The sequence below is a fragment of the Shewanella sp. TB7-MNA-CIBAN-0143 genome (assembly GCF_040310065.1).
In the GTDB taxonomy this organism is placed as follows: domain Bacteria; phylum Pseudomonadota; class Gammaproteobacteria; order Enterobacterales; family Shewanellaceae; genus Shewanella.
In genome coordinates this window covers 115,343-173,013 of the sequence record NZ_JBEOPL010000007.1, presented here as the reverse complement: position 1 = coordinate 173,013, position 57,671 = coordinate 115,343, and the positions used below count along the sequence as shown (strand labels likewise).

Sequence of the window (57,671 nt, the reverse complement as noted above, 5' to 3'; positions counted from 1 at the left end):
TTTTTGTGGGCGTTACAAGCAAACTATACTGCAGAGTGATTATTGTTGTAGTTGCTATTAACAAGGGAGAGTCTGGATCACAATTTCATCTTTATCCCGTGTGATATTGACGACAATAACTGTTAATTCACATACAATTAGCCTCTGTTTTGAGCGTGACTATTGCATTCAATAGTAGTAAACGATCGCGATAGCGCCATTAACGCATTTGGAGCCTTATGAGAATTGGATTTTTTAGCGCAAAGCCTTACGACATTCGCCATTTCAATAGTATTAACGAAACCTTTAAGGTTGATATTGAATTCTTTGATTACCGACTTTGCATGCAAAACGTAAAATTAGCAGAAGGCTATGAAGTCGTGTGCGCGTTCGTCAACGACTCTTTATGTGAAGAAGTGTTAGTTGAGTTGGCAAAAGGCGGTACAAAAATAATCGCCATGCGTTGTGCAGGCTTTAATAATGTCGATCTGATTGCTGCCGAGCGATTAGGGATGAGAGTCGTTAACGTACCAGCATATTCACCTGAGTCAGTCGCCGAGCATTCAGTGGCCTTAATGTTGACCTTAAATCGTAAAATTCATAAAGCTTATCAACGCACTCGTGATGCCAATTTTGCGTTGTCGGGTTTAGTCGGATTTAACATGTTTGGCAAAACCGTTGGGGTGATTGGTACGGGTAAAATTGGTTTGGCCACCATTAAAATTTTATTAGGTTTTGGCTGTAAAGTGATCGCCCACGATCCTTATCCAAACCAAGCGGTAATTGATCTTGGCGTCGAATATGTCTCATTAGAAAGCCTGTATCCTCAATGCGATATCATTAGTTTGCATTGTCCGTTGACCAAAGATAACCATCATTTACTCAACAAGGTCAGTTTTAGCCAAATGAAGCAAGGTGTGATGGTGATTAACACCAGCCGCGGCGGACTATTAGACGCTTTTGATGCGATGGAAGCGTTAAAAGATGGCCAAATTGGCTCGTTAGGGCTTGATGTATATGAAAATGAAAAAGGATTATTTTTCGAAGATAAATCAAATGAGATTATTCAAGATGATATCTTCCGTCGTTTGTCTGCTTGTCATAATGTGATTTTTACCGGTCACCAAGCCTTTTTAACTGAAGAGGCATTAAATGCGATAGCCTCAACAACATTAACGAATGTGACTCAGTTGACCACAGGGCAAACCTGTAATAATGAACTATTTTAATTCGTACGGGTTAACCGGAATATTTACGAGTACATAGACTATAATCACACTCTGCCCAGCTTGATAAATCTTAGGCGTAGTGCAAAATAAATGGAACATTATGATTACAATAACTGAAATTCACGACATTAAAACGGCTACGGGCTTAATGCGTACCACGCTTTATCGTCCAGACACTAAAGGCCAATTTGCGACCATTATTTTCTACTCAGAAATATTTCAGCAAACCGCGCCTATTGCTCGCTCAGCGGCAATCTTAGCCGGCCATGGTTTTGTTGTATTAGTACCAGAAGTGTTTCATGAGCTAAATCCTATCGGAACCGTGTTGGCTTATGATGAAGTCGGTAAAGATAAAGGTAATGCAGACAAGTGGGCCAAGCCTTTGGAACATCATGACAGTGACACTTGTGCGTTAGTTGACTTTGCACGGGCACAGTCATTTTGCAGTGATAAAGTCGGCGCTATGGGTGTTTGTATCGGTGGTCACTTAGCTTACCGCACCGCACTTAATCCAGACATCAGCGGTGCTTTTTGTTTATACCCAACCGACATTCATTCAAACACATTACCTTGCCAAGAAGGCAATGATTCATTAACCCGTACTGGTGATATAAAAGGCGAGTTAGTGATGGTGTTTGGTAAGCAAGATCCGCATGTCACTAAAGAAGGTCGTAAGCTTATTTATCAAAAGCTTGAACAGGTAAATGCAAACTTTACTTGGCTTGAAGTCAATGCACAACACGCTTTTATGCGTGATGAAGGCGAGCGTTACGATGCCGCTTTAGCATTGCAAATGTATTTACAAGCGGTGGCATTTTTTCATCGAGTATTAAACTAGTCTTATTGCATGTCTGCGTTGAGCTTAAGTACACATATACCCAAGCCACTCCAACATGCTCGCTTCAGAGCTCCCGTAGGATAACGGAACAAGGCAGTGATTGAACAGAATGGTGATGCTCTGTTTAAGATCACTATTTCTAGGTTCTAGGTTCTAGGTCGCTTCGCGGCTAGATCCTATAAAATCTATAGCAAGAGCCTAGATCGCTGCGCTGCTAGGTCGCTTCGCGGCTAGATCCTATAAAATCTTATAGCAAGAGCCTAGATCGCTGCGCTGCTAGGACGCTTCGCGGCTAGATCCTATAAAATCTTAGCAGCGAAGCGGTCCCATCCTTGAGCGCAGCGTTCGCTTGTTATCGCTTGTTATCTCTTGCTATCGTGTCTGAAACAGCCCGTAGGCGCGCTATTCCTAGACCCTTGAACTCTGTCACTTCTGGGCATGCACAATCTTGTATTTCGAGGTCGTTTGGGTATAAACCATCAAGTGGCTGCCTGGGGATTACTTTAACCACCGCGCTCGGTTTGCATTAATCTTCGCTTTAGTTTTGTTGCTTGTTGAAAGCGCGCTTGATGTTCGTGGTTCGGGTAATTTAATCACCGCTTTTTGTAGCATTAAGCTATTAGGGTAAGTCATTACATCGCCGATATCTCGTTTGATCAATACGTGAAACAAACTGATTTCAACAATAATGCCACTCATATCTTCTTCTTTATCAACAATTTTTATTCGATCGCCAATACGATACGGAAATGCAAAAAAGATTAATACACCAGCAGTGATGTTGCTCAATATCGACCATTGAGCAAATAGCGCCACGCCTAATACCGCAAAGGCTGAAGACACAAATAGCGACACCTCTTGATAGCCTAACCCTAATGACACCGCCATGACGGATATCGTCACAAAAAACAACAAATAAGAAATCAAACGGGTAATTAAACGGCTACGAACCTCACTGACTTGTTTCTTTTCAGCTTGCAAATGGATCCATTTATTAACCTGACGTTGGGCAAAAAAGAACACCGCCAAATAAATAAAGATCATCAATAAATGGTTAAACATGTCAATTCCCTATCTCGTAATGATAATAAAACATTGTGTTACATACGCTATTTGACGCGAACTTCGGCCAGCATTCTGGGGTATAATAGAGTTTTAAAGTAGAAAAATCTTGCTGTCGTATATTAAGCAAGACTCCTCACTGAGTGAAGTATGTCCGATTATAAAGTATTGCACGTCGACGGTGATAGATTTGGTGATTTTTGTGTACTCGACGATGGCGATTATCGGGTTTTGTCATTTGGTGATAATGATGAACAAAGTAAAATGGATAAGAACCAACCACATGTACCGCAACATACCTATGTTCAAGCCATGTTGGCTGTGTTGTTATTTTCGCAACCGAAAAGTGTCATTATTTTAGGCTTAGGAGGCGGGGCATTAGTGCATTCTCTGAGGCATTTTGATGCGGCAATTAAGATTACCGCCGTTGAATTGCGCCAACAAGTTATTGAAGTCGCTAAGCGCTTTTTTCAATTACCCTTGAGTAAAAAGCTCACTGTATTACATCAAGATGCGTATGAGTTTTTAGCCCAAGCAGAGCACAAAAAAGTGGATGTCATTTTTGCCGATATCTACAGTGACAAAGGCGTAGATAAACAACAACTGTCTACTCAATTTATTGAACAAACAAAACAGCTGCTCAAAACCGATGGTTTTTTAGTGTTAAATTGCTGGAAAGAACACAGCCGTGATTTACAGTTACGTGACACACTTCATGCACATTTTAACCAAGTCTTTGCATGTTTAACTGGCGGCGGAAATTGGGTGGTGTTTGCCACTAATAAAGCGAATTGTTTTTCTGCTGCTAATAATAAGCAGGAGCTCCAAACGCTTTCACAAAAACTTGAAATTAATGTCAGTCGCGTACTGACAAGATTTGGTCCTTGGGAATAATTTCCGCCTGTAAGTATCATTAAGCAAATACCGACCTATGTCGGTATTTGTTTTTTACGCTTTTGGATTTATCTAACCAGATAGTTCAATATGAAAAACCGATTAAGGTGATAGTTTTTATCCGTTATACTTAATTGGTATCGATCGCTATTATGACTACATCAGATGACGAGCACAGTTTGTTTGCCATCACCGAAACCATATTGGTATCGGGTTTAATGTAAATCTAAATGGAGCATGACATGACACAATCTATCATCAATAGCACTATCAAACCTTTCAAAGCAACTGCATTCCACAATGGTGCTTTCGTTGAAGTTACCGAGCAAGATTTATTAGGCAAGTGGGCAGTAGTATTTTTCTACCCAGCTGACTTTACTTTTGTATGTCCAACTGAATTGGGCGACATGGCTGACCATTATGAAAAGTTACAAGCAATGGGCGTTGAAGTTTACTCAGTATCAACTGACACTCACTTTACCCACAAAGCTTGGCATTCAAGTTCAGACACAATCGGCAAAATTACTTACCCAATGATTGGTGACCCAACTGGTGTTATCACTCGCAACTTTGGTGTAATGATTGAAGAAGATGGTTTAGCACTTCGTGGTAGTTTCGTTATCAACCCTGAAGGCCAAGTTAAAGTCGCTGAAATTCATGACCTAGGTATTGGCCGTAGCGCTTCTGAACTAGTTCGTAAAATTCAAGCTGCACAATATGTTGCAACTCACGATGGCGAAGTATGTCCAGCTAAATGGCAGCCAGGTGAAGAAACATTGGCTCCTTCAATTGACCTAGTGGGTAAAATCTAACCACTAAGTTTACCCTTAGGTTAGTAATATCATCTCCAGCTAGTCGGTGTTCCCCCCGGCACTGACTAGCACTTTTAAAATTATCGATTATTACCCATTTTTTAGGAGTTGTTATGTTAGATGCGAATGTAAAAAATCAACTGAAAACCTATCTGCAAAACCTCAAGCGCCCAGTTGAACTTGTCGTATCTGCAGATGACTCAAACAAAGGCAAAGAATTAACCAGCCTAGCCCAAGACATTATTGACTCATCAGACTTAGTTTCAGTCACGTATCAACAAGGTCAGCGTACACCAAGTATGAGTGTGATTAACCCACAAGCTGCAACCAACATTACCTTTGCTGGATTGCCAATGGGTCATGAATTTACCTCACTGGTGTTAGCGCTATTACACAGCGGCGGACATCCGATTAAGTTGGATGCGGATATCATTGAACAAATCCGCCAATTGCCAGGTGAATTCCATTTTGAAACCTATATTTCGTTAAGTTGCCAGACCTGTCCTGAAGTGATCCAAGCACTGAATATGATGGCGGCAATTAACCCAAATATTACTAACGTGATGATTGACGGTGCGCTTTTCCAACAGGAAGTGAGCGCTCGCAATATCATGTCAGTGCCATCAGTATTTTTAAACGGCGAAGCCTTCTCTGTAGGTGCTATTAGCGTTGTTGAAGTACTGAATAAGTTAGATAAAAATGCTGCAGGCAGACAAGCTGAGCAGTTAAACCAAAAATCAGTTTTTGATATGTTAGTGATTGGTGGCGGCCCAGCAGGTGCTGCAGCGGCAATTTATTCTGCTCGTAAAGGGTTAAACACCGGTATCGTAGCGGAGAAATTTGGCGGCCAAGTTGCCGAAACCGTAGGTATTGAGAACTTTATTTCAGTGTCTAAAACCGAAGGCCCTAAACTAGTTGCTAACCTTGAAGCCCACGTTAAGGATTATGACGTCGACATTATGCAAAACCAACGAGCGTTGAGTTTAGCTAAAAATGGCCTGCTTGATGTGACCTTAGAAAGTGGCGCAACCCTAAGCAGTAAAACGATAATTTTGGCAACTGGTGCACGTTGGAGAGAAATGAACGTTCCTGGTGAACAAGAGTACCGTAATAAAGGCGTAGCGTATTGCCCACACTGTGACGGCCCATTATTTAAAGGTAAGCGTGTTGCGGTTATTGGTGGCGGTAACTCTGGTATTGAAGCGGCTATTGACCTTGCTAACATCGTTGAACACGTCACCGTACTTGAGTTTGACAGTAAGTTACGTGCCGATGAAGTGCTACAGCGCAAAGCTAAATCAATGGGTAACATCACCATTATTACCCAAGCGATGACCACTGAAGTCAAAGGTGATGGTACCCGTGTAACCAGTTTGATCTACACTGATCGTGCGACTGGTGAAAGTAATACCGTTGTCTTAGCCGGTATCTTTGTTCAAATTGGTTTAGTTCCTAATACTGAATGGCTAAAAGGTGTGGTTGAGATGACCCCTCGCGGCGAAATTATAGTCGATGAGCGTGGCCAAACATCTATCCCTGGTGTATTCGCCGCAGGTGATGTAACCAATACCCCGTTTAAGCAAATCATTATTGCTATGGGCAGCGGCGCAACAGCATCACTGGGTGCATTTGATTATCTCATCAGACATTCAGAAGAAGAGGATGTAAAAGCTGCATAGCAGATTGTAAGATTTGTTATACGTGGTTTTATATCAACCACCGAATAAAAATAGCCTGCATTTTGCAGGCTATTTTTTTGTATTTTCATTTACAACCTTACATTGTATGGATTGGTTATTTATCAATAACGGATAAAGAAATTGATATATTAGAAAATTTTCAAGTATATTGAACTTAGGTCGATAGCCTTTACGTACACCTTTACGTAAATATAAAAATAGATAGTCATTTACACATGAGCTTTATCTCGTTAGATAGTATTTTTGTAACAATAAAATACTATCAGCTGTAGTGAATTGACTAAGGGTTGATGTTAAACGGTATCCGTCGCAACACAATAATAGCCTCAAGGATTGAGATTCGGTATCACGGTTCTCAATAGCAATATCTCTGTAGTTGTATTGATAAGCTCTACATTTGTTTTATCTTCATTTGATTATCGCTTGGGGGCGGAATATGAATTGGTTTAGTAACATGTCAATCTTCAAAAAGGTTGGATTGATTTTTGTTTTATCGGTTATTATTTTTGCCGTTAACCTTGGTATTAGCACCGTTGCGATTAATAAAAATCGCGACACCTTGTCTTTCATGGAAACCAAGGTGGCAAACCGGGTTGAACTTGCAAACCAAAACGTCATTTATGTACAACGCTTAGATGAGTTATATACCCAAGCGGTATCGTTTGCAGATGAAGATTTGCTCGAAAACGCCAATAAAACGTTTGTTTCACTTAACGAGAATTTAACCGACTTATCAACTACCGATCAGCAAGAGACTGCCGCTTTATCGCAATTATCTAACAACCTCAATGAATACAATACCATGACACTGTCACTGGCAAGAGGCATGCTTGATGGTACGATCGATATGGCAGATGTGGGACAAATCAGTCAGAAAAAAGCTAAAATTTTCGATAAACTGACCAACGGAATTACTGTTTATAAAGCCGACAAAGTGGATGAGTTTAGCTCTACCATTAAAGAGGCTGGCGACCGTTCAGAACAAAGTTTATATCTTTCATTTAGCATCGGTATCGCATTATTGGTGTTTATGGCGCTTGCTACTATTTCGATTGCTCGTTCCATCAGTGGTTCTGCTGGTGATGTGGCAAGTTCATTGGGTGAGTTAGCAGATGGTAAAGGTAACTTGCGTCATCAATTGACGGTTGCAGGTACTGATGAACTAGGACAAGTATCAAGCAATTTTAACCGTTTTTTACGTTTATTGGCGGACTCTATACAACAAGTCGTCAGTGTTACCAGTCCATTATTAGACAGTGCGTCATCGTTAAAAGAACGTATGGCTGTTGCGACTAAGGCAACCAAGCAACAAAGCCACGATGCTAAAGCCGTGCATATGTCGATGGAAGAAATGCGCCACTCGGTGAATGACATTTCACATAGTGCCCAGCAAGCGGCAGAAGCGGCACAAGTTGCTGAGCGAGAAGCGACAGAGGGCTTAGCTGTAGTACAACGTACAGTGAGAATTTCACAAGAACTCAACTCCGGTATTGAGCTGGCATCGAACTCAATTCATGAGTTAGCTAAAGACACTGAAAGTGTCGGCTCAATTTTGAACGTGATTACCTCTATTGCAGATCAAACAAACTTATTGGCGTTAAATGCCGCCATTGAAGCCGCTAGAGCGGGTGAGCATGGACGTGGTTTTGCTGTTGTTGCTGATGAAGTTCGCGCACTGGCGTCTAAAACGGCAGACGCGACTAAAGAAATCCGTGGCGTATTAGAAAAGCTTAAAATCGCAGCTGAATCATCGGTGAGCACCATGGATGTGGCGATTACTAAGTCATCAGAAAACGAGCGTTATGCTAAAGACACCGGTGAAGTCTTAAGCTCAATTCAATCTAAAATTGTCAGTATTAATAGTATGAATACTCATATTGCTTCAGCGACTGAACAACAATCTTTGGTTGCTGCACATGTGGCGAATAATGTGATTGAAATGAATGCATCGTTTGAACAAACACTGGGGATTCTTGCCGAAGTGCAGGGTATTTCAGAAGGGTTAGACGGTTTTGCTAATGAGCTTAACCACGCGACCTCACAGTTTAAATTGTAATATTGCTGACAATTCAGATCCAAATGTGAGTGGTACACGATAAAAAAACGCACAGAGAAATCTGTGCGTTTTTTATTTTATCCCGCACCAAAAAGCCTTCTGCTCCGCAGTGTTTATCCTCTCTGCCTGACGACATATGTTGCACATAAACAGTTTCTGGCTGTTTGCTGCATTGTTAGCCGCCATTTTTGAATTATTTAGCGTATTATAAAGCCAATTTTTGTGGGGGAAAATTGCCTCCAGCCTGCGTTTGTTTTACTTTATTTAAATTGAATAAATAGACGTTATTTTTTCATCCGTATTTTGCTTCTTTGTCACTACAATGTGAGCTGTTTGGAAAAGGATTATCATGCCAAGCTTGATTAGAATCGTGTTAATTAATACCCACCTACCCGGTGTGGTCGAACTGTTATTAAATGGTCACACTAATATTTGTGGTACCAATGCCTCTGGTAAAACAACCTTACAACGGTTAGTGCCGGTATTTTATGGCGAGTACCCTAGCCGTGTGGTGCCGTCAACGCGTGACAGTTTCGAACGTTGGTATTTACCCCATGACTCAAGCTACATTATCTATGAATATCAAAAAGATGATGGTTTACTTTATCAAGCGGTTTTAGCCTCGGCGGGTGACGGTAAAGGGGTAAATTACCGCTTTATTGGCCGTGCTTTTGAGTTAGAGCATTATATTAAGTCGCGTAATGGCGACACCATCATTTGTCATTCAATGGCAGAGTTGGGCCGTGAAGTAAAACGTGATGGCGTAGCCCATACAAACTTGTTAAACACTCGCGAGTTTCGAGCGATAATCCAGAACGATCGTAGCTTATTAAATACCGGCAGTAACCGCAATGAGCTGCGGACTTACGCGCGTCAGTTCTCGTTGTGTGACGGCGAACATAGCTTGCGTCATATCGAAAAACTCGCTAAAGCCGTGCACTCGAAAGAGGGCAAAATGGAAACGGTTAAATCAATGATCGCGGCCATTTTAGAAGAAGATGGGGTAAACCCACCGACGTCTAGACTGAATCCACAACGAGTAGAAACGTGGATCCGTGAAAGTCAGCTGGTGCAAGGTTTTGAACAAATCCGCCCCGAATACGAAAAGCTCGAACAAGAATTTAATCAGCTATTAAGCGCCGAGTTACGCTTAGCCAGTTTATCGCGCGGTTATCGCGCCGACGAAACCTTAGAAGCTGAGCGCCAAGATCGTAACCAAACTCATGGTAAAGAACTAAACCTCAAGTTGCGCTTATTAGATGATGAGTGGAAAGATGTTCGTGATGAGTTAAACCAGGAATTATCTGCCGCTAAAGGTGACGCTGGCAAGTTTGAAGATGAACTCAATGCCATTGAAGACCAGCATGCTGCCTTTTTAGATGCCGACATTGAACAAGCCAAAGCTGATTTAGATAATTTGCCTAATTGGCGCAGTGATGTTGAAAACCTTAACGAGCGTCATAAATTACAAACCGAAAAACACCAAGATATTGAAGCCGCCTTTAATGCCCGCCGTAGCAAAATTGCTGAGCAATTACATCGCGAACTTGAAACGCTACATCTTGAGCAAGACACCCAACGTGAAGCGCGTGATAAGCAACGTGAGCTTGCCAATGACGACATTGCTAAACTAGAGCTGCAATGGCGCGAGCAAACCGATGCAGGTAAAGCTAAATTTAGCGAACAAGAATATCAACTTAAATTAACCGCTGCCGAGCTTAAGCATCAAGTTGATGGTGTGACTTACACCGAAGATGAAAAAATGCGTTTAGCGATTTTCGATGAACGCATAAGCCTAGCTGATGAAGAGCAAGAAACCTGTAATCAAAAGGTCGATCGTTTAACCACAGAAGAGCGTAAACAACGGGCCAAGCGCGACCAAGCTAACGAAGCGCTGCGTATATCCAGTATTCGCGTTAGTGACCGAGAAAATGCCAAAGAAGAACTGCACCATATGTTGTTCCCACAGTCGCATACCTTGTTGGAGTTTTTGCGTAAAGAAGCCCACGGTTGGGAGCACACCTTTGGTAAAGTTATCGCGCCAGAGTTGTTACATCGCAGCGATCTACACCCAAGCCTAACCAAAGACAGCAGTGAAGCATTATTTGGGGTTAACCTCGATCTTAAAGCCATTGATGTTCCAGAGTATGCTGCCACAGAGCAAGATTTACGTATTCGTTTAGCTAAAGCAGAAGAAGCACTAAAAAGTGCGCAAGAAATACATGCCGAAGCGGAAGATCAACTAGTTGCTATGAATACGGCGCTCGATAGCATCACCCGCGAACTGACCTTTGCCCGTACAGCGTACAAAAATAGCCGTGAAGACTTACGCCGTCTGTTTGACGAGAAGCGTAACGAACAACAAAAAATCAATCAAGCTGTGGCAGATCGTAAAGCCGATTCGAGCAAGCGATTAGTACAACTTGATAATGAACTTAAGCTACTTAGCAATCAGCACCTTGGTTGGTTAAGCGAGCAAAAAGAGCAGGCGCTTGAAGCGCGCATGGAAAAAAATGCCTATTGGCAAGAAGTGGTCGGCGCCATTGATAATCAATTAGGCCAGATTAAAGCCAATATCGAACAACGCCGTGCAAATGCAAAAACCGAGCAAAAAGCAGGTGAAACCTGGTACAAAAATGAGCTTAAGTCACGTGGTGTTGATGAAGGCACCATTTTGGCGCTTAAAAAACAGATCCGCGATCTTGAAGCCTGTATCAGTAATGCAGAACAACGCCGCAGTGAAGTGCTGCGTTTTGATGATTGGTATCAACATACCTGGCTTGTTCGAAAGCCTAAAGTGCAAACGCAATTAACTGATGTTAAGCGCGCTACGCTGGAATTGGAGCAACTGCTAAAAGCGAAAACGGCAGAAATAAAACACCGAAGAGACAGCTTAGAAACCGAACGTAAAGCCTGTGATGCCGCCCAAGTAGAGGCGTCTGAAAACCTCACAAAGCTGCGTGCCGTGATGCGCAAGTTAGCTGAGCTCAAATTGCCAGCTAATAACGATGAAGCGATGGGCAGTATTGGCGAGCGTTTGCGCCAAGGCGAAGATTTATTGCTAAAGCGTGACTACTTAATGGGTTCTGTTAAACAATATGTTGAACACTTTGACTCGGTCATTGCCAGTAAATCTGGTTCAAGTTTGGCCGAATTTTGGGAGCGGGCCCGTGATGAGTCTAGCTTTGTTAACGACAAAGGTATTCGTCTACTCGACTATCGCAAGTTAGTCCCACAGCTTGAGCAGTTACTCAATGTGATGGTGCCGCAATCGTTAATGGCGATTCGCGAACAAGGGCGTATTTTTGGTATCGACTTAACCGCATTCTATGATGTATTAACCGATATTGACCGCCGTATTGCCAGTCAAAGTGCGCGTATTACCCGTGAAGTGGGTGAAGAGCTATTCCTCGAAGGAGTATCAGAGTCGGCAGTGCGAATTCGTTCACGTATTAGCGAACTTGAGTTTTGGCCTGAACTTGAAGTGTTTGTTAAAGCCTTTAAAGCGTGGAAAGCAGATGGTTTCAGCCAACTACCGGACGAGCATTACACTAACTCAATGCGCCGAGCATTAGACATTATTGGCCGCGCAGCATTAACCGGCGGTATTGCGAAACTGTTAGAAATAGAACTGCGTTTAAAAGAAGGTAACAGCGACTTAATTATTCGTACCGACCGTCAGTTAAACGAGTCTTCAAGTCATGGTATGGCGTACCTTATTTTATGTAAGTTCTTATTGGCCTTCACCCGTTTATTGCGCGGCAAAGCCAATGTCACTATCCATTGGCCAATTGATGAGTTAGGTACGCTACATCACACTAACGTGAAGAAAATCTTCGATGCCTGTGAGAACAACAATATCAGTGTATTAGGGGCTTTCCCAAATCCTGAATCTGAAGTGCTAAGTCTATTTGCTAACCGTTACATCATTAATAAGCAAACTAAAAAGCTGCAGGTCGTTAAACCTAAAGCCAATCCGTTAGCGGCCCGTTTATCGCAACGTAATACTAAAACCGAAATGCCTACGGCGGAAATGACTCGCGCTGAAACTGCTAAGGAGCACATCTAATGTCTGAATCGACTGAAACTATCTTAGTAGGTACTGGCGCATTAATAGAGCAATTGTTGCGTGGTGAGTTTATTTGCCGAGTGACCAATGAAGACGGTTGGCGTGCATTAAAAAACAACAGCACTCGCGACAGAGTTGAAACCTACCTTAACCAAATTAATCGCACCATTGCCAGTGCTGGTGAGGGTGAAGTCTTTTTTTGTGGTTATTTGCAGCTCGGCGAAGTTGAGCGCAAAGTTATTTCATCGCAATTTAAAGATATTTGCTCAGGCCTTATTCCATTAGTGGAATGGCTGGTATTAGTGCAAGAAGCCAGTGGCCAAGATGCCCCGCTGAGCGAAGGCGCGCCGATACGCTTAACCGATTTACAAGCGCGTATTGAAGATACGCCAGCCTTTAGAGAGCAACTCACTAAGTTGAGCCATTACCGATTATTCGGTTCAAGCAGTACTAACGTTGACGGCCAAATTAAGTTGGTGTTTAAGCGTTTAGTGGAACTGGGTTATTTAACCAAACCCAATAGCGAAAAACAGATTTATATCGCCACGGGTAAGTTAGATTATCTATACGAAGTGATCCGCTTTATTGATGAGACCGAAGGCTTAAGTCTTGAGGCTCAGGCAGAAACCGCGACCCAAAGGGACTTGATATGAGCAGTAACTTACACCAAGCCGGGGTAAAGCTGCTCAAACAACTTGGGCGTCATGCCGATGTTGTCATGGATGCATATTTGGCAGGATCGATTAACGACACTGCTCATGATGCTGGCGTTATCGAAAAGCTGAAAAAAAGTGGCATTTTATGGCGACCAGAACCGGATCAAGAACTGCGCTTAAAGCGTTCGGTGCGGGCATTATTGGAAGAAGCATTAAGCGACGAACGTAATCGACAGATTGATGCCAACGTCGGCTCCGCGCTAGCGACAATAAAAACCTTAGCCGATCATTATAAAGAGGCGCGCCGTGATGTGGATTTTAGTGCTGCAGAAGCCTATTTAGCCGATTTAAATGAACATGTGTATAGCTTTACCGACAGTTTACGTTATTCAATTCGGGTGTTATGGAGCCGAATTAACAACGAATTTGGTTATGTTGGGACTATAAGTGCCAAAATTCGCGAAAACGAGTTAGCCCAAAGCCAGGTATCAGAGCTGCTAAACGGCTTAGAGATGTTTCAATTTAGCGAGTTAGGTGAAATTGCTGGCGATATTCGTGAACTGCGCCGTTTGTTGATGACCAGTTTGCAAGAAACCTTAAGTCAATGTACCCAAGAGTTGAGTATTGTCCAAGCGAGATTATATGAGTTACTTGGGCGATTTAGGCAAATACAAGGGCGCACCCGATTACTAAAAGGTTGGTTACTGCACACCAGCATGCATCCTGATTATCAACCTGAAAACCATGTAGTGCATAAAGCAGTACCGGTATTATTTAATTGTGCTGAGGCGCTTATAGCCCCTGCAAGTGTTGATGTGTCTAACCCTCATCACGAACTAGAACTGATGGGGTTAGTGGCACAAGTTAAAGCCATTAGTCGCGACTCATTACCAGCGGCATTGCGTGAGCATAATGTGACCTTTGAAATGGGTGACAGTGAGGATTTCGATATCCCTGAAAACCCACTTAAAATAGCCGTGGATGAATATTTTTGTGAAGTTATTGATTCCGGTTTACGTCAATCGGCATTAAGCTATTTGCAAGAGAAGCAATTAACATGGGATGCTGAAAGTTGGCTTTATCAAGTCATTGGCGGTTATGAAGGCCTAGCCGATGAGCATAAAAATTATTTTGAGCTTGAACCGATAGGAAAACCCGATCCGGTTTATAGCGGTAACTTTATCATTAACGATGTTGAGTTATGGCTAGCCTAAGCAAAAGACAGTTACAGCTAATGGAACACGCGGCAAAGCAGCGCTTGCCGCGGGTGAAGTTCACTGCCGATTGGAAAAAATTGTATCAATTGTGGCAAATAGGTGAGACCGATGGTACTGACAAATACCTGTATTTGACCGCCAACGATTATGTTTTACTGCGTAACATGGCCCAAATTGATTCGGGTTTAGATATTCTGGCCCTTGATTTTGATGTGCCCCGCCAGCAGATGTCACAACTCAGTGCTAATGAGAAATACGCTAATATTAGCCCTGAAGCTGACTATGTATTAATTAAGCTGGCACCTAACTTATCTCAAGACCAAGTGACTGATTTAGCGCCAGACGCAGTGGTCGATTTATTATCTGTACATAATTGTTCACTGCGGTTAAAGGTCGACAGTGCAATCGCGCTTTGCCAACGACTCAATCTAACGAACCTCATCGTGGTTGAAAACCTCGACAGTTTTGATCACTTTTTTGCCAACTTATTTACCCCAGAGTTACAGGCAATAATCAATAACTGCATGGTGTTATACCGTGGTAGTCATGACTATTCGCCAGCAGGCCGAAAGCGTTTTTTACACTTACTTGAATCACTCAATATCAATGTCATTGGCTTTACTGACCTTGATCCTGCCGGGTTAATGATTGCCAATACCCTTGAGTCTTGCTGCAGCATAATAGTGCCGCAACTTGCACTAGCGTCGCCAGATAAGTTATTAGCGTTAGCCCAGATAAATTCGACGGATGATTTTCATAAACAACACAAGCAATGGGCTTATCTTAATAATTTGTATCGAGATGCACATTCTGGCGATAAATCAGATTCTCAATTTTCCGCTTCATCAGTAATATATAATCCGCAATGGTTAGCGTTAGTGCAATGGCTCGGACAACATTGCGTGAGCATTAAACAGCAGCACATGTTAGCTAAATCGATGTCACTGACGTTGCTTAATATCCACTGTTCAGAATAAAACCACTCTTCATAATAAAACCACTGTGCAGAATAAAAAAAACACTACACTGATTGAGCCAGCTAACCCCATTTATTAAACAGAGTTGAGCTCACTCAACCGCCAAGTAAAACCTTCAAATTGATTGTTACTCTCGCTGTCTGCTTGATTTTTATGGCTATACGCACAGATTTTAGCCGTTTCCGTCCTAAATCTATTACTGGTTATACCATCGTTAGTGATTAACTAAGTCTATAATCTATTGTTATTTTTAGCTTTTATATTGCATGCTTGTTAAGCGACGATTAAGTCATCACTTTTGTTCATAAGGTGATTGAAATATATTGCGCTATGTCTCAGTATTTCAGCGCTCGAAAAGAATAAGCACCAGGATTGGTATAACAATAATTAGCAACAGAAGTTGCCATTTCGAAGGGAAATTTATAGATGACAAAATCACTTTCAGCACGGATCTTTATCGGTCTATTTTTTGGGGTTCTGCTTGGTAGCATGGTGCAGTTTTTACTGGCCGATAATGCTTTTTTTGGTGGCACGTTAGTTAGCCTAGCAAGTGGTATTGGCACCATGTTCGTCAATATGATTATGATGCTAGTAGTTCCACTGGTGTTTGTGAGTATTGTGTGTGGTGTGTGTGAGTTACAAGATTTAAAAAGCTTTGGTCGTTTAGGGGGTAAAACCTTTGGGTTTTATATCATTAATACCATGGTCGCGATTTTAGCTGCTTTTACCGTCGCAATGATATTTGAGCCCGGTAAAGGCGTGGATATGTCGAGCAACGGTTCACTGGATATTACCGCGACAGAACTGCCTGATTTAATGTCGTTAATTGTGAGTATAGTACCAAACAATCCGTTTTCAGCTTTTACCTCTGGCAATATGTTGCAAGTGATTTTTATGGCGCTATTAATGGGCGGTGTCATTAAATCAATGGGGCAATCGGTTGAGGGAGCAGTTAAAGGATTTCAAACCGCCAATAAAATAATGATGCGCTTAATTTCAGTGGTAATGAGTTTAGCGCCATACGGTGTATTCGCCTTAATGTTTAAATTAGGCGCAACCTTAGAACCTGAAATTTTTGTCAGTGTTGTTGAATATTTAGTGCTTATTTTGGCTCTGTTATTGATTTGGATTTTTATCGTATATCCATATTCGGTCAGCCTGTTCACTCCTATTTCAGCGAAGACTTTCAGAGAAAAAACTCAAGAACAAATTCTCTTTTCATTGTCTACTGCTAGCTCAAACGCCACTATTCCGGTAACCATGCGTACCCTTACTGACAAGCTAGGTGTGAGCAAAGCGGTGGCTGGTTTTGGTGTGCCACTGGGTGCAACCATGAACATGGGCGGGGTGTCGATTTATATTACTATTGCGATTTTCTTCGTTGCGAACGCCTTTGGTATGCCAATCAGTAATGATCAAATTCCATCGTTATTATTTAGCGTATTTTTACTTTCGGTGGGTGCTGGTGGTGTTCCTGGTGGTGGAATGGTGATGATTGGGGTATTGATTTACCAATTAGGCTTACCAGCAGAAGCATTTGTGATTGTTGCTGCATTAGACCGTATTATTGATATGGTGTTAACCTCATGTAATGTGGTCGGTGATACTGCGGTATTAACCATTGTTGATCAAACTGAACAAGCGCATCAGCTTGAGGCTGCAAAAAATACCGCTGAGGAAGTGTAAGATCCGTTTAGCAGTATGAATAAAATGGCCTGCATAGCAGGCCATTTTTATGTCTAAGGTGTTTTTTTTAAGGCCTCATGTCTAAGATCTTATGTCTAAGGCCTTATGTTTAAGGTCATATGCTTAAGGCTTTAAATTGACGAATCTGTTGTGTCGAATATAGTAGATGCTATCTATGCTGCATTTTATTTTCTATCTTAGTCATCAGCTTGAATGTCGTTTTTTCTAAATCATCTAAACCGCGATGAGCGACCTGTTCATAAGAGCGATTAATATAGCGATAAGCTTGTGGGTAGTTAAACTCAATCACCTCAAGTTCAGCCAATTCATTCAGCGCCTGTGTTTGCCCGATGGGATAGTTCATCATTTGATGATATTCAATGGCTTTTTTAAACTGCTCTCTGGCTTCATCATTGCGACTTATGCGTTGGTTTATCATGCCTGCAAGCTGTGAAATATAACCCAATGTTAGCCAGTCTTTCACTTTAGCAGCATTGGTTTTGGCAATGGTAAGTACACCTAATGCTTGTTCTATCCTGTCGGTTTCGGTATAGCTTTGCGCTAATAACAATCTTAGTCTGGCTAGCTCTCGCTCATCTTGCTGATGTGTAGCTAGATCGATTGCTGCTATCAATGTGGTATTAAGCTGTTGATATTGATGTTGCTGCAATTGGATGCTGGCTAGCAGACGCATGGCAACTAAGTTATCGGGTGTGGATTTTATGAGCTTGGATAAGTGCTGCTCAGCAGCTCTAATGTCGCCAAGTTGTAGTTGTGTCATTGCATTGAACAACAGGGGGGAACTAAGACGTGAATGGTATTGAGTTTCTGTCTTGTTATCTTGTTGATTATGTTGTAAATTATTTTGTAAACTGTGTTGTGGATTGAGCCGCTGAGTAATCATCTTTGCTGCAGCTGATAATACTTGCTCGATGCTTGAAGCGTTAACGACTCCTGCTTCTGTATGATGCTGCTGATGTAATGTAAACGCTAATTGATATTGATTATTGGCGCCGGTAATGTTGGATTCAATCACTAATCCCGCACCGGAGATGGCCATTAATTGCTTAATATCGGCAGCTTGGCTCAAGTGGTCATTAGCGATAAGCGAGATGATATTTATAATATCTTCGGTTTGCAGTAATGGGTAACTAACACCGACATTTAGCTGATGGATAAGCACATCCATTGCGGCATAGCGATTCCATTGCGAGTCTGTGTTGTCTGTCGCGAGTTGCACCGGAAGTACTAAAATAGTGCCAATTTCTATTGCAGGGGCTTTAGTGGACATCAGATAAGCATAAGCACTCATGCTAATAAGCAGTAAGAGTAAAATAGCCGCAATATATATTTTTTTATTCGATGGTTTGGCGGGCGGCATCGTTATAGTCCTTAATTAATATCCTGAAAATAACTTAGTGGGTATTTAAGTTATTGTAAAGAAATGATTCTTTACTGGTGCCTAATGATTCAAATTTGTATTTTGGTTAACTGTGTTTATTCGCGTCAGTTAGATCATCAATGAGCTCAACTGCAGCGCATAAATGAAAAAACCGCCAAAAGGCGGTTTTTTTACAGCATAATCAATTAATCAATTGATGGCTCTTCGCTGTAATCAATACCGTGATAGCTCAAGCAAGTATCAACTTCGTTTGTGCTACCTAAAATTACCGCAACGCGCTGATGGATTTCGGTTGGCTGAATGTCCAAAATAGTTTCATAACCTGTTGATGCTTTACCGCCAGCTTGCTCAACTAGTAATGCCATTGGGTTGGCTTCATACATTAAGCGTAACTTAAACGGTTTGGCTGGGTTTTTATTGTCTGTCGGGTAAGAGAAAATCCCACCACGACACAATACACGATGCACGTCACCTACCATTGCAGCAATCCAACGCATGTTAAATGATTGCTCTCGTGGTCCTATTTCTCCGAGTAATAAATCGGCAATATAGGTTTGCATTGGTGCTTCCCAAAAACGCTGGTTTGACATATTAATGGCAAACTCGGCGGTGTCCGGGGTTATTTGCACGTTATTGTCGGTCAGAAGAAACTCTTGGCTGTCTGGAGCAAGAGTATAAAACTGAGTGCCTTGACCAGTGGTGAGCGCCATCATGGTTGATGGGCCATACAACACATAACCCGCAGCAACTTGTTTGCGGCCAGCTTGTAAAAAGCTTTGTTCGTTTAACTCTCCGGTAGGTGCTGGTAATACCGAAAAAATAGTGCCCACTAATGAGTTGATATCGATATTTGATGAGCCATCGAGTGGATCAAAACACACTAAGTATTCACCTTTAGCGTTCACCTCAACCACATAATCTTCTTCTTCAGACGCTAAACCACGTACATTGCCATCGGTTTTAAGGGCATCTTTAAGCATGTCATTGGTGATCACATCCAGTTTTTTCTGGGTTTCGCCTTGAATGTTTTCTTGCTCTGTTGCACCCAAAACACCCGCTAATGCACCGTGACGAACCGCACCACTAATGGCTTTTGAGGTGTCAGCTAAGGTTAATAGTAGTTGTGTTAAAGACGCGTTTACGGCTTGTGCGCTAAGGGTTTGTGCCAAAGTCTGCATGATTTTTCCTATGAGATTTTGCGAGGTTAAGGTCGATGTTGTTAATTCTTATCAGTTATGTGCAAATCATACCCCACAATGGCGCTAATTTCAGCGATTGTTATCTGGGGTTTTGGTTTTACTGTAAATTGAGGCAAAATGTGGGCGGATTGAATTGCCCCAAGGATTAATAATGACAATAACATGGAAGCATCATGCTTTAGCGGCAGTGTCTGCCGTGCCACTCCTTTTTACTAGCCCGGTTTTTTCAGCAACCGCTAAAGGCAGCATCATGAACTCATCAACCACCGCAACACTGACTGCAATCAACGGTAGCACTACACCACTGACCATTGAACGTATTCATGCGTCACCAGCCTTAGCGGGTTCTAGCCCCCGCGGGTTGGCATTATCGCCTAACGGAAAACGTGTAACTTATTTATCAAGCCGTGCTGATAATCAGCATTTGTATGATTTATGGCAAATGGATATCGCGACTGGTAAGCGCAGTGTACTGATTAATGCTGATCAATTAGAGGCAGGAGAACTGTCTGATGAAGAAAAAGCTCGCCGAGAGCGCCAACGAATTTATGGTCAAGGGATCATGGAGTATTTCTGGTCTGAAGACAGCCAACATATTTTAATCCCTGCTGCGGGTAAGTTGTATTTATATGACGTTGCCAGCAATAAGGTGGCTGAGCTTGCAACCGGTGACGGTTTTGCAACCGATGCGCGTTTGTCTCCAAAAGGTCACTTTGTGTCGTTTGTGCGCGATCAAAACTTATTTGTATTGTCATTGGATAGCCAAAAAGTAACGGCACTCACCACAGATGGTAAAGGGCCAATTAAAAATGCCATGGCAGAGTTTGTTGCCCAAGAAGAAATGGACCGTATGACAGGCTATTGGTGGGCGCCCGATGAGTCTGCTATCGCCTTTACTCGTATTGATGAAACGGGTGTGGAGTTAGTGACTCGTAATGAAATTTACGCCGAGGGGATTAAATTAACCGAGCAGCGTTACCCTTATGCAGGTAAAGCCAATGTTGAGATCGCACTGGGTGTCGTGACCTTAAAAGATCGCACTATTAGCTGGATTGATTTGGGCAAACAAAAAGACATGTATTTACCTCGCGTAGATTGGCTACCCGACAGCCAGCATGTGTCGTTCCAATGGCAAAGCCGCGATCAACAAACGCTGGATTTACGCATTGCTGCAATCTCTCAGCCGACACAAGCTAAAACGGTGATTGAAGAGCGCAGCAAAGCATGGGTAAATTTAAACAATGATTTACACTTCCTAAAGCAACAAGCGGCTTTTATTTGGGGCTCTGAGCGTGATGGATTTAATCATCTGTATTTATTTGACTTACAGGGCAAACAACTTAAGCAATTAACCCAAGGTGATTGGGCTGTTGATGCGCTTGAGTATGTCGATGAAGCAACGGGTTGGGTATATTTTAGCGGTCGTAAAGACAGTGTTGTTGAACGTCATTTGTATCGAGTTAATCTTAATAAAGGCATGGACTCCATTGAGCGAATTAGCCAAGCATCGGGTATGCATGAAGCTGTATTTGCGGATAAAAAGCCCGTTTATTTAGATTACTTTAGTAGTTTACAGCAGCCGCCGCAGATAAGTTTACACAATGATTCTGGCAAGCAGTTAGCTTGGGTTGAGCAAAATGACATTGATAAAAATCATCCGCTTTATGATTATGCTGGTTTATGGCAAATGCCTGATTTTGGTCAATTAACAGCTGAAGATGGTCAAGCATTACAATACAGACTGTTTAAACCGGTGCCTTTTGATGCCGCTAAACAGTATCCGGTTGTGGTGCGCGTATATGGTGGACCGCATGCTCAGTTAGTAGTCAACAGCTGGAGCGAGGCAGATTATTTTACTCAATATTTACTGCAGCAAGGCTATGCGGTATTTCAATTAGATAATCGTGGCTCAGCGCACCGAGGCACGCAATTTGAACATGTCATTTATCAAAACATGGGTGATGCTGAAGTAAACGATCAAAAAGTTGGCGTTGATTATTTACGTAGCTTGCCGTTTATTGATGGTGACAATGTTGCTATTTATGGTCACAGTTATGGTGGTTATATGGCGTTGATGAGTCAGTTTAAGGCGCCGGGTTATTTTAAAGCGGCAATATCGGGTGCGCCAGTAACGGATTGGCGTTTGTACGACACTCATTATACTGAGCGTTATATGGGGAACCCGCGAACCAATAAAAAAGGTTACGACGCCAGCAGCATTTTACCTTATGTCAAAAATTATCAATCGGGCTTATTGATGTATCACGGTATGGCTGATGATAACGTTCTGTTTGAAAACAGCACTAGAGTATATAAAGCGTTGCAAGATGAGGGTAAGTTATTCCAAATGATGGATTACCCAGGGTCTAAGCATTCAATGCGTGGCGAGAAAGTGCGTAATCATTTATATAAATCATTAGCGGCATTTTTAGATCAACAGCTGAAGTAATCACTATTGTGTTAAAGGATTAACGAAAAAGCAGATATAAAAAAACCAGGTGATTCACCTGGTTTTTTATTGCGGTTAACCTTAAAAGATTACGCTTCTAAGTCACCACAAAAACGATAGCCTTCACCGTGAATAGTCGCGATGATTTCTGGTGTATCAGGCAAGCTTTCAAAGTGCTTACGGATGCGACGTATTGTCACATCAACGGTGCGGTCATGAGGCTTTAATTCACGGCCAGTCATTTTTAACAACAAGTCAGCACGAGTTAAAATCTTACCTGGGTTTTCAACAAAGTGAAGCATCGCACGGAACTCGCTGCGTGGTAGCTTATAAGCTTCACCTTGTGGGTTAACCAAAGAACGGCTATTGATTTCTAAGCTCCAACCGTTAAAACGGTAATACTCAACAGAACCTTTTTCTTCAGTTTCTGCGGCAGCATTATTAACGCGAGTTAATAGGTTACGAGCACGGATCGTTAATTCGCGAGGGTTGAATGGTTTAGTGATGTAATCATCTGCACCAATTTCAAGACCTAGAATCTTATCAACTTCGTTATCACGGCCAGTCAAGAAAATAAGACCGATGTTATTAATTTCACGTAGCTCACGAGCTAATAATAAGCCGTTTTTGCCTGGTAAATTAATATCCATAACAACAAGATTAATCTTATTGTCTTGCATGGCTTTATGCATTTCTGCGCCGTCGTTAGCTTCAGTGACAACATAACCTTCAGCTTCAAAAATACTGCGTAATGTATTACGAGTTACAGCTTCATCTTCAACAATTAAAATGTGCGGATTTTGCATGATATTTACCTGATTTTATAAAATTCGATTCTAGCCACTGTTTGCGAACTGTGTGCTAATAGATTGCAATAGCGCTTTAGCTAATGCGCTAAGATTCCGATATTTTTTGGTGTTTATCTATGTCTACCCTGAATTAAACACTCTCTATAAACTCTATTATGTAACACTTAATACTTAATACTGGTTACTGAGTCTGCTTACGTCGATTAATTACCACTACGCCAAGGCACGCGTTTGCACTTATTCATGATGGTGTAAAATTTGTTGCACTTAAGCTTACTTACTATGAATGCCATTTAGAAAGATAGTTCCTTCTATTGCAAACTTATTTAATCGTATTAATGTTTTATCAAATGTAGAACAAATTTAGTACGACTGTAAACTTTACATCAAAAAATCATCACACTCACAACAACATTTGCTGAGTTTTTGAGGTGTATGTAGCTAACTTTGCTACAGTGATTTAATAGTGCGTAATGGTTATTGTACTCGTTTTAGGCATTTGTTAACAAATTAAATGTTAAAAAATTAATATAACACTCGAGTATATGAAAGATTAACCTTGCTAAGATGATAATAATTAATGGTTTTCTAATATAGTACTGCTGATTTAGATCGTAAACCTTTTAGAAATCAAACCTATCTGCTAGACTAATTCTGGCTTAATTGACGAAAATTTATTATGGAAAATGTTATAGATACATTGTGGAATGAGTATCAAAGTACTCATTTTTTGTTTACTCAACGCCTTTCTCATGATTTCCCATTTGCTATTGTTACTGCCCATAACCCCCGTGGTTCAAGACTCTCTCCTAGTCAAAATCGCTTACTCGATCGTCAGCTTCAATTTAAAATTCAACAATATAATCGTCCCTATCGTGCGTTAATCGGTGCAGCACCTGATTTGTCGCATATGGAAAAGAGCTGGGCTATTTTTATTGATAAAGAACAAGCTGTTGAGCTTGGTCGAGAATTTAATCAACATGCAATTTACTACGTTAATCAAGGTTTGCTATCTTTGATTGCATGCCTTGATAGCATCAAACCTGAAGTTGATATGGGAATTTTTAATCACCGATTAAGGATGGTGAGTGAGTTGCCAGAGATAGGTTCGTATAACTGGGTAAATAATGACGTAATTAAAACTGCACAGCTGCGATAAAATAATTAACACATTATTTTGAGACAATACTTACTAGATTGTCTCGGTAATTTGCGGTTAATTATGTTTTTTGGATATTTATGGGCATTTTTTCGTAATAGAGAACAATCATTGCTCTGAAGTCGCAGCCGCATAATATTTCACTACAGCGATATTTTTTATCAAAACAGTGTATTTTTACTGTGTTTGCTGATTGACTTGATAGGGTGTTTTTTGCTATTTTCAACTCCCTCCTTCGGGAGGAACAGAAGAGGAGCGTTAACTAGGTAGTAAGTGAGAGGATGCCAATCCGATGACCACTTATGATGGAGATTAGCGCCGAGGTATCAGTTTGTTTGGCAAACATTGATATCGGTCGATTAGGCTGAATCCTAACGATTGTCACCTATTTTTTTGGTGGAGAGCTTCTGGTGATGATTGCTGTTTCCCTTCTATAAGGGTGCGTTATCTTAGCACCAGGCTCTTCGAACGTAGTGTGTTCGGAGCGTATATCATGTTAGTAAATCACATCTTATTTTTGAGTCTTTCGCAAACAGCGGAGGCATCAGTATGAGCTTTGTTCAGTCTGAAATAGATACCCCAGAATTAGTCGTTGCCAAATTTGGCGGCACCTCAGTTGCTGATTACGCCTCTATGAGCCGTTGTGCAGATATTGTGTTGGCTAATCAAGCTACTCGCCTTGTGGTAGTAAGCGCCTCCAGCGGAGTGACCAATTTATTAGTTGAGTTAACTCAAGCTAATGTGAATGACGAGCGTCGCTTGGTATTGCTTAAGCAAATTGCTCAAATTCAATATGCGATATTAGATGAACTCGGTCGTCCGCAAGACGTGGCAGCCAGTATTGATAAAATACTCAGCCGGATGTCAGTACTCAGTGAATCGTTAGAGCTGAATCGCAGCAAAGCGGTTATGGACGAGTTACTGTCGACGGGAGAGCAATGTTCATCGATTTTATTTTCTGCGGTTATTCGGGAAAAGGGCACTGCTTCAAATCATTTTGATGTGCGCCAAGTATTACGTACCGACAGTCACTTTGGTCGCGCAGAGCCACAAATTGAAGCTATTTCAATGTTAGCAGGTGACTTTTTACAGCCATTACTTGCGCGTTACGTCATCGTTACCCAAGGCTTTATTGGTGCGGATGAAGAGGGACGAACAACAACATTAGGCCGTGGTGGTAGTGACTATTCGGCGGCATTACTTGCCGAAGCGCTTCGTGCTACAGCGGTTGAGATTTGGACCGATGTGGCCGGTATTTATACCACTGACCCACGCCTTGCCCCCAATGCCCGCCCGATTGCTGAAATTAGCTTTAATGAAGCGGCTGAGATGGCGACCTTTGGCGCTAAAGTATTGCATCCCGCCACCATCTTACCGGCAGTAAGACAAAAAATTCAGGTGTTTGTAGGTTCAAGTAAAGCGCCTGAAATGGGCGGAACTTGGATCCGTCATCAAGTTGAAGATACCCCAGTGTTTAGAGCGGTGGCGTTACGCCGCGATCAAACTTTACTTAACTTGCATAGCTTGCAAATGTTACATGCTCAGGGCTTTTTGGCAGAAACGTTCGCGACCTTGGCGCGACACAAAATATCCGTCGATTTAATCACGACCTCGGAGGTTAACGTATCGTTAACCCTAGATAAAACGGGTTCAGATTCAAGTGGCCAGGGCTTACTCAGTGAGTCGTTATTACAAGAGTTATCGCAACATTGTCGTGTAAGAGTCGAGGAAGATTTAGCGTTAATCGCCATCATCGGTAATCGCATAGCATCAACGGCTGGCATTTGTAGTAGGGTGTTTAAAGTGCTTGAAAACCATAATGTTCGGATGATTTGCCAAGGCGCAAGCCCACATAATTTATGTGTGTTGGTAGCAGAGTTGGAAGCGGCGCAAGTGGTTAATGCTTTGCACCAAAACCTGTTTGAGTAATCATATGACTAAAGCAATACAATCGTCAGTTCAAGTTGGAGAACTGGCGACAGGACACGCATTGACCGTTCCAGTATATTCATTCATTGGTCGCGAGAGTGTTGCGCCTAGCGTGTATATTCAGGCCAATGTTCATGGTGCTGAAGTGCAAGGTAATGCGGTGATTTATCAACTGATGACCTTATTGGAAAGTTACCAGGTTTTAGGTGATATTACGCTTGCCCCCTTAGCCAATCCTTTAGGGATTAATCAAAAGAGTGGTGAGTTTACTCTAGGGCGTTTTGATCCCATTACAGGGGTTAATTGGAACCGCGAGTACTTTGATCATCAAGTCGATATTCAAACTTGGTATGCCGAGCACCAACGTTTAACCAATAGTGAGCTGTTTTGCGCCTATCGTTCAATGTTGGTAGAAACTTGCCTGGCGCGCCTAACTCATTCTTTTGGGATTTCAACAGGTCATCGGTTAGCAGTAAATTTACAGGCTATGGCACATCAAGCAGACATAGTGCTTGATTTGCATACCGGCCCTAAGTCGTGCAAACACTTGTACTGCCCTGAGTATGATATTGATGCGGCAAGATTTTTCTCGATCCCGTATACCTTGGTTATCCCCAATAGTTTTGGTGGCGCGATGGATGAAGCTACCTTTTGTCCTTGGTGGCAGTTAACCGAGTATGCAGCCAGTCAAGGCCGTGAATTTTCGGTACCTGTGTCAGCATTTACCTTAGAGCTTGCAAGCCAAGAACGGATTGATTTAGCTGACGCGTTAGAGGATGCCAAAGGCATACTGGCTTATTTAAGTCACCGTGGCGTGATTGCTGAAAAAGTTTATCCAGCCAGTATGGAAAGGTTTGGGTGTTACTTGAAGGATTATAAGAAGTTTCATGCACCTAAAGCTGGCTTAATTGAATATTGTGCCAGTGTCGGTGAACCATTAACCGCAGGCAAATCTTTAGCGAACATTTTACGCATAGATTTGTATGGTACTGAACAGGCTTACCAAGCCATTAGTTTACCCATGGATTGTGTGCCTATTTTGCATTTTGCTTCTGCGTCGGTACTCCAAGGCACAGAGTTGTATAAGGTGATGACTAATGTGTTTCCATTACAGCCTAGTTGATTAACTGCTTTGGCTAAGTAAAACAAAAACGCCTGCAATTGCAGGCGTTTTTGTCGATGCGTAAATTGCAATTAACTGCCTAAAATCTGTAGCGGAATCGCTAACATTTCGTTACCAGAAGCAGCAAAATACCAAATAATGCCCACTAAACTTGCTACCGTGAGTAAATACCATACGGTAGAGAAAATTTGCCCGTAACGATCTAACGGCAATAAATGACTTTGATGGCGACCGCGCCATTCAAATACAATTTCTACACTGCCGATCAGTAACAAAAAGCCCAGCAAGGCGAGCCCTAAGCTATAGCTAATGAACACACCGATAGCGGCACCAGCAATACAAGCCACTAGACCGACAACACTATTCATTGAAAAGCTGATGCTTTTTAAAATATGACCGCCATCGAGAGGTAAAATGGGCAGTAAATTAAACAAATTTAGCAGCGCATTGAATGTTGCTAATCCGGCAAAGAATATGTTGCCTGTTAGCCAATAAAGTCCAAGTGAGATAATCGATAAAATGAGTCCAAAAGTCGGGCCCATAATCGAAATATACACATCTTGCCAGCGGGTGTTGATACGTTCATCACTTAGCGCTAAGCCGCCCACAAAAGGGATTAAATAGATCCCTTTGGTTTTCATGCCGAAATGTTTCATCGCTCGAATATGGCCATATTCATGAAACACTAAGCAGCCGATGAGGGCTAAGGCAAATTCAAATGAAAATAACCATGAATAGGCCGCAACACTGGCTCCCGCAAAAAGGACTTTAACCACCTTGGCACTTTTTAGTAGCTTAAAACCTAATGATGCCAGTCCAACAACACTGAGCTTTTGGTTTTTTACTGCTGCAATTTCAGGTGTTTGACGCTCAATATCTTCAACGGTTCGTTGACCTTGGGTTATGGATTCATCATCTATTAATAAACAATAATCCAGTTGAAACGGTTGCCAGTTAACATCGATTTCTAATCGTACCGGTAGTGAACCAATATTGGGTTTAACGGGTTCGTCGTGGTTGATATTTGTTTCAGTCGGTACCGACGTTTGAGTGGTCAGTTCAAATGAATGAATATGAAAGGCTTGGTCGCTAGCGCTTGCAGACTTTTGTGATACCAGTTGATTGTCCCAATAAAGTTGCTGCCAGCCCGCAATCGAGCCTTCTAGTCGCAGACGTTTACCTAGACATTCAATATTTAGTAATTCCATTAAGGATTCTCAGGGTTTATGGACAGTGAGCATAGAGGCATTTTGCCAGAGCTGTGTGTGTTGCTCAATGGGTTTTACCATTATATTCGTTAATCATTAGCTTAGATTTATGATTGAGTGATTAAGGTAAGTAACATGAGTCTGTTGTTGGTAAATTGAAGATTAGTAATGCTAAAAAGGAGGTGTTATGTGCTGTTAATCTTCAGTCTGAATACGTTGTTAATACAGATGTTCTAATTCAGCCACGGTCGCAATACCTTGCTCTATGGTGGTAAAGACAATTTTTGCACTGCAGCAATGTCCTTGAAACTGACCATACTGGCGTACCAGTGGCAGTAACTGTAACACGCTCATATCCTGACTTAGCTTAACCAGTACAGGCAGTTCAGCCACGCTGGGATCCTGTGGCGGATGTTTCTGGATGCTATACACATGGCCGGCATTGTCGATGAGTTTATCTTCAGCGTGGACGGTAAATTGGTTGGCGCAAATAAAGCCCAACCAATCTTGATAGTTAACCAGATACATTAGCTCATCATCTTGATCAAACTGGAGTATGGCCGGCCAATGTATCTGTTGCATAGTTATCTGTTTGTCCACTTTTTATTGTCTTACCAACTGATTGTTATCGATTACTGTAATCGAATGATACTTCTTGATTGACGTTTTTTACAATACACGGCCCATGTTCACGTTGGCTGCGATTGAATGCCGCACCTATATGAATTTCGACGTTGGTGAAAATGTGTTTTTCAGCTTTGATGACGTAATTATTATAGTAGCCTTCAACTTCGTTAAGATGTTGAGTGTATTCTAGTTCTTCTTTCATACGTTCTTCTGCCATTTGATTTTTTTGCTCGAGCATCATTTTGACTTGCTCAATCATGCCGGCATCGCTTTGCCATTCCGTTTTGGGCGGTAATTTACGTAATCTTGCTTCTATTTCTAAGCCCGCAACAACCATGCCTTTAATACTGTCATCTAACTCTTTAAGTTCTTGCTTTAATTCACCATGATGCATGGCACAAAACAATTCCGTTTTAGTGCCGGCGGTAGCACCAAATGCAATGGCTCTAATGCCTTTTGCCGCAGTAGCAATGCCGCCGATTAAGTCACCTCGTCTTGCTTGGGCATCACTGACGGTAATAGTGTCACCTGAGGTTGAGTGACTGTGAAGTAACTGCTTGGTGACTAGAATATTGCCTAGGGCTTCTAAATGGGAATACTGGACAAACTGGGCACAAATTTGTCCGGTAGCTTTTATTTTAGTGCTGAGATCGTGCTCTTTAATTAAACGGCCAATAACACCTTTACTGACAATGACATCACCTTGAGCTTCAATAGACGCGGACTCAACAAAGCCCATTACCGTTACGTCACCGCTAGCTTTTACTTCCATACCTTCGTGCACATCGCCAGTGATTAAAACACTGCCTTTAAAATTAACGTGGCCATAGCGAACGTCTACATCTTTAATTTGCAGCATATCGTCAACTTGCATACCGCTGCGATTTTCAACTGGCTGACCAGACACTGTGGCGATGAGTTTATGTTGATCTTTAGGGTGTAAGCTGGTGCCTGTTCCTGGTTCCATTGGTTTATCTTTACCAGGAATTTGTTGCAGTACATTGCCGTGAACATTAAAACCAGGGGTGCCGATGGTTGAAGGGTTTTTAACCATCAGTAAATCATTGGGCTTAACGGTAATTAGTGCGCCTAAATTACGCATGTCGACCGAGCCGTCTTCGCGTTCTTGTGGTTGTAATAAGCGCTCACGAGCTAAGGCGACTTTTCGGGATAATATCGCATTGTCGCCGTTAACGGCTGCTTTACCGCAAGCTATGACGCCTTCACAGGTTTCTCCTGGTGGCAATATCGACAAACGCTGCATTAATGCCATGATTTTAGGTTTACTCAATCCCATTTTAATTTTTTGAGTTTTAAGGGTATTAAGTACATCTGGCAGGGTAATATCTTTGCCGCCCCAAGCTGAAGTGATTTTCATACTGGCTTGCATTTTATCGTCACTGACACTGATATTAACGATACCGTCTTTACGTTCGGCAATGGCAAAAAAGAGTTCGTGAGTTCCGGCGTTTTGACCGCATAGAGCATTAACTTCCGCTACCGCTTTAGCAATTGCAGGGGCAATAGGAAACAGCATAGCAAAAGCCGACTGTGTGAGTAAGGCGTTAATATCCTCTGCTGACACTGGGCCGTGAGTATTGGGAATTATACGTAATTCCACTTTATTTTTATCAGCACTTAGTGCGACGATTGAGGGCTCTAACATAACATCCTTTGTTTTTATTTTTATATCAGGTCATAACAGGCAAATAGAATACCAACGAAATGAATTACAAAATGTGCGTTATTTTGCCTTTAAGCCAATTTAGCTGATATTAATCTGCATTTCCAGCAGTAAGCTTGCTTTGTCGCTTATAAGTGAAGCGGTTTGAGGTGCGGAGTATTATTGGTATGAGTGTTGATGGAAATACAATTTATACTTATTGTTTTCCGCTACCACATTCACTTTGCCAAAATGCGTCGCTATCGTCTCTGAATAAGGCAAATGGCGATTAGCGACAATCTGCCATACACCTTGTGATGTCAGCCTAATAGCACTTTGTTGGACAAATTGCGTGGCAATATCAGTCGTGCTGGTTAACCCATCATGAAATGGCGGGTTGGAGATAATACCATCGAACTTGCCTGAGATTTGATTAAACCCATCTGAAGGATAGACCTTTGCCTGCATACTATTGGCTGCTAGGGTTAATTCACATGAGAGTAACGCCATTGCATTGATATCAATGCACTCAATGGTTAACTCTGGATTGGCTTTTAGCAATGCAGCTGTAATGACCCCTGCACCACAACCAAAATCGAGTACTCTGCCGCGTAAGTTATCCGGTAAATGTGACAGCAGTAATTCGGTACCCTGATCGAGACGTTTCTCGCTGAAAACACCGACAGTATTACAAATTTGCAGTGTTCCCTGTGGGGTTTCTAGTGAATATTGGCTTACCCAATCGCTTATGGATAGCGTTGGTGCTGCTTGGGTTAAATAACTGACATACACTAGACAATGGCGGGCATTATCTTGCTTGATTGGGGTTGAGTAATAATCAGGTGTGAGTTTATCAATTGATTTAACTCCACCTTTATTTTCACCCACAATCATCAATTGGCCATCGATATTTAAATGTTGTGCAGCCAGTTGCAGTAAATAACCCATTAACGGTTTAGCTTTTGGAAAGTAAATAATGACGCTATCAAATTTTGCATCAGCTAATGACTCAGGCAGTTGATGGCCAAAATAACATTGTAATTTTTCATTAGCGCAAGAGGATAATGTGAGGTGATGATTAAAGTCTAGCGCTAGGGCGGTGACATTATCGGCAAACTCAAGACATTGATGTGCAAAGGTATCAGCTTCATAATTGAGCACTAACACATTGTGTTGCTGAAAGTATTTGCTGTTTCTAATTAACGCTTGAGAAGGATTTGTTAACACGTCGGTTGCTCATAATGCTAGTGATAAGATAAACACGCTGATATTAACACAACCCCCACTTCGATAACGGGGATTGTGTTAGACATAGTCGTCAGTCAGTCAGTGATTAAGGTGTTTGCACCGATTGCGGTAGTAAGCTAAACATCTTAATCGCAATATCAATATTGTCTTGATGACCGCTAAATAATCTCGCACCTGGGCCTTCTGCAAAGACTTGAACATCCATCGCGGTATGACCGCCACTTGTCCAACCGGTATTCGATTTAATATCAATGAGTTTACGCAGTGCGATTGATAATGGCTCATTACCTTGCATGCGTGCGCTTTGTAATTGACTGTATTGCGCTTCATTTGGTGTAAAACCAAGTAGCGTCGCCGTTAAAGGTTGCCAGTTATCTTCGGCAATGGCACGGGTAGCAATGACATCAGGGCTGGCTTGAACCTTATGCAGTACTTCAGGGTGCCATTCGTATTTGTCATGTGCACCAACTGATAATCCACCGGTATTATGATCTGCTGTCACAACCATAAGGGTGTCTTTACTTTGGCGAACAAATTGTTCAACCACTTCGATAGCGGATGCAAATTCATCCATTTCACCCATCGCGGTAGCAATATCGTTACTGTGACCTGCCCAGTCAATTAAGCTGCCTTCTACCAATAACACAAAACCTTGTTCATTTTGTGATAGTAAATCTAATGCCTTTTGGGTCATATGGCTGAGTTTATGCGCTTGTTTATCATTAATCACCCAAGGCAATTGTACATCAGCAAACAGCCCCAATACTTTTGGCGTAGTCACTGATTCTAGCTCAGAGAATTCAGTGATGTGTTGGTAGCCTTTCGCGCTAAACTGCTCAAGTAATGTTGGGGTGAAATATTGCTGGCCACCACCAAGAATCACATCAGCATCAGATGCTAAATAAGCTTCTGCAATGTCTATGTAATTACTACGGCTTTCGTTATGAGCCAAAAATGCTGCCGGTGTAGCATGGTTTACTTGGGAGGTAACCGCTACGCCAGTAGATAAGCCTAATGCTTTGGCTTTTTCCATTAAGGTTGTGAGTGGGCGTTTTTCGGTATCAACGGCAATGGCACCATTATAACTTTTAACTCCAGTTGATAATGCAGTGGCAGATGCGGCAGAGTCGGTGACATAACCACTGATAGAAGCTGGGTAAGTGCTTGCCATACCAACGAGTAAGCGATCAAAAACCGTTTGTTCAATCTCTTCCGTTTCAGGATTATCTTTATAGTAACGATAAGCTGTGGTGTAAGCCGGTCCCATACCATCTCCAATCATAATGATAATATTTTTGGGTCTTGATGGACCGACGGTTGGCACATTATTGCTTGCTGTATTAGCGACTACAGGTGACATAACGACTTCATCAGCCATTGCACCCGTTATGATCAAGCTAGATACCAATAATAATCTACCGATTATCCGTTGGTAGGTAGATAAAAAATGCATGATTAATCCTATTTTTGCTGACTAATACGGGCTTCGATGGCATCCATAAGCATGCCGGTAATATTAACATCGAACGCTGCTTCAATTTCTTTAATGCAGGTTGGACTAGTCACATTGATTTCAGTTAACTTGTCGCCAATAACGTCTAAGCCGACAAAAATAAGGCCACGCTTTTTCAATTCTGGACCAATAGCACGAGCAATTTTCCAATCACTTTCCGATAATGGTTGGGCTACACCACTACCGCCAGCAGCTAAGTTGCCACGGGTTTCACCTTTCATCGGGATACGGGCTAATGCATAAGGTACCGGTTCACCGTCCACCACTAAAATACGCTTATCACCTTGAGTGATTTCTGGAATAAAGGCTTGCGCCATCGCGTATTGTTGACCATAACTGGTTAATGTTTCGATAATCACGCCAACGTTAGGGTCATCTTTTTTCACTCTAAAAATAGACGTACCGCCCATACCATCTAGCGGTTTTAAAATGATGTCTTGTTTTAGCTGGTGGAATGCTCTGATGCGTTTAGCATCGCGGGTAACAATAGTGTCTGGGGTAAATTCAGAAAACCATGCCGTAAACAGTTTTTCATTGGCATCACGTAAGCTTTGTGGCTTGTTAACAATCAATACGCCTTCTTCTTCCGCACGTTCGAGCATATAAGTCGCGTAGATGAATTCGGTATCAAATGGTGGATCTTTACGCATTAATATCACATCAAGTTCGGCTAAGGGAGTATCAACTGACTCGCCTAAGGTAAACCATTGATCAGCATCTTGCTTAACCGACAATTCACGCATCGTGGCCATGGCTTTGCCGTTGACCATCGCAAGGTCATGCATTTCCATATAAAACAATTGGTAGCCGCGTGCTTGTGCGTCCAATAACATCGCAAAGCTCGAATCTTTTTTGATGTTTATGTCGCTAATCGGGTCCATAACAATACCGAGCTTAATCATGTGTGTATCCTTTAATAATGTGCAGGGAAGATATCGGTTTAATTTAACCAATATCGCCAAATTTAACTTGTAATGCGGTAATGGCAGTTAATGACGCCGTTTCTGTACGAAGTACCCTTGGTCCCAATAAAATATCGGTAAAATGTTGGGTTTCGGTCATGGCAATTTCTTCGTCAGATAAACCGCCTTCTGGGCCAATTAATAATCTTACTTTGTGGTGTTGACCGGATAACTGCAAACCATTAATACCGTGTGAGGCTCTCGGGTGCAAATTCAGTTTTAAGGCTTCGGTGGATTCTTCACACCATTGTGCCAATGTCATTGCAGGACGAACAACCGGAACAATACTGCGGCCAGATTGTTCACAGGCACTGATAACAATTTTTTGCCATTGTTGCAGTTTTTTGTCTAAGCGCTCACCACTCAGTTTGACACCACAACGATCAGAAAATAACGGAGTAATGGTTGTTACACCCAACTCTACTGACTTCTGAACCGTAAACTCCATCCGGTCTCCGCGTGAAATCACCTGGCCTAAATGTAAGTCTAACGGCGATTCACTGTTGTTAGCCTCACAACTTAAGACCGTGACAGCAATCGATTTCTTACTGGTTTCAATAATTTCAGTTAAGTAATCATTGCCGTCACCGTTAAACAAGCTGATGCGATCACCCATTCCCATGCGCAATACTCGGCCAATGTGGGCGACACCATCCTCATCTAATTGAAGAGTTTGCCCTTGTTGTAAATTGTCTAGGGGCTGAAAAATGCGTGGGACTCTCATCAGTGTTGACCTTATTTAACCAATTGTTCAAGGGAAGCTTAATCGTCAATTAACGAACTAAGCCGTTATTTTGGCATTGTTTGAATACAAAATCATTATGATTACCTTGGTTAGCAGCGATTAAGGTATCACGCTTGCACTCAGTTGCCGTCACTGGCTGCATTTTGTCCCATGCATTAAACAGTTTTTGTTGGCTACTGCTAATTTGTAGACCATAGGTTTGTTGCATATAGAGGTAAGTGCGAGCGATAGGACCTCTTGCTCGTTTAGGCGGTTGTGCTTTGCGGCCTTTAAAGTCGACAATCATTTCACATTGTCCGTATTGATTCGCTTTTCCACCCCAATCACTAAACCTAAAGTTGCTGCGATCGCCATTGACCTCACCAACAGCAGGAACGAGATTATGTAAATCGGCTTCCATTTTTTTGAATTGCTTGTTGTTTTTACCACAATTTTTACGGCCGTCGTCTTGCCAACATTGCAGTTGATGACCAAATTCCCAAGCGGGAACCACATGCTCCCATTCGATACGGTTGGCTCTAATAATTTGTTTTCTAACCTGATAGCCACAGCTAGCATGATCTGCTTGCCATAATTTGCCTGCTATGGCGATGTCGCAGCCGCAATAAAAAGTACTGAGGGGTAGGTGTTGTTGGTAAATCTTTTTAGCAACTTTTTTCGCTTTACCAAAACTACTTGGATGTTCTGCAGCGATAAGTGTGGATGAAAAAATGCCGCACAGAAGCGACACCCCAAATAACCAAGAGTGTGTGGATGATAAGCGCAAAATTAAACCCTAAAAATTAACAAAAACATCATTACAGCGCAGGCTTAGCCTGTCATTTTGGCTGATGTTAAGCCATCAGATGCGATGACGCAATTGATACCGTTTATTATTCCGAGCAAAGGTTATTTAGGGTTAAAAGGGGTTAATGTTTGTTGGCAGCGGCGACAGCGATATTGAGTTTGGCCTCGGACAATTCTGTTGTGACGTCTTATGGTTAAGTTGATACTGCCACAACCGCAAAAATATTCGAATTGTTGGCCACTGACAGACTGAGTATTGAGTTGGTGAGTGGTCTTGGGAGTAATATTAAATGTCGTCAGCATTACGCTCTGCCATTCTTTACCATGAGGTCTTACTTTACCAAAGAGATGGAAACAGACTAAATGGCTAATTTCATGCGGAACAACTTCGTTAATAAAAATATCCGGATTTTCAGCCAGTAACACCGGGTTAAAGCGTAATTTATTGGTTTGTAAATGTGCTGTGCCGGCGCTTTTTCCACGTAAGCTGAAATGCACACTAGGGCGTGGGAATTGACGTTTAAAATGTTGTTCGGCTAATAGGTAGTCCATTTCGACTTTGGCCAAGATCTGCTGTTGTAAAGGATCACTAACGGAAGTGTTCAGCGATGGGTGGGTTCGAGAGCCCACTGATAACGAAGACTCCTTTTCGTGGATATCTTGCGTTAATACTTGGTGTGCGCGCTGAGTGAGATTAAAAATACTTTTAAACATGTTGAATTGCTTCACTTGCCTGAATGATTAATGAAAGGTTCAGGCAAGTAAAGTATCGGCCTGTTAAGTTAGTTGGTAGACATTACAGTGTGTTCGCCGCTGCAGTTATCATGGCGCGTATTTGCTCGACAATGTCTGACTCTACTTGTGAGTCGTAACCTTTAATACGTGGAGTATGAATGTGTCCTACCGGTAAATTCAAGTTAAATTGATCTCGAAGTAAAATACTGCGATAGGAAATTTCATTGGATAAATAGCCGCCACCAGAGCCTTCTACAGAAATTTCTTTTTGTAGTTCAGCCAGTGATGATGCCTTAAATTGTCCCCGAGATAAGGTGCTAATTTGATTATTGTCATTAACACTCCAATGCCCTTTCACTGCCGCCATTGCTTCAACGGGCAAAGAGAATTGCACAAACTCAGGGCCATTTAATTTGCCATCGGCAGAGGTACCACCGTTAAATAATGGCGCTTTAGGATTGCGCTGACTGGCACCCGTTAATACATTTAAATTGTCTGGAGCTTCTGCGCTGCGATTTCGTCCAGGAAAGCGTTCAATGTCGAAGTTTTCATGGCCCATACTAATGGTAAACACCATGTCGACACTGTCTTCACGATAAAACGGCGTGAGTAACGATTCGATAATACCATTGTCGAAATCGCTAAACCTTACTGGAATCATTACGGTTTCGATCTGGGCTTTTTTACCATTAACCTCAAAACGATAACCATCGAGTGCTAATGCAGCTAAACCTGATGGATTGCTTTGGCCAATATTTCTATCAAGGAAAAAGGGGTCAAAACCGGTCACTAAAATATTAATTTGTGTATCGGGAGAAAACGTAATATCGCTAAAGCCGCGAGAGGACTTCTCAACTGCTTTGACTAAAATATCACGTTGCCAATCGGCCATATTGAATCCGGCTTTTTCTTGCTTTAGGACGTTACGCATGCTTAAACGACTCCAGTACAAGGAGCGATCATCACTGTGTCCCGATTGTACATCTCGTACAGCTTGCTGCCATAACCTATGCCCTTGATGCGCTGCCATTTCGGTAACGGCTAACTCATCAGTAGATTGGGCTAACTTGACCTCTAAAGTATCACTGATCGCTTGATAACGATTAACCACATTAGGCATAGTTTGCCCCGCTTTTGATACACGCATCTCTTCAACATCTTTTGAGAGCGGCCCAGCATTAACTGCAGTAGATAAGGTTAATGCCAATGTACTTAACATTATAAAAGCACTGTGTTTAATCATGATGGTTCCTTTAGGACCCTAGATGTCTATCTTTGGGTTGCATTTAACGACTTTACTGCCCGTGAGGCGGTCTACGTTATAGTTATAACACAGTTGTTTAGAGGGTTTAATAGGACTTTAAGACTCGTGTCAGTAAATCGTTTTTAAATTATGGATTGAAGTTAACCTCTTTGGAGGTCGTTAAATGTTGCAGATATGGCGATTTAATTGCTGCTTTTTATATACTATTAGCGCTTCTATACCATACTAAGATCATAAGAAAGATGTAGCTGAGATAACAGATACACTAAAGTTAGTCATCGTTACGGTTAATCTGGGGTGATAAGTCGATAAAAAGATGATTAAAAATGTACCAAGTGTGGTTCTGACTATGTATTAATATTGAATCAAATAATGATACTAGCTATGAGTGACGACATTATTGATGTATTAAATTACCGAAGATATAAACGATTAGCCAATGATCAGGGTTTATATTTCAGTAATATTATCCGGTTATATCTATAGATAAGATGCACAGGCTAACCTTGTGTTAGCACTTTGGTGCTCACTGTATCGAAAGGATATCAACATGGAACCATTACTAATGGCAGGTTTTCAGTGTAATGAGCTAAATGAAGTACTTTCTCGATTAGACTTTCAGCTTCACTACATTGATAAGTATGATCAAAATAAAATTCCCATCAATTGTGCCCTGTGTTTAATCGATCTTCGAAAAGAAAATATCATAAATGAAATCAATTATCTGGTCAGAGAGTTAGACCCTAGGGTCCATATCATTGTACTCATCAATAAATCACAACTCGACATTGCAGCGATCACAACTTTTATTGCGCAATATGCTTGGGATTTTTGTACTAGCCCTATTGATCCTGAAAGATTAGCGAAATGCTTGGGTCATGGCATTGGTTTATCTAAATTAAAGCAACAGCATCATGTTCCACAGCCTGAATTAGCTGGCAAAGAAACCGATCCATCGGTGTATCCATCGGACGTCATGCAACAGTTATTTCGTCAAGTTGAGCGAGTTGCACCGACAGATATTCCGGTGCTCATTCGAGGTGAATCTGGCACTGGTAAAGAACTAGTGGCGACCAAACTACATCAATTATCTTCTAGGAAAGATGGACCTTTTATTACGGTTAACTGTGGTGCTATGGCTGCTGGCTTAATTCAATCGGACTTATTTGGTCATGAAAAAGGTGCCTTTACGGGAGCAACAAGTAACAGGAAAGGCAAAATTGCATTGGCTGACGGTGGTACATTATTTTTAGATGAAATTGGTGATTTACCCGCTGAGTTGCAAGTCAATTTATTGCGTTTTTTACAGGAGGGGTTGTACGACTCAGTGGGCGGCGGCATACCGCAATCGGCTGACGTGCGTATTTTAGCGGCGACTCATGTTGATTTGGAAAGCGCCATTGATCAAGGCCGTTTTAGGTTAGACCTTTATTACCGTTTGAATGGCATAACTATTATTACCCCAAGGTTAAAAGAAAGGCGTGATGATATTATCGGTTTAGCCAATCGATTTATTCGGGTGTATTCGAATGAATATGGACTTGTGACAAAGCCATTATCGCAATCAGCTTGCCATGCACTATTAAACTACCCATGGCCAGGAAATGTCCGCGAGTTAATTAATCGTGTTCGCCGAGCGGTGGTATTGTGCGACACGCCGCAGATAAGTGCACAAAATCTAGAGTTAGCTAATATCGATAAAAAACGCCACATTGCGCTATCGCTTAAAACCTTAAAAGACAATGCTGAAAAACAAGCCTTACAACAGGCTATTCTGATTGCAGACGGTCAAGTTGAGCTTGCAGCAAGTTATTTAGATATTTCAAGGGCAACCTTTTATCGACTCATGGACAAACATCGTTTACCGCTGATGTAATTGGTTTAATTGAGACACTATTTAGTTGCTTATTCAGTCTTAATATTAAGATTGTACCTAAAAATAGAATTAAGCTTTATATCAATAACCTAGCTATTTTTATTCTTAACTTTAAGAATTCCTCTTGATCTAGAAAACGCTATCTATATGAAATTTAATAACTTTCATGTTTGGCATAAGGGTTGCTATATCCTTTTATCAAATATGGAAGGAACATCTTATGGAAATCATTAGCCAGGTACATTGCAAATTGTTGCAATTATCATTGAAGCGAGCAATACAGCTCAGTGCGCTATTGCTGGTTGCTCATTCATACGCTGATGATTCAACGGTGATTGGTTCACATGTGATGCAAGGCGCAGGTCGGGCAAGTATCAACCAAGCTGCTGGCGATTTTAATATTCAGTCTAACAGCCATGCATTAGGCCAACGCACGTCTATCCAAACGATTAATTACAACCAATTACCGCAACCACCATCATTATCAGAATTTAATAAGCAACTTACTGCAGTAATAGACAGCCAAGCCTTTGCTCAATTTCAAGGCTTAGCCAGTATTAATCAAGTCAGCGGTGAGCAAAACATACAAGCTAACATAGGCAGCATTGCCATGGACTCGACCCTAGAAACCATCATAGGGCAAGGGTTGAATGATGAAGCCTTAACTCAAGTGTCGAGCCAATTGGCACCGTCATCTTATCAATTATCACACTATCAGGCCGACATCGCTCCAGACAGTTTTTTGGATGCGCAGGGCGTGATGCAGATTAATCAAATTTCTGGTGACAATAATGTTGCCATTAACCAGTTCTCGTTGCAGTTACCAAGCGGGAATTAATAATCATCGATCGGAGGAATGGAAGATGAAAAAACTCACTCTAGTGCTAAGTATTGCAGCAATAATGAGTAGTTCTGCATATGCAAATGGAATGACAGATTCAGACAGTAGTGTTGAATTAGATAAAAAAATAGATGTATCTAAAGAGCTTAAATATAAAGGTAAAGTGACCATTGAAGGCACTATCACGGCTAATGGTTTAGGCATGGCTGTAGTTGAAAATGTACAGGAAACTAGCGCAAATTTAGTTGAAAATTATTATCACGATAATGACGCTAAAATATCTGGTAATGCGTTTGAAAACTCAAGCGGTAATATTGGTGTTAACCAAGCGGCAGGTGATTTTAATGCGCAAAGTAACTCAGCTGCATTAGCTTCTATTGATGCCGGTTTTGCTTTTGGCTCTGGTGATGCTGAAATCTTCAGTACTCAAATGGGTGGTTTTAATGGTGTGTGGAACGAAGCCTCAACTAATACATCAACCATCAATGGTGCGTCGTTCATGAATGCCTCAGGTAATATTGGTGTCAATGTTGCTGCAGGTAACAACAATATTCAGGCTAACAATATGGCCGCGTCTTCATACAATGGTCGTTTAGGTGAAGCCAGTGTGTCTAATGTGCAAAGTACTGGGCATAACGGCACGATGAATATAGGGGTTGTTCAGGATAGCGTGGAATATGTCGATGTGGATCTTGTTCTTGATGCCGGAGGAACCTATGAAGGTACGTCCGCTTTAAATGATGCCTATTATCCAGAAATTATTTTAGAAGGTGACGGAGAACATAATTCAGGAACAGGAACTGTAGTGGGTCATGTTGATTTTGATACAGAAAATCCATCTGGTGCTGAAGTGATGACCTTTGATGAAGAAGGTGATTTAGCGCTTAATGGTACCGTGAGTGGTCAATTACCTTTCTTTGTTCAAACTGTGCTTCAGAAGTCTAATAACTCTTCATTATTAGCTGGAACAGCCTTCCAGAATGCATCGGGTAACATTGGGGTTAACTTGGCCAGTGGTACGGGTAACCTTCAGTCAAATAACCTTGCTTTAACAAGCATTACGGGTCCTGCAGAGATCATTTCTGGCGAGTAAAGACCTAATGATACGTTATGAATAAGGCAGGGGGGTAACCCCCTGATTCATCTTATGCGCGACATAACTAATTTAATGATTGCACTGCTGATCATGTCCAGCTTTAGTCTCACTTATTACAGTTACTCAGCAGATATCCCATTAACGGGTGTCGTGCCGGGTATGGGAACCTATTCTAAATCTATTCAGAGTATACGTGAGCGAAAATTTGAGCATGTTATAGAGCAAAAAACCGACTTTTCATGCGGTGCCGCAAGTCTAGCTAGCTTGTTGAAATATGCCTATGACCGTCAAGATATAAATGAGCAGGAAGTGTTAATTGGCATGTTAGAGCATGCCGATCTGACATTGGTACAAGAGCAAGGATTTTCACTGCTTAATATGAAACGGTATCTGCAATCTCAAGGATTAAGGGGGCGGGGATATAAAGTCGGTGAAGCTGAAATGTTGTTGCTCAAGATACCTGCCATTGTATTACTTAATGATGGTGGCTATAGCCACTTTGTGGTTTTTCGTCGACATGATCGCGGAGAAGTCTATTTAGGCGATCCCGCATTAGGTAATAGGATCATGACAATGGATGAGTTTACCCAAAAGTGGAATGGGGTTGTATTTGTGGTTATTGGGCAAGAGTATCGACGTGATAATCCATTACTACATCCAAGAGCAAAACTAACGTTTAAGGCACTCGATCCGCTCTCACCTATGACGGATGCTGAGTTACTTGAGTTTGGTTTTTCTTATTCAGATATGCTTTAAGGAGGAAGTTATGAAACTAAGCATGATGCTATTACTGACGATTGCAGCACCTGTGATGGCCAGTTCGCCTTCATTGACGGTATTCCAACATAGCCAAGTGCTGACAGACTTTGAATTGGAATCAATGAAAGGTAAATACACTAATAATGGCCAAGATTATTACTTTGGCTTGCAGATGCAAACGCAGTTTATTCAAGATAATGGTGTCCAGCAACAAGTTGGAATGCAAATTGAGTTTTCTCAAGTCGACAATCAGCCCTCAGTGAATATTACTATCAGCGATCCCAATGCCATTAGTAGTAACAATGGGTTTCAGTTAGATGCTTTGGGTCAAACAGCAGGATTACAACAACGAATTCAAATCGCTGGGAGTAAAAACTTAGCCGTCAATGAATTAGATATGGCTCAAGGGCGATTAACCCCGCTACTGCAAGGGATTAATGTTGCCGTCGGCACAACGCTTGTGAGTAATAATGGCAACACCACGTTTTCGGCTAACGGTAATACAGTTGGCTATCAGGTCGAACTGGCTTCAGGCAGAGCCAGTCAAGGTATTAGTTATCAAAATGGCAATGGTCAGTTAGTTCAAAGCATTTTTATTGATGGACTCAGTCATGGAGTGATAAACCAGTCTACACTAAGGTATGACGGTATGCCTGTTGGACCAATTGAGTCAAATATACTTGGTAGGCAAATCAGCGATTTAACCGCACTAGGATTTTAATTCATTTTGTACAAGCCAAGGATGTATTTATGAATAAGAAATGGACCTCAGCTGTCGCAGTGATCCTGCCTGGAATATTGGCAGTACCTGCGTATGCTGCAGATACTGATCCTCAACCAGCCTTAGAAACAACCTTATCTGAACAAGATATCGCAGTACTTAAACAGAAATTGATTCAGTTGAATCAACAAATTAAATTACAGCAACAGACCATTAATCAGATGGCTCAACAGGTGCTCAAGCAAGAGGCATTAAACAGACAAGCCAGCACGAAAGATCTCGCCTCAACGACTAAGCAACCATCAACTCCATCATCTGCACCATCATCTGCAACATCGTCAGCCGAGCGACAAGATGTTCAATCAAGCCAGCAAGGCGCAATCGCCAGCAACACAACAGAACGAAAAAAAGCGCCAGACAGAGCAAGAAGTACTGATGATGTATTACAAGAAGCACATAATGTCTTCTCTCGGAAATTTACCGTAGAACCCTCATTTACCTATAGTTACTACAGCCGTAAAGATCTCATTCTTAGAGGCTTTTTAGCACTTGATGCTATTTTTTTGGGTAACTTAAACCTAGATCGTATTCGCACTAATACAACACGATTGGATCTCACTACCCGCTATACATTAAATGAAAACTGGCAGTTTGAGCTCGGTTTGCCGTATCTATATCGTTGGACTCAGTATGACTCTGTGGGGGAAGGCAACTCTAGTCAACGATATGAAACGGCTAAAATTAGTGGTGGTCAAATAGGGGATGTCAGTGGTGCAGTTTATTACCGCATTAATACTGAATCTGTAGATTGGCCCGATTGGGTATGGAACTTCAGAGTTCGCGCGCCAACGGGAAAAGATCCTTTTGGGATCTCGCTTGAAACATCTGATACCGGCAATTTAACCTATCCTACAGAAATGGCAACGGGTTCAGGTGTTTGGGGGGTATCGACAGGGTTTAGCTTAGCAAAAACGTTTGATCCTGCGATTGTGTTTTTTAATTTAAATTACGGTGCTAGTTTTAAAGAAAGCTTTGATGACTTATCTGGCGCACCAGGGTTAAGCCCCGGTGAAATTGATTTAGGCAATTATCTGGATTACAGCGTGGGATTGGCCTTTGCGGTTTCCGAACGAATGAGTTTGAGTATGAGCTTTAATCAGCGATTTTACAGTAAGACCAAACAAAGACCAGAAGGTGGAGAGTGGGAGAAAATCCCTCGTACTGACACCAATACTGCGAGTTTAGGTATTGGTGCTACGTTAGCCTTATCGCCCAATCTGTCTATGGTGACATCAATGGGTGCTGGACTAACAGAAGATTCACCAGACTACCAAATCAGTCTGCGATTTCCTTATCGATTTTAGTGCTGTTCAGAAAGCTTCGCGTTATAAGTTTCTCAATCGAGATAACCTTAAATGGCTTATTTGGCCATTTGAGGTTGTTATTTGAGCTAATGATTCTGGTATTGATGCGAGACCATATGCATAACAAAGACCCGATGGTGACACGTTTGCCGGTGTATAGTTTAACTCATCATCGAATTCAATGATTCTTGGCTGGTATATCGTTTGGTGAAAAAGTCTAAAAAAGCACTTATATTACTGGCTAGTTGACGGCGACTTGAATACACCCCATACACTTTAAACGGTTCCATTGGCCATTCTTGTAAAATGGGCACCAAGCTTCCGGTTGCAAGTTCTTGCTTGCAACTAGTATTAGAAAGCATGGCAATACCATAATCATCCAACGCTAAACGTTTCACCATACTGGCGCTATTAACTCGCACTTTACGTTTAAAGGTCGCCATTATTTTACGGTTACCTTTACCTAATGCCCAAATGGGTGCCGACAGTGTAGTGCCGAGTAAAATGCCGTTATGCTGAGTTAATTCTTGTGGTGTTGCAGGGCTGCTGAATTTTTTAATGTAACCAGGGCTTGCAACCAAAATAGGTTGGCGTTCAAATAATAACCTGGCGACAAGATCTGATGACTGTAGTGGACCATACTTAATTGCGATATCGTAACCTTCACCCACAAGCCCGACATCGTTATCGGTAAATTGAATATCGAGTTCTATATTGGGATAAAGGCGCATAAAACTAGAACATAAATGGCCGATAACATCTTGTGAAAATGATACCGGAATGGCGATACGTAACGCACCAGAAATATCATTATGGGTGTTTTCTATGGTGGCTTTGGCCGCTTCAATTTCATGACTAATAGAATCACAATGTTGAAAAAATAATGCGCCTACTTGAGTCAGACTTAAATTTCGGGTGTCTCGTTGCAGTAATCGTACCCCGAGTTGTTCTTCTAATTGAGCAACTTTACGACTAATTGTTGATTTAGGTTGTCCGATCTCTCGTGCTGCTTGAGAGAATCCTTTTGCTCTAACAACGGCTGCAAACAGCATCATACCGTTCAAATCGGGCATTCAAACCTCACTGTCTCAATTATGGAACAAAGCGTCCAAGCTAGTTTATATGGTAATTTACCCATTAACAAAGTTATATTTACGGGCTAAAAAAATTTTTCAGAGGCTATATAAGCAGAGGATCTAAGGATGACCAGCAAAAAGCAGCCCGCTAACAAGACTCAAGCACTATCGGCTGACCCACTTTTCTTACAAGCTGAACACTTGGCTAAAGACTTTTCATTATTTCCTGCTCATAACAAGCAGAGTTTATCTGAAGAAGTGAAAGGATTATTAACAGAAGATTCCATTCAATCAAACTTGAAGAGTTTGGCATCTTTAGACGTTGACGGTTATGTCAATAAAGTTATTCAACCGACTTTGGATAAAAACCGCCCAGGCGCGAAGCGTATGATCGCTGACTTAAAAGGCAAGATTATTGCCGAAAGTCATATCGGACCGTTTTACCGTGCTGAAGTGGAACTTAACTTTGGTACTCGTACTCGCCGTATCGGTTTTATTGCGCAAGAGCGCACGACCGCAAACGGTGCATGGATGCCAGAACACCATCTTGCAGCATGTAAGGCTATCCGTCACTTCGCAGAATTGTCGATGCCAATAGTATATTTAATTGATACTCCTGGTGCAGATGCTGGCGAAATTGCCAATAGCCAAAATCAAGCGCATACCATTTCTAAAGCGATTGCTGAAAGTGCTAATGTTGATGTACCGACTGTCGGTATTGTGATTGGTGCAGGCTATTCAGGTGGTGCAATTCCATTAGCTGCAGCGAACATTTTACTATCTGTACGAGATGGTATTTTTAACACCATTCAGCCACAAGGTTTACAGAGCATTGCGCGTAAGTACAACTTGTCATGGCAGGAATGTGCTAAATCGGTAGGCGTGTCACCAGAAGAGTTATATACCGCTGGGTGTATTGACGGCATTATCGATTTTACTCCATCAGATAAAGATGAGCGTCAGCATAATTTCCGTCGTGCGATTATCAGTTCTATTGAAGCCGTTGAACGTGCAGCAATGAACTTTGTGCGCGAATCTACCGATTTAAAAGAGCATTATGATCGCAGTTTACAGCGTTATTTAGCGCCGTCGGCTAATCTGCTCACACTTGAAAATAATACCCGCTTATCGGTCGCCAATAACCCAACGATGTACCACAATATTTTTGGTAGTGCATATCGTTATTTGCGTTATTTGACCTTGCGTAGCCGTATTCATTCAATCTCACAAGAACAGTATGGTCGCTTATCAAAAGTGAGCGTGCCAGAAGGTGATTTGTTAGCGCGCATTAAGCAAGAACAGGAACGCGTGTTCCAGGCGTGGTTAACCAACCCAGATAAGCTTGTTTACGATGAAGAACTGAATAAACTTTGGGGTACATTCAGCGCTAAACGTAAAGACATTTCTGCCGAACGTAACGTGATTACACGTTTTATTTTGGGTGAACCAAAAGAGAACTATAAAAAAGCACGTAAAGCATTGTTATTTAACATTGGTTGGTCGTTATACCATCGCTGGAAAAGTAACGCCGCTAACAATTTCAATGGCTTAATTAAGCATTTAGAGTCACTGCCTAAATCTACAACGCAAGCTCCATGGCCTGAGCTAAGTCAGCTTACTGTATTGGATATTGTGGTTAACGATGAATTACGTGCTGATTTTATTTGGCAGTGTCATAACGTGCTTATCTTCAATGCGCTATATGACAATGTCGTAGGCAGCTTGGCGTCAATTTCGAAAGAAGCCATGATGTCAAAAAGTTTATCTCGTGAATCAGTGGATAAATTACTCCACAAATCGATTGATAACGCATTATCGACAAGCGACAAAGCTAACGACAAGAGCAAGTTCTATAAGTGGCTTAAATACTTTATGGATCAATCGAATCGTGCTGAATTGCTTACTCGTGTAGAGCAATGGAAGAGTGTGGGTTTCCCGCAGTTAAACGATTCGCTGTTTGTAATCTTAACTTATTTCTTCGAGCGTCTATTACCAGAGTACTTTGATAGTGAAGATGAACACGATAAATACACGGGGACAATTAACCCTGTACGTATTGGTCGTCGTAAGGATTTTTGGAACCGTTTAACAATGGGTTACCAAGACTTACTGATCCAAAAAATTCTTCGCGAAGAGAAAAAACAAGGCAAGATGGGCTGGGAAAATATTATCAAACAGTTCTTTACTAAGTTTGATGAAATTGATGCCGACAAAATGTCAGCTAACATGCTTAACTTCCCTGGTTTCCGTTTATCGATTGAAGATGCTATTGATAAAAAGATCCGCCCTTGTGGTTTAATTACCGGTCTGGCTGACTTTAATAATAATGGCAGTAAGTTACGTGTTGGTGTTGCCATTTCAAATACGGCATTCCAAGCGGGTGCATTTGATATGGCCAGTGCTGAAAAATTCAGTTCGCTATTAATTGAATGTGCAAAGCGTAAATTACCGGTTATTTGTTTTATCAGCTCTGGTGGTATGCAAACTAAAGAAGGTGCAGCGGCATTGTTTTCAATGGCGGTCGTGAACGATCGTATTACGCGCTTTATTCGTGATAACGAATTACCGGTATTGATGTTTGGTTTTGGTGATTGTACTGGTGGTGCTCAAGCCAGTTTTGTAACCCATCCTTTAGTGCAGACTTACTATCTTTCTGGCACCAATATGCCGTTTGCTGGTCAAATGGTGGTACCTGCGTACTTACCATCTACAGCCACATTGTCTAACTACTTATCTAAAGTGCCAGGGGCAATGACGGGGTTAGTTCATAATCCATTTAGCGACACCTTAGACACTCAGTTGTCGGGTATTGATCCACTGATGCCATTACCGACAATTAAGATTGAAGACGTGATTAGCAAAGCGTTGTCGACTTTAGTGCCTGAAGTGATTGAGCTAGAGGACGTTATTGTACAGGACGATCCTCGTGCATTGATGAAGCCTATCCATAAAGTACTAGTGCATGCTCGTGGTTGTACGGCAGTTAAACTGATTCGTAAAGCACACGACAACAACATTAATGTGGTGTTGGTGGCCTCAGATCCAGACATGACATCTGTTCCAGCAGATATGCTGAAAGATACTGATAAACTTGTGTGTATTGGTGGTAATACATCAGATGAAAGTTACCTCAATGCTTACTCAGTATTGAAAGTCGCTGAGTATGAAAACGTTGATGCGTTGCACCCAGGTATTGGTTTCTTGTCAGAAAGCCCACAGTTTGCGGCATTATGTGTTAACAATGGGGTCAACTTTGTTGGTCCTAGCGTGCATTCAATGACGACCATGGGTAACAAATCTAATGCTATCCATACTTCTCAAAAGCAAAATGTGCCGGTTGTTCCTGGTAGTCATGGTATTTTGACAAACGCAGAACAAGCCGTGAACGTAGCGTCTGAAATTGGTTATCCTGTGCTGTTAAAAGCGGTCCAAGGTGGTGGTGGTAAAGGTATTCAGGTTGTTAAACGCCCTGAGGACATGATTGGTTTCTTCCAGAAAACTGCGACAGAAGCCGCCGCTGCGTTTGGTAATGGTGATTTGTATTTAGAAAAATACGTTACCTCATTACGTCATATTGAAGTGCAGTTACTGCGTGATAAATTTGGTAATACCAAAGTATTGGGTATTCGCGACTGTTCAGTGCAACGTAATAACCAGAAAGTGATTGAAGAGTCTGGTTCGACTATGTTGCCTGAAGAGCTCAAGCAGCGCGTGATGGAGTACACTCGTGCGTTAGGTGAAGCGACCGATTACATGGGCGCAGGTACCGTTGAGTTTATTTATAACTTAGATGCTAACGAGGTGTACTTCATGGAGATGAACACACGTCTTCAAGTAGAGCATCCGGTGACTGAAGCGACATCGGGTATTGATATTGTTAGCGCGCAGTTTGATATTGCTGCGGGTCGTTCAATTGAAAATCTACAGCCAATAGACCAAGGTTACGCCATGGAAGTGCGTGTGACTGCGGAAAAAGCGGCGCTTGATAGCCACGGTATTCTTCAGCTTATTCCTAATCCTGGTAAAATCACTGAATGTGTATTGCCTCAGCGTGACGATGTAGAAATTATTTCGATTGCAGCAGCGGGTAAGGAAGTATCGCCATACTATGACAGCTTGATCGCACAGATCATTATACGAGGTACTGACCGTGCCGACGTTGTGTCTAAAATGTATGCCTACTTAGATAGCGTAGTGATTAAAGGTATTGCGACTAACATTCCATTGTTGAAGCTTATCCTTAAAGATCCAACCTTCAACGAAGGGGTGTATGACACAAACTACTTGCCACGCTTAATGGCTGAGTTAGACATTCCAGCACTGATTGCTGAAATGGAAGCGGCAGCAGAAGCGATTGAGGTTGATACTGAATCATTACGTGTTGGCGAAAGCAACGAGTTGAAAGTATTGGCTCAAGGTGCAGGTATTTTCTATACCTCTCCAGCACCAGGTGAAGCAGACTTTGTTAAAGAAGGTGACATTGTCACGGTTGAACAAACATTGGCATTGATGGAAGCAATGAAGATGTTCTCTCAACTAACGTTAGCGGGCTTTAATCGTCAAACAGGTGTGTTATATCCTGAAGACCAAAAGTATCGTATTGAACGTATTCTTAATAGCAATGGACAGCAAGTTTCACAAGGCGACTTACTGTTTGTTATTTTGCCAATCGAAGCGTAATACCTACGATTGATTATTGAATAAAATACCCGCTATTTAGCGGGTATTTTTTTGTCATACTTTCGTATGTTGTAATACACTTAAGAGTATATACACTTTTGGTTCAACTAATTTGTTGGACCATATTGTTGGAGCATACTATTTTGAAAAATGATGCGAACATTGAGTCGACTTGAGTTCTCTAGCGTATTATTGATTACGCTGTTGATATTCATTAATTTGATTAACGCTAAGCATGCCAGTGCTTCGGTGGTTGAGAGTCAGTCTGCCATCAATTCAAAAAACCGTAATATCATCCGTTATTGTGTTGATCCCGATTGGTTACCTTATGAAGCCATTGTCGATGGCCGTCATACTGGTATTTCATCTGATTATTTAGCATTATTAACCGACTATACCGATTTGACTTTTGTGTTAGTGCCCACCTCGTCTTGGCGACAGAGTTTAGAATTACTCAAACAAGGTATATGCGAGTTAACCCCCATTTTAAATCAAACCCCCAAACGCGACGCCTATCTCTCTTTTAGCGATATTTTTTTTAAATCTCCAAACGTCTTGGTGTCATTAAAATCCCAACCTTTTTTACAAGGCTTTGAAAACATCGGTGATCGCTTATTGGCTATACCCAAAGATTATCGTCTAGTGGAATATATCCAACAATTTTACCCGACTATCAATACCGTGTTGACTGATAATGAGCGACAAGGATTGGAAAAGGTGGCTAACGGTGACGCGGATGTCTTCGTAGGGTCGATGTTTTCTGTTAACGCGTATATTCAACAACACGGGTTAACCTCGCTAAAAATAGCGGGTTGGGGTGGTCCTGAAGATGAGTTACGTATTGGCGTTACTCATGCAAAGCAAGGTTTGCTGCCACAGATTAATGCTGGATTGGCAAAAATCACTAAGGCAGACCATATTTCAATTTATAAAAAATGGCATAATATTACTGTTATTGAAGACATTGATTACAGCCTAGTGATCCAAGTGGTGACTGCTCTAGGAATGTTTATCTTATTTCTGCTTTACCGAACAATGTGTGTGAGCAAGTACAACCTTCATTTAGAAACCAACAACAAGCAGTTGCAAAAATTACAGTTAGAGCTGGAGAAGAAAAATTGCGACCTCGATTTTTTGGCTCAACATGATCCGCTGACAAAATTGTATAACCGCCAATATTTTAATCAAACCTTTTTAGATGATGCAAGGCAGCCGCTGAAAAAAATGGGTCAGAACAACAAGATGAGTTTGATCATCATGGATATTGATTTATTTAAAGCAATAAATGACCTGCATGGACATGCAATTGGAGACAAAATATTAGTTCAAGTCGCACAAGTATTACAAGCATCAGTAAGGGAACTTGACGTTGTAGCCCGGTGGGGCGGTGAAGAGTTTGTGGTGGTTTGTCAGCATGTACAGTTACACGATGCCACTGAGCTTTGCCAACGAATTACTGATGAACTTAGTTATTTTCATTTTTATCACAATATTAACGTGACTTGTAGTTTCGGGATTGCCTTATTGGGCGAGAATGAACCTATACAAGCTTGCTTTGAACGAGCCGATGCCGCGTTATACAAAGCTAAGCAGTCTGGGCGTAATCAATATTGTAGTGCGTAGATAAAAACCACATCTTGCTGGATGTTTGTGCCATTAGCAAAAATCGATCTTTATGTGAATAAATGCATATTTGTTGTGGTGTGATGTTGTTTCGCGACATTATGTGGCTCTAAAAATGCCGATTTAGGTATTTCATCTAAAATTTAACATTTTTCGGTCAAATTACTCCTAAGACTAAAAAATAATCTACTATATTTTAGTCAATTGTTTTATATGCAATTTATAGCATTAATTGAGCTTTTTTATGCTAAAAACAAATAAATATTGCAACAGCTATTTGCGCCCAGCAAGGTTCCAATTTACAATATGCGCCTTAATAACCTGATGTGCGGTGTGTCGGTTCTTTTTCGCATGCTCCGTCTACTTCTTAAACTAATCATTAAAGTTGAATCATGACCGAATTATCCAAATACAGAAACATTGGTATCTTCGCTCACGTTGACGCGGGTAAAACCACGACCACCGAGCGTATCCTTAAGCTAACCGGTAAGATCCATAAGATCGGTGAAGTACATGATGGTGAATCAACCACAGACTTCATGGAACAGGAAGCTGAGCGCGGTATTACCATTCAGTCTGCAGCGGTAAGCTGTTTCTGGAAAGATCACCGTTTTAACGTTATTGACACTCCTGGCCACGTTGACTTTACAGTTGAAGTTTATCGTTCGCTAAAAGTGCTTGACGGCGGTATCGGTGTATTCTGTGGTTCAGGCGGCGTTGAGCCTCAGTCAGAAACAAACTGGCGTTATGCTAACGATTCTGAAGTTGCGCGTATCATCTTCGTAAACAAGTTAGACCGTATGGGTGCTGACTTCTTACGTGTTGTTAAGCAAACTAAAGACGTATTAGCGGCTAACCCATTGGTTATGGTTTTACCAATCGGTATCGAAGACGAATTCTGTGGTGTTGTTGACCTACTAACTCGTGAAGCTCACATTTGGGATGATACTGGTTTACCAGAAAACTTCGAAATTAAGCCTGTACCAGCTGACATGGTTGACATCGTTGAAGAATACCGTGAATTGCTGATCGAAACTGCTCTTGAGCAAGACGATGCTTTATTAGAAGCTTACATGGAAGGTGTTCAACCATCTATTGAAGACGTTAAGCGTTGTATCCGTGCGGGTACTCGTACAATGGCTGTGTTCCCAACATACTGTGGTTCAGCATTCAAAAACAAAGGTATGCAGTTATTGCTAGATGCCGTTGTTGATTATTTACCTGATCCAGTTGAAGTTGATCCACAACCTCTAACTGACGAAGAAGGTAACGAAAATGGCGAATTCGCAATCGTTGATGTTGATGCACCTTTTAAAGCATTAGCGTTCAAGATTATGGATGACCGTTTTGGTGCGTTAACTTTCGTACGTATCTACTCTGGCCGTTTGAAGAAGGGTGACACCATCCTTAACTCATTCACTGGCAAAACAGAACGTATTGGCCGTATGGTTGAGATGCAAGCTAACGAACGTAACGAACTTGAATCAGCACAAGCTGGTGACATTATCGCTATCGTTGGTATGAAGAACGTGCAAACTGGTCACACTTTATGTGATCCTAAGCACCCTTGTACACTAGAAGCCATGGTATTCCCTGAGCCAGTTATCTCTATCTCTGTTACGCCAAAAGATAAAGGCGGTTCTGAGAAAATGGGTATCGCTATCGGTAAAATGATTGCAGAAGATCCATCTTTCCGTGTAGAGACTGACATTGATTCTGGTGAAACCATCCTTAAAGGTATGGGTGAACTTCACTTAGACATTAAGGTTGATATTCTTAAGCGTACTTACGGCGTTGACCTAATTGTAGGCGAGCCTCAAGTTGCTTACCGTGAAACTATCACTAAAGAAATTGAAGATAGCTACACGCACAAGAAACAGTCTGGTGGTTCTGGTCAGTTTGGTAAAATTGACTACACTATTCGCCCTGGCGAGCAAAACACTGGTTTCACTTTCACTTCTAAAGTGGTTGGTGGTAACGTACCTAAAGAATTCTGGCCTGCTGTTGAGAAAGGTTTCAAGAGCATGATGAACACAGGTACTATCGCAGGTTTCCCTGTGTTAGACGTTGAACTTGTGCTTCAAGACGGTGCTTTCCACGCAGTTGACTCGTCAGCTATCGCGTTCGAAATCGCTGCTAAAGGTGCTTTCCGTCAATCTATGCCTAAAGCCGGTGCACAACTTCTTGAGCCTATCATGAACGTTGACGTATTCAGCCCAGATGACAACGTTGGTGACGTAATTGGTGACCTTAACCGTCGTCGCGGTATGATCAAAGATCAAAACGCTGGTGTTACAGGTGTTCGTATTAAAGCTGACGTACCGTTATCAGAAATGTTCGGTTATATCGGTTCACTACGTACAATGACTTCAGGCCGTGGTCAATTCTCTATGGAATTTGCTCATTACAGCCCTTGTCCAAACAGCGTTTCTGAGAAAGTTGTTGCTCAAGTTAAAGAACGTAAGGCTGCTGAAGCTAAGAAGTAATTCTAGTTTCGACTTGCCCATAAAAACCGTTGCCTAGGCAGCGGTTTTTTTATGTCTTTTTTATGTGATTTCTACGATATTAAATGGTTATGACACAGTATTGATATTATTCATGACTGTTTCTGCTGAGCGTTAATAGCGCTTGGGCTGGTGGGGTTAACGGTAGGTTCTCTCGCCATATTAAAGCCAGATCCCAGGTCATTGCCGGTTGCATAGGTTTAAATACCAGTTTGCTATTGGTTAGCCGTTGGCAAATGGGTTCGGGTAAAATCGCGACGCCTAAGTTAGCTTCAACCATTGCGGCTAAAAAGTCCCACTGACCTGTTCGAAAGGCGATATTGAGGTTTACACCAACTTTACGGCTTAAATAATTAATTAACTTTGCTAATGAAAAGTCTTCGTTGTAAAGAATGAAGGGATAAGATTCAAAGTCTTGCCAGCGTATGTCAGCATTGTTAGCGAGTGGGTGGCCTTCTGGTAAGCAAGCCAGTAAGGGATATTTAGTCAGAAGTTGACTTGCTAACTCTGTTTTATGCGTTGTCGGAAGTGCAGTAAAGGCTATATCTAGACTGTTGCTCAATAGTGCTTGCTCGCAACCAAATCCGCCATACTCGTACATCTGTAATTCGATTCCGGGATATTTTCGTCGATAATCGGTCAGCAAAGGAGTGATTAAACTACTCATCATAGGGCAGACACCAAGTCGTAATCGTCCTGACTTCAAGCCACTGAGGTTGTTAATACCTTCTTGTAGTCGATGCCAATGGCCTAAAATTTCCCGTGCACTTTGCTCAAACAATTGTCCTGCTTGGGTTAATTCTACTGTTTGGTTATTCCTGATAAGCAATTGCTCACCAATGTTGTCTTCTAAACGTTGAATGGTTTTTGTCAGTGTCGGTTGGGTCATAAAACATTTTTGTGCCGCCCGGGTAAAGTTTTTGGTTTCAACTATGGTGAGAAAGGTCTGTAAGGTCTTGATTGGGATGTTCATGCTTAAATGGAATCCTCTCTATGGTAATTATTCATTTTACCTATGAACCCTAAACGATTACTTTGAACTCGTTAACAAAAACGGAGCAATGGTTATGAAGTCAACATCAAGTTTATGGGTCGGTGCATTATGGCAAGCGGCGATGCCTGTGAAGCATGAGATACAATCACCTAATACGTCACAAACATCAGCAGAACCGAGTTCGCCAGTTACACAGCAGACATCTAAACCAACAAACCCAGCCTAGGCTGGGTTTTGTTTTTAGCCCTTTTGTTGTTCGGACTTGTACCGTTTTAACACTGACACTGATAAAAAAATGCCACTTCGATTGAAGTGGCATTGCTCAAATTGAGGAATGGGGGGAATTTATATCTTCACTAATTACTTTGTCGTAAATGTGTTTTCCACTAACTCCTGTTTATTATCTGCTTGTGCAACATGGCACTGTACGCAGAAGTAGTTCATGCCATTTAATGTGCCTTTGTCATCTATAACGTGTGACTTCGCCACTGGCGTTGCTTTCATTCTTTTTGCTTTATCCCAGCTATGGCATGTTAGACAGCCATTTTTGTCTGTAGTGATGCTATAGCTATCTTTGTGAGGGATTAACGGCGGTTGTTCTGCAAAGCTGCGCGCGATAGCTTTTCCTCTTGTAGGGTAGGTGGCGATAGCATCAGCAGGTGAGTTGTCGGTTATGGCGACGTTACCTACACGAGACTCTACTTTTACAGGAGTATTGTCTGCTACGGCTTGTTGTCCAGAATATGCGCTAAGGCTTAATAGTATGGCCACGACGCTAAGTAATTTTTTCATTTTCATCTCCGTTACATCCTAATGAATGTAGAAATCGAGTGTCGCAGCTGTCATGGTGTAATAATCCAGTGACAGCTGCAGCAATTAATATAAAAGCAGTATTAGGCTTTAAATATTTTTACTGGACACTTTTTGAAATCAGTTTCTTTTGATAATGGGTCAGTTGCATCCAAAAGCAGCTTGTTGACTAATTGTTTAGCGTCGAAGAATGGCATAAAGACCACCCCTCTAGGTGGCTTGTTGCGACCTTTGGTTTCCACTCGGGTGTTGATTTCTCCACGTGGTGATGCCACGGTAACCTCGTCCCCTTGGGCTAACCCACGTGCTTTAGCGTCAGCAGGATGCATAAAGACTTGAGCACTTGGCATTGCTTTATGCAATTCAGGTACGCGAGCGGTCATTGACCCTGTGTGCCAATGTTCCAGTACTCGTCCTGTTGACATCCACAGATCAAATTCTTCATTAGGCTCTTCTGCAGCGGGTTCATAAGGCAGTGCAAATATGACGGCTTTCCCATCTGGTTTACCGTAAAAATTGAAGCCTTCACCGGCTTTGACATAAGGGTCACTGCCTTCAACGAAGCGGCGGGTAGTTTCTTTGCCATTAACGACAGGCCAGCGTAATCCTCGCGTTTGATGGTAAGTGTCAAAGTCTGCTAAATCGTGTGCATGGCCGCGACCAAATTGAGCATATTCTTCGAAAATACCTTTCTGCAGGTAAAAACCAAAGTGTTCGTTTTCATCGTTATAAGCACCTTTACAATCGCTGGTAGGGAACTTATTGATTACGCCGTTAGCAAATAACACTTCATATAACGTTTTATCGGCTAGCTCAGGTTGTTTAGCGATTAATTCAGCAGGCCAGACTTCACTCACTTTAAAACGTTTAGAAAATTCAACTAACTGCCATAAATCAGACTTAGACCCTTCAGGTGTTGGAACAAGCTGATGCCAGAAATGGGTACGGCGTTCCGCGTTACCATAAGAGCCTTCTTTTTCAACCCACATTGCGGTTGGAAGAATTAAGTCTGCGGCCATTGCCGTGATAGTTGGGTAAGGATCCGAGACCACAATAAAGTTTTCTGGATTACGGAAACCTGGATAAACTTCATCATTGATATTAGGACCAGCCTGCATATTGTTAGTACACATAGTCCAATAACAGTTTAATTTACCATCTTTAAGCATACGGCTTTGCAGTACGGCATGGTATCCAGGTTTGGCTGGAATAGTGCCGGCAGGGACTTGCCAAAGTTTTTCAGTAATTTCACGATGTTTATCATTGTTCACCACCATGTCAGCAGGTAAACGATGTGAGAATGTGCCTACTTCACGAGCAGTACCACAAGC

Annotated in this window: 43 protein-coding genes and 1 riboswitch (1 of these 44 cut by a window edge); of the genes, 25 read left to right on the top strand and 18 right to left on the bottom strand. The window is 41.8% G+C overall.

Annotated elements, in window-relative coordinates; genetic code table 11:
• The first annotated feature begins 218 nt into the window (after nt 1-218).
• Both AAEY97_RS08010 and AAEY97_RS08005 read left to right on the top strand, forming a co-directional pair.
• Nucleotides 219-1,208, top strand: coding sequence for a 2-hydroxyacid dehydrogenase (locus AAEY97_RS08010; protein ID WP_350997920.1), 990 nt, complete (start codon nt 219-221; stop codon nt 1,206-1,208).
• A 100-nt stretch (nt 1,209-1,308) separates the two neighbouring features.
• Nucleotides 1,309-2,046 carry a dienelactone hydrolase family protein gene (locus AAEY97_RS08005; RefSeq protein WP_350997917.1) on the top strand — a complete coding sequence of 246 codons (738 nt, stop codon included), beginning with the start codon at nt 1,309-1,311 and terminating at the stop codon, nt 2,044-2,046.
• 498 nt (nt 2,047-2,544) lie between these two features.
• Here AAEY97_RS08005 and AAEY97_RS08000 read toward each other — a convergent pair whose 3' ends face one another.
• The gene (locus tag AAEY97_RS08000; RefSeq protein WP_101086216.1) at nt 2,545-3,108 is read right to left on the bottom strand and encodes a mechanosensitive ion channel domain-containing protein; all 564 of its coding nucleotides are present in this window, start codon (nt 3,106-3,108) and stop codon (nt 2,545-2,547) included.
• Nucleotides 3,109-3,258: 150 nt separating this feature from the next.
• Here AAEY97_RS08000 and AAEY97_RS07995 point away from each other — a divergent pair, with 150 nt between their 5' ends.
• The 9 genes from AAEY97_RS07995 (at nt 3,259) to AAEY97_RS07955 (ending at nt 17,175) form a co-directional block, all read left to right on the top strand.
• Nucleotides 3,259-4,002, top strand: coding sequence for a spermidine synthase (locus AAEY97_RS07995; RefSeq protein ID WP_350997914.1), 744 nt, complete (start codon nt 3,259-3,261; stop codon nt 4,000-4,002).
• A 242-nt stretch (nt 4,003-4,244) separates the two neighbouring features.
• Nucleotides 4,245-4,814 (top strand): alkyl hydroperoxide reductase subunit C, encoded by a 570-nt coding sequence (ahpC, locus tag AAEY97_RS07990; RefSeq protein ID WP_101086214.1) that lies wholly within the window; start codon nt 4,245-4,247, stop codon nt 4,812-4,814.
• A 113-nt stretch (nt 4,815-4,927) separates the two neighbouring features.
• A complete protein-coding gene (ahpF, locus tag AAEY97_RS07985; protein ID WP_350997911.1) occupies nt 4,928-6,493 on the top strand; it encodes an alkyl hydroperoxide reductase subunit F in 1,566 nt (521 codons plus the stop codon).
• A 475-nt stretch (nt 6,494-6,968) separates the two neighbouring features.
• The gene (locus AAEY97_RS07980) at nt 6,969-8,570 is read left to right on the top strand and encodes a methyl-accepting chemotaxis protein (RefSeq protein WP_350997908.1); all 1,602 of its coding nucleotides are present in this window, start codon (nt 6,969-6,971) and stop codon (nt 8,568-8,570) included.
• 349 nt (nt 8,571-8,919) lie between these two features.
• Nucleotides 8,920-12,639, top strand: coding sequence for an ATP-binding protein (locus AAEY97_RS07975; RefSeq protein ID WP_350997905.1), 3,720 nt, complete (start codon nt 8,920-8,922; stop codon nt 12,637-12,639).
• Nucleotides 12,639-13,292: a condensin complex protein MksE gene (locus tag AAEY97_RS07970; RefSeq protein WP_162022246.1), complete on the top strand. Its 654-nt coding sequence runs from the start codon at nt 12,639-12,641 to the stop codon at nt 13,290-13,292. The genes AAEY97_RS07975 and AAEY97_RS07970 overlap by 1 nt, the downstream gene beginning before the upstream one ends.
• A complete protein-coding gene (locus AAEY97_RS07965; RefSeq protein ID WP_350997902.1) occupies nt 13,289-14,509 on the top strand; it encodes a phosphoenolpyruvate carboxylase in 1,221 nt (406 codons plus the stop codon). Before AAEY97_RS07970 ends, AAEY97_RS07965 begins: the two co-directional genes overlap by 4 nt.
• A complete protein-coding gene (locus tag AAEY97_RS07960) occupies nt 14,497-15,489 on the top strand; it encodes a DUF7281 domain-containing protein (RefSeq protein WP_350997899.1) in 993 nt (330 codons plus the stop codon). Before AAEY97_RS07965 ends, AAEY97_RS07960 begins: the two co-directional genes overlap by 13 nt.
• A 426-nt stretch (nt 15,490-15,915) precedes the next feature.
• Nucleotides 15,916-17,175 carry a dicarboxylate/amino acid:cation symporter gene (locus AAEY97_RS07955; RefSeq protein WP_350997896.1) on the top strand — a complete coding sequence of 420 codons (1,260 nt, stop codon included), beginning with the start codon at nt 15,916-15,918 and terminating at the stop codon, nt 17,173-17,175.
• 169 nt (nt 17,176-17,344) lie between these two features.
• On the opposite strand, the gene AAEY97_RS07950 is transcribed toward AAEY97_RS07955, so the two are convergent.
• Both AAEY97_RS07950 and AAEY97_RS07945 read right to left on the bottom strand, forming a co-directional pair.
• On the bottom strand, nt 17,345-18,556 hold the full coding sequence (locus tag AAEY97_RS07950) for a hypothetical protein (RefSeq protein WP_350997893.1): 1,212 nt from the start codon (nt 18,554-18,556) through the stop codon (nt 17,345-17,347).
• Between the two features lie 206 nt (nt 18,557-18,762).
• Nucleotides 18,763-19,755, bottom strand: a complete 993-nt coding sequence (locus AAEY97_RS07945; protein WP_350997890.1) for a class 1 fructose-bisphosphatase — start codon at nt 19,753-19,755, stop codon at nt 18,763-18,765.
• A 172-nt stretch (nt 19,756-19,927) separates the two neighbouring features.
• Here AAEY97_RS07945 and AAEY97_RS07940 point away from each other — a divergent pair, with 172 nt between their 5' ends.
• Nucleotides 19,928-22,225, top strand: coding sequence for a S9 family peptidase (locus tag AAEY97_RS07940; RefSeq protein ID WP_192115411.1), 2,298 nt, complete (start codon nt 19,928-19,930; stop codon nt 22,223-22,225).
• An 89-nt stretch (nt 22,226-22,314) separates the two neighbouring features.
• Here the strand turns inward: AAEY97_RS07940 and arcA are convergent, their stop codons facing one another.
• Nucleotides 22,315-23,031, bottom strand: a complete 717-nt coding sequence (gene arcA / locus AAEY97_RS07935) for a two-component system response regulator ArcA (RefSeq protein ID WP_011636021.1) — start codon at nt 23,029-23,031, stop codon at nt 22,315-22,317.
• 682 nt (nt 23,032-23,713) lie between these two features.
• Here arcA and AAEY97_RS07930 point away from each other — a divergent pair.
• The 3 genes from AAEY97_RS07930 to AAEY97_RS07920 all read left to right on the top strand — a co-directional run bounded on the left by AAEY97_RS07930 (nt 23,714) and on the right by AAEY97_RS07920 (nt 27,245).
• The gene (locus AAEY97_RS07930) at nt 23,714-24,193 is read left to right on the top strand and encodes a DUF3293 domain-containing protein (RefSeq protein WP_101086204.1); all 480 of its coding nucleotides are present in this window, start codon (nt 23,714-23,716) and stop codon (nt 24,191-24,193) included.
• 240 nt (nt 24,194-24,433) lie between these two features.
• A riboswitch (Lysine riboswitch) is annotated at nt 24,434-24,608 on the top strand.
• A gap of 134 nt (nt 24,609-24,742) precedes the next feature.
• Nucleotides 24,743-26,122 carry a lysine-sensitive aspartokinase 3 gene (gene lysC, locus AAEY97_RS07925; RefSeq protein WP_350997886.1) on the top strand — a complete coding sequence of 460 codons (1,380 nt, stop codon included), beginning with the start codon at nt 24,743-24,745 and terminating at the stop codon, nt 26,120-26,122.
• Between the two features lie 4 nt (nt 26,123-26,126).
• The gene (locus AAEY97_RS07920; RefSeq protein ID WP_350997883.1) at nt 26,127-27,245 is read left to right on the top strand and encodes a succinylglutamate desuccinylase/aspartoacylase family protein; all 1,119 of its coding nucleotides are present in this window, start codon (nt 26,127-26,129) and stop codon (nt 27,243-27,245) included.
• A gap of 71 nt (nt 27,246-27,316) precedes the next feature.
• Here AAEY97_RS07920 and AAEY97_RS07915 read toward each other — a convergent pair whose 3' ends face one another.
• From AAEY97_RS07915 to AAEY97_RS07870, 10 genes are all read right to left on the bottom strand, one after another.
• A complete protein-coding gene (locus tag AAEY97_RS07915; protein ID WP_101086201.1) occupies nt 27,317-28,453 on the bottom strand; it encodes a site-2 protease family protein in 1,137 nt (378 codons plus the stop codon).
• A 219-nt stretch (nt 28,454-28,672) separates the two neighbouring features.
• Nucleotides 28,673-29,035 carry a DUF4144 domain-containing protein gene (locus tag AAEY97_RS07910; protein ID WP_162022252.1) on the bottom strand — a complete coding sequence of 121 codons (363 nt, stop codon included), beginning with the start codon at nt 29,033-29,035 and terminating at the stop codon, nt 28,673-28,675.
• Between the two features lie 43 nt (nt 29,036-29,078).
• Complete coding sequence (locus tag AAEY97_RS07905) at nt 29,079-30,746, bottom strand: flagellar assembly protein A (RefSeq protein ID WP_350997880.1); 1,668 nt, start codon at nt 30,744-30,746, stop codon at nt 29,079-29,081.
• Between the two features lie 177 nt (nt 30,747-30,923).
• Nucleotides 30,924-31,970, bottom strand: a complete 1,047-nt coding sequence (locus AAEY97_RS07900) for a methyltransferase (RefSeq protein WP_162022254.1) — start codon at nt 31,968-31,970, stop codon at nt 30,924-30,926.
• Between the two features lie 106 nt (nt 31,971-32,076).
• Nucleotides 32,077-33,351, bottom strand: coding sequence for an alkaline phosphatase (locus AAEY97_RS07895; protein ID WP_254439906.1), 1,275 nt, complete (start codon nt 33,349-33,351; stop codon nt 32,077-32,079).
• A 101-nt stretch (nt 33,352-33,452) separates the two neighbouring features.
• Nucleotides 33,453-34,406, bottom strand: coding sequence for a glutathione synthase (gshB, locus tag AAEY97_RS07890; protein ID WP_101086196.1), 954 nt, complete (start codon nt 34,404-34,406; stop codon nt 33,453-33,455).
• A gap of 43 nt (nt 34,407-34,449) precedes the next feature.
• On the bottom strand, nt 34,450-35,190 hold the full coding sequence (rsmE, locus tag AAEY97_RS07885; RefSeq protein ID WP_101086195.1) for a 16S rRNA (uracil(1498)-N(3))-methyltransferase: 741 nt from the start codon (nt 35,188-35,190) through the stop codon (nt 34,450-34,452).
• Between the two features lie 49 nt (nt 35,191-35,239).
• The gene (locus AAEY97_RS07880; protein ID WP_350997997.1) at nt 35,240-35,941 is read right to left on the bottom strand and encodes an endonuclease; all 702 of its coding nucleotides are present in this window, start codon (nt 35,939-35,941) and stop codon (nt 35,240-35,242) included.
• A 158-nt stretch (nt 35,942-36,099) separates the two neighbouring features.
• Nucleotides 36,100-36,711 carry a SprT family zinc-dependent metalloprotease gene (locus AAEY97_RS07875; RefSeq protein ID WP_350997877.1) on the bottom strand — a complete coding sequence of 204 codons (612 nt, stop codon included), beginning with the start codon at nt 36,709-36,711 and terminating at the stop codon, nt 36,100-36,102.
• A gap of 82 nt (nt 36,712-36,793) precedes the next feature.
• Nucleotides 36,794-37,975, bottom strand: coding sequence for a PA0049 C-terminal domain-containing protein (locus tag AAEY97_RS07870; protein WP_350997874.1), 1,182 nt, complete (start codon nt 37,973-37,975; stop codon nt 36,794-36,796).
• 571 nt (nt 37,976-38,546) lie between these two features.
• On the opposite strand from AAEY97_RS07870, the gene AAEY97_RS07865 reads away from it, so the two are divergent.
• From AAEY97_RS07865 to AAEY97_RS07840, 6 genes are all read left to right on the top strand, one after another.
• Nucleotides 38,547-39,872, top strand: coding sequence for a sigma-54 dependent transcriptional regulator (locus tag AAEY97_RS07865; protein ID WP_335690596.1), 1,326 nt, complete (start codon nt 38,547-38,549; stop codon nt 39,870-39,872).
• Nucleotides 39,873-40,092: 220 nt separating this feature from the next.
• Nucleotides 40,093-40,710 (top strand): FapB/FapC family functional amyloid domain-containing protein, encoded by a 618-nt coding sequence (locus AAEY97_RS07860; protein ID WP_350997871.1) that lies wholly within the window; start codon nt 40,093-40,095, stop codon nt 40,708-40,710.
• A 25-nt stretch (nt 40,711-40,735) separates the two neighbouring features.
• Nucleotides 40,736-41,806, top strand: a complete 1,071-nt coding sequence (locus tag AAEY97_RS07855) for a FapB/FapC family functional amyloid domain-containing protein (RefSeq protein WP_101086189.1) — start codon at nt 40,736-40,738, stop codon at nt 41,804-41,806.
• A gap of 54 nt (nt 41,807-41,860) precedes the next feature.
• Nucleotides 41,861-42,565 carry a C39 family peptidase gene (locus AAEY97_RS07850; RefSeq protein ID WP_242445110.1) on the top strand — a complete coding sequence of 235 codons (705 nt, stop codon included), beginning with the start codon at nt 41,861-41,863 and terminating at the stop codon, nt 42,563-42,565.
• 10 nt (nt 42,566-42,575) lie between these two features.
• Nucleotides 42,576-43,289, top strand: a complete 714-nt coding sequence (locus AAEY97_RS07845) for a hypothetical protein (RefSeq protein ID WP_101086188.1) — start codon at nt 42,576-42,578, stop codon at nt 43,287-43,289.
• A gap of 29 nt (nt 43,290-43,318) precedes the next feature.
• The gene (locus AAEY97_RS07840; protein WP_350997868.1) at nt 43,319-44,653 is read left to right on the top strand and encodes a transporter; all 1,335 of its coding nucleotides are present in this window, start codon (nt 43,319-43,321) and stop codon (nt 44,651-44,653) included.
• Nucleotides 44,654-44,814: 161 nt separating this feature from the next.
• Here AAEY97_RS07840 and AAEY97_RS07835 read toward each other — a convergent pair whose 3' ends face one another.
• Nucleotides 44,815-45,726 carry a LysR family transcriptional regulator gene (locus AAEY97_RS07835; RefSeq protein WP_101086187.1) on the bottom strand — a complete coding sequence of 304 codons (912 nt, stop codon included), beginning with the start codon at nt 45,724-45,726 and terminating at the stop codon, nt 44,815-44,817.
• 129 nt (nt 45,727-45,855) lie between these two features.
• On the opposite strand from AAEY97_RS07835, the gene AAEY97_RS07830 reads away from it, so the two are divergent.
• The 3 genes from AAEY97_RS07830 (at nt 45,856) to fusA (ending at nt 54,518) form a co-directional block, all read left to right on the top strand.
• A complete protein-coding gene (locus AAEY97_RS07830; RefSeq protein ID WP_192115420.1) occupies nt 45,856-50,409 on the top strand; it encodes an ATP-binding protein in 4,554 nt (1,517 codons plus the stop codon).
• A 153-nt stretch (nt 50,410-50,562) separates the two neighbouring features.
• Nucleotides 50,563-52,032 carry a diguanylate cyclase gene (locus AAEY97_RS07825; protein WP_192115786.1) on the top strand — a complete coding sequence of 490 codons (1,470 nt, stop codon included), beginning with the start codon at nt 50,563-50,565 and terminating at the stop codon, nt 52,030-52,032.
• 392 nt (nt 52,033-52,424) lie between these two features.
• Nucleotides 52,425-54,518, top strand: coding sequence for an elongation factor G (gene fusA, locus AAEY97_RS07820; RefSeq protein WP_101086185.1), 2,094 nt, complete (start codon nt 52,425-52,427; stop codon nt 54,516-54,518).
• A gap of 106 nt (nt 54,519-54,624) precedes the next feature.
• On the opposite strand, the gene AAEY97_RS07815 is transcribed toward fusA, so the two are convergent.
• A complete protein-coding gene (locus AAEY97_RS07815) occupies nt 54,625-55,509 on the bottom strand; it encodes a LysR family transcriptional regulator (protein WP_192115421.1) in 885 nt (294 codons plus the stop codon).
• 94 nt (nt 55,510-55,603) lie between these two features.
• Between AAEY97_RS07815 and AAEY97_RS07810 the strand changes: the two genes are divergently transcribed.
• A complete protein-coding gene (locus AAEY97_RS07810) occupies nt 55,604-55,756 on the top strand; it encodes a hypothetical protein (RefSeq protein ID WP_174839623.1) in 153 nt (50 codons plus the stop codon).
• A gap of 134 nt (nt 55,757-55,890) precedes the next feature.
• Here AAEY97_RS07810 and AAEY97_RS07805 read toward each other — a convergent pair whose 3' ends face one another.
• On the bottom strand, nt 55,891-56,322 hold the full coding sequence (locus AAEY97_RS07805; RefSeq protein ID WP_101086183.1) for a nitrate reductase cytochrome c-type subunit: 432 nt from the start codon (nt 56,320-56,322) through the stop codon (nt 55,891-55,893).
• 101 nt (nt 56,323-56,423) lie between these two features.
• On the bottom strand, nt 56,424-57,671 hold the 3' portion of the coding sequence (napA, locus tag AAEY97_RS07800; RefSeq protein ID WP_101086182.1) for a nitrate reductase catalytic subunit NapA. It continues 1,236 nt past the right edge of the window; the window shows 1,248 of its 2,484 coding nt (coding positions 1,237-2,484); the start codon falls outside the window, past its right edge; it ends in the stop codon at nt 56,424-56,426.

Coding starts and splice junctions, on each gene's coding strand:
- AAEY97_RS08010 (WP_350997920.1), top strand. CDS start 219: ATGAGAATTGGATTTTTTAGCGCAAAGCCTTACGACATTCGCCATTTC.
- AAEY97_RS08005 (WP_350997917.1), top strand. CDS start 1,309: ATGATTACAATAACTGAAATTCACGACATTAAAACGGCTACGGGCTTA.
- AAEY97_RS08000 (WP_101086216.1), bottom strand. CDS start 3,108: ATGTTTAACCATTTATTGATGATCTTTATTTATTTGGCGGTGTTCTTT.
- AAEY97_RS07995 (WP_350997914.1), top strand. CDS start 3,259: ATGTCCGATTATAAAGTATTGCACGTCGACGGTGATAGATTTGGTGAT.
- ahpC (WP_101086214.1), top strand. CDS start 4,245: ATGACACAATCTATCATCAATAGCACTATCAAACCTTTCAAAGCAACT.
- ahpF (WP_350997911.1), top strand. CDS start 4,928: ATGTTAGATGCGAATGTAAAAAATCAACTGAAAACCTATCTGCAAAAC.
- AAEY97_RS07980 (WP_350997908.1), top strand. CDS start 6,969: ATGTCAATCTTCAAAAAGGTTGGATTGATTTTTGTTTTATCGGTTATT.
- AAEY97_RS07975 (WP_350997905.1), top strand. CDS start 8,920: ATGCCAAGCTTGATTAGAATCGTGTTAATTAATACCCACCTACCCGGT.
- AAEY97_RS07970 (WP_162022246.1), top strand. CDS start 12,639: ATGTCTGAATCGACTGAAACTATCTTAGTAGGTACTGGCGCATTAATA.
- AAEY97_RS07965 (WP_350997902.1), top strand. CDS start 13,289: ATGAGCAGTAACTTACACCAAGCCGGGGTAAAGCTGCTCAAACAACTT.
- AAEY97_RS07960 (WP_350997899.1), top strand. CDS start 14,497: ATGGCTAGCCTAAGCAAAAGACAGTTACAGCTAATGGAACACGCGGCA.
- AAEY97_RS07955 (WP_350997896.1), top strand. CDS start 15,916: ATGACAAAATCACTTTCAGCACGGATCTTTATCGGTCTATTTTTTGGG.
- AAEY97_RS07950 (WP_350997893.1), bottom strand. CDS start 18,556: ATGCCGCCCGCCAAACCATCGAATAAAAAAATATATATTGCGGCTATT.
- AAEY97_RS07945 (WP_350997890.1), bottom strand. CDS start 19,755: ATGCAGACTTTGGCACAAACCCTTAGCGCACAAGCCGTAAACGCGTCT.
- AAEY97_RS07940 (WP_192115411.1), top strand. CDS start 19,928: ATGACAATAACATGGAAGCATCATGCTTTAGCGGCAGTGTCTGCCGTG.
- arcA (WP_011636021.1), bottom strand. CDS start 23,031: ATGCAAAATCCGCACATTTTAATTGTTGAAGATGAAGCTGTAACTCGT.
- AAEY97_RS07930 (WP_101086204.1), top strand. CDS start 23,714: ATGGAAAATGTTATAGATACATTGTGGAATGAGTATCAAAGTACTCAT.
- lysC (WP_350997886.1), top strand. CDS start 24,743: ATGAGCTTTGTTCAGTCTGAAATAGATACCCCAGAATTAGTCGTTGCC.
- AAEY97_RS07920 (WP_350997883.1), top strand. CDS start 26,127: ATGACTAAAGCAATACAATCGTCAGTTCAAGTTGGAGAACTGGCGACA.
- AAEY97_RS07915 (WP_101086201.1), bottom strand. CDS start 28,453: ATGGAATTACTAAATATTGAATGTCTAGGTAAACGTCTGCGACTAGAA.
- AAEY97_RS07910 (WP_162022252.1), bottom strand. CDS start 29,035: ATGCAACAGATACATTGGCCGGCCATACTCCAGTTTGATCAAGATGAT.
- AAEY97_RS07905 (WP_350997880.1), bottom strand. CDS start 30,746: ATGTTAGAGCCCTCAATCGTCGCACTAAGTGCTGATAAAAATAAAGTG.
- AAEY97_RS07895 (WP_254439906.1), bottom strand. CDS start 33,351: ATGTCACCTGTAGTCGCTAATACAGCAAGCAATAATGTGCCAACCGTC.
- gshB (WP_101086196.1), bottom strand. CDS start 34,406: ATGATTAAGCTCGGTATTGTTATGGACCCGATTAGCGACATAAACATC.
- rsmE (WP_101086195.1), bottom strand. CDS start 35,190: ATGAGAGTCCCACGCATTTTTCAGCCCCTAGACAATTTACAACAAGGG.
- AAEY97_RS07875 (WP_350997877.1), bottom strand. CDS start 36,711: ATGTTTAAAAGTATTTTTAATCTCACTCAGCGCGCACACCAAGTATTA.
- AAEY97_RS07870 (WP_350997874.1), bottom strand. CDS start 37,975: ATGATTAAACACAGTGCTTTTATAATGTTAAGTACATTGGCATTAACC.
- AAEY97_RS07865 (WP_335690596.1), top strand. CDS start 38,547: ATGGAACCATTACTAATGGCAGGTTTTCAGTGTAATGAGCTAAATGAA.
- AAEY97_RS07860 (WP_350997871.1), top strand. CDS start 40,093: ATGGAAATCATTAGCCAGGTACATTGCAAATTGTTGCAATTATCATTG.
- AAEY97_RS07855 (WP_101086189.1), top strand. CDS start 40,736: ATGAAAAAACTCACTCTAGTGCTAAGTATTGCAGCAATAATGAGTAGT.
- AAEY97_RS07850 (WP_242445110.1), top strand. CDS start 41,861: ATGCGCGACATAACTAATTTAATGATTGCACTGCTGATCATGTCCAGC.
- AAEY97_RS07845 (WP_101086188.1), top strand. CDS start 42,576: ATGAAACTAAGCATGATGCTATTACTGACGATTGCAGCACCTGTGATG.
- AAEY97_RS07840 (WP_350997868.1), top strand. CDS start 43,319: ATGAATAAGAAATGGACCTCAGCTGTCGCAGTGATCCTGCCTGGAATA.
- AAEY97_RS07835 (WP_101086187.1), bottom strand. CDS start 45,726: ATGCCCGATTTGAACGGTATGATGCTGTTTGCAGCCGTTGTTAGAGCA.
- AAEY97_RS07830 (WP_192115420.1), top strand. CDS start 45,856: ATGACCAGCAAAAAGCAGCCCGCTAACAAGACTCAAGCACTATCGGCT.
- AAEY97_RS07825 (WP_192115786.1), top strand. CDS start 50,563: ATGCGAACATTGAGTCGACTTGAGTTCTCTAGCGTATTATTGATTACG.
- fusA (WP_101086185.1), top strand. CDS start 52,425: ATGACCGAATTATCCAAATACAGAAACATTGGTATCTTCGCTCACGTT.
- AAEY97_RS07815 (WP_192115421.1), bottom strand. CDS start 55,509: ATGAACATCCCAATCAAGACCTTACAGACCTTTCTCACCATAGTTGAA.
- AAEY97_RS07810 (WP_174839623.1), top strand. CDS start 55,604: ATGAAGTCAACATCAAGTTTATGGGTCGGTGCATTATGGCAAGCGGCG.
- AAEY97_RS07805 (WP_101086183.1), bottom strand. CDS start 56,322: ATGAAAAAATTACTTAGCGTCGTGGCCATACTATTAAGCCTTAGCGCA.